A 57,671-nucleotide genomic window follows, 5' to 3' on the forward strand; every position below is an offset into this window, starting at 1 on the left:
AATCCTTATAAATTAAATAAATACATTTATCTTATCAGGGATAACATTGATGTAAGTCATGTAACTCAACAGAAACTTTTTTTAACATATAAAACAAGAAAGTAATGTTGTTATTTACATATAGGCAATGTCAATGCATAAAAATAAAATAAATACTCAATTTGGAGAACTGAGCAGGAGGGAGTTTATACAAACCTCTGCAACCGTTGCGGGTGTCGCTGCTGTTGCTGGCTCAATCACTCTTCCTTTTGCTGCTCAAGCAAAAACACCAGCGATCATGCCTGACGAAGTCAGCGAAAAAATCAGCTATAGCGCATGCTTAGTAAACTGTGGTAGCCGCTGTCCATTAAAAGTTCATGTGAAAGACGATGTTATCAGCCGCATTTCCAATGAAACAATGTATGACGACTCAACGTTAGGTGAACACCAAATCCGCCCATGTTTGCGTGGCCGTTCAGTGCGCTGGAAAACCTATAACCCAGACCGTTTAAAATACCCAATGGTACGAGTTGGTAAACGCGGTGAAGGTAAATTTAAAAAGATCTCATGGGATGAGGCAACAACCATTATCGCCGAAAAACTGCAGTATACTATTGATAAATATGGAAGTGATGCCATTTACTATCAATATGGCTCGGGCTCAACAGGCGCAAACTTACACGGCCGTGCTGCTTGTAAACGTTTATTAAGCTTAACCGGTGGTTTCTTGGGTGATTACGGCACATATTCATATGCGCAATTAATGGAAATCACGCCTTACGTATATGGCAGTATTGAAGAATCCTATTTATCTGAAATCCAAAACTCAGATTTAGTCGTCATGTTTGGTCACAACCTTGCTGAAACGCGTATGTCTGGGGGCGGTCAATTTTACGAAACCCTCAATGCGTTAGATAAAAGCAAAGCAAAAGTTATTATCATTGACCCGCGTCGCACTGATAGCGTCACAACGCTTGGCGCAGAATGGATACCTATTTACCCAGGTACTGACGCTGCATTAGTTGCTGCTCTCGGTTATGTCATGATTGAAGAAGGCCTGACTGACGAAGAATTCCTAAACAACTATTGTGTTGGTTGGGATGAGTCTACCTTACCTGCTTCTGCACCACGCAATGCATCATATAAAGATTATATTTTAGGTAATGGCCCTGATGGCATCGCAAAAACCCCTGAGTGGGCGAGCAAATTAACGGGTATCTCAGTCGCACGTATTAAACAACTTGCACGTGAAATCGGTAATGCAAATAGAGCATGGATCTCACAAGGCTGGGGCTTACAGCGCACAGAGAATGGCGAGCAAGCTTGTCGTTCTATTATGATGTTACCGTTGATGTCTGGGAACATTGGTCGTGCAGGAACTAACACTGGGCTGTGGGGTAACAGCTACGCTTATCCTGTTGCAGGTTTTGCTTTACCTAACCCAGTAAAAGCCTTGATTCCGACTTATATGTGGTCAGAAGCAATTGTTCGCGGGAAAGAATTGACCGCAGAGAATGGTGGCATTAAAGGTGTCGATAAACTAAACAACGACATCAAGTTTATGTGGTGCTACTCCAGTAATGTCATTGGTAACCAACATGGCGATTTAAATAAAACCCATGAAATACTTGCAGATGAATCCAAATGTGAATTCATTCTAGTATGGGATAACCATGATACCCCATCCGCAAAATATGCAGACTTATTGTTACCGGATGTCACAACTGTAGAAACCAACGATTTAATCAATAACTCCTATGCAAGTGGTGCGTATCATTATTTAGTTCGCCTACAAAATGCCATTGAGCCACTGTGGGAAAATCGCCCTAATTACGATGTGTTAGCAGAAATTGCTGAAAAAATGGGTGTAAAAGAACAATTCACCGAAGGCCGTACCTATGCTGAATGGATTGAGTTCTGTTATAACAAAACACGTGAAAAAATGCCTCATTTACCTGAATTCAGCGAAACCGACGGTGCGGGTATTATCGACCGTAAGTTCCTGAACAGTTCAGAAAATATTGCATTGAAGAAATTCCGTGATGACCCAATCAATAACCCATTGAAAACGCCGTCAGGTAAAGTGGAAATCTATTCAGAACAACTAGCTGAACGTGTTAAAAATTGGGAATTACCAGAAGGTCAACGTATTCCTGCCATTCCTGAGTATTGCGTCAATAAAGAAGGTGTTGAAGCCCAAGCAAGCCAACAAAAGCATCCGCTATTAATGACGGGCTTTCATGATAAAGGCCATGTGCATTCATCATATTACAATGTTGCTATGCTACGTGAAGCCATTCCACATCAGTTTTGGCTCAACCCAGTCGATGCCCAGCAACGCGGCTTGAATAATGGTGATCTGGCTGAAATATTTAATGATCGTGGTCGTATTCAAATTAAAGTGAAAGTGACAGAGCGTGTATTACCCGGTGTTATCGCCGTTCCACAAGGTGCATGGCGTACTCTTAATAATGATGGGCTAGATGTCGGTGGTTGTATCAATACACTGACTTCGCATGTTCCTTCGCCATTGGCTAAAGGTACCCCACAACATACTAACCTTGTTGAAGTTAAACGCGCTTAAGGAGTTGAATGATGAAACAATATGGCTTTTACTTTGACTCCACAAAATGCACTGGCTGTAAAACATGCCAAGTCAGTTGTAAGGATGAAAAAGATTTAGATTTAGGCCCAAAATTCCGTCGTGTCTACGAGTTCGGTGGCGGTAGTTGGCAAAAACAAGATGGTATTTGGCAGCAAAATGTCTTTAGTTACTATCTTTCTATTTCATGTAACCATTGTTCAAACCCGACATGTGTCGCGGGTTGCCCAACCGGTGCAATGCATAAACGAGAAGAAGATGGTTTAGTCGTGGTTGACCAATCTATTTGTGTTGGTTGCCGTTATTGTGAGTTGCGCTGCCCGTATGGCGCCCCACAATTTGATGAGAAGAAGAAACTAATGAGTAAATGCGACGGCTGCTATGAGCGCGTCGCAAAAGGGATGAAACCTGTTTGTGTTGAATCTTGCCCGCAGCGTGCTTTAGATTTTGATGATATTAATGTTCTTCGTGAGTTACACGGCACAGAGTGTGGCATTGCTCCAATGCCAGACCCAAGCCTGACGAACCCGAATATTGTCATCAAACCACATAAAGATGCGAAGCCATTTGGCGATAAAAGTGGCGAATTAAAAAACCCTGCGGAGGTGTAAGATGCATGAATTACCACTCGTTTTTTTCACCGTCTTAGGACAGTCCGCTGCTGGGCTTTTCTTACTCGCTTATATTAGCCGTAGAATGGGTTCTATTGACGATAATCAGCTAAAAACTGCCAATATCGTGGCCTTTATCATTATGATAATTGGTTTAGGTATCGGTGGGTTACACGTTGGCCAGCCACTACGCTTCTTTAATATGTTATTAGGTGTAGGCCGTTCGCCAATGAGTAATGAAGCGTTCTTAAGTGGCGTATTTGTTGGGTGCGCTGCTGCAACGTTATTTTTTACGCTGTTTTTCAAACATACGTTATTACGTGAGCTGGCTAATATTGCCGCGGTAGTTTCTGGACTTGCATTTGTTTGGTCAATACCTCAAGTATACAACATCGCCACTATTGCTAACTGGGACACCGGTTATACCACACTGCAAATGTGGATGACGATGTTAGTCGGTGGCGGTGCGCTCGCCATTGCAATCGGCGCTCGTGGCTTAGGTATTGCTTCGTTCTTAATTGGTACTTTTGCTATTTTTGCAAGCCGTGCGGGTTATCAAGCCTTTTTAGCAGAAACAGGTCCCGCTCTTAGCGGTGAACAAACAGGCTTCTGGGGCTTCCAAGTTGTTGTTTTAGCTATTGCTTTAGCTGCTTTCGTTGGTATGGCGTTAAAGCACCGCGCACCAAAAGCGACATTAGCAACTTGTGCCGCCGCAGTATTATTAGCTGAACTGGCTGGCCGCATTGCATTCTATAATTTGTGGCAAATAACCATGTAAGGCATTGTTATTACTATGTTATAGTGTTTCATAAAAGAACCCCATTTGGGGTTCTTTGTTTAGATATCTTCAACACCACCTGCATTGATACAGTAGCAGGAAATTAAATAATGATGTCATGCTTTAGCGCGAAATAAGACGGATAAAATAATATGATTGACACGACAATGATCCGCATCCTTGGTGCGTTTTTCTACTACCCTCCGCAATCGGACACTTTACGTAACGTTTACTCTGTCTTGGGTGAACTACCACAGTTATGTACATGGGATAACCCAGAGAAAATTCAGGTTATTTGTACTTCGTTGTCACAAACACAACCTGATGATATCTCTTATGATTATTCCATCTTATTCGAAGGACAAGGCAGTATGCCTGCTCCGCCTTGGGGCTCTGTGTACTTAGAGCATGATAATACTGTTATGGGTGAGTCAACTGCGGCTTATCGCGACTTTTTGCAAACGAAAGGTTTAGTCACTGATACTGGAATCCGTGAACCTGAAGACCAATTTGGCTTAATGATGATGGCAGTTTCTGCGTTAGCAGAGCAAGAGGACGACAGCGCTGTTATTGCTCTATTTGAGCAACATTTGTTACCTTGGGCGTATCGCTATTTAGAGCTAGTGCAGCAAAGCAAAACAGAGTCCACTTTTTACCCTAGCCTTGCACAGATCACTGAAATTTACCTCAAATCACTACAATTGAAATTAGAATTATCGCCAGTCAGGGCTGAATTATTTCGCTAAACAAAAACTAAACCAAATGAGCTAGTTAAACAAAATATGGGCTCATTTGGTTTTAGTCTAAAAAGAAGAGTTTGGCTCTTGTAAAAATGCAATTTCTTCTTGTGTTGATGGCCGACCTAAAACTTCATTACGGTGAGGATAACGGCCAAATTTATCAATAATCGCTTTATGTCTCATTTCAAAATCTAATGTACCGTCATCACCCAGCATGCGAAATAGCTCAACCGCCTGTAAATGTATAAAACTGGATTCAGAGTGCATAAATGGCATTAAAACAAACTTGCGCTGTGACAACGTCAGAAGGTTATAATCATGTTGCTTAATCGCCTCTTGCGCTAATGCTAAAGCCATCCCATCTTGAGCAAAAGACCGTGGTGTATCACGCCATAAGTTACGTGAAAACTGGTCTAGAACAATAATTTCCGCTAAACGTCCACGAATAGATGCCCGCCAATAAGCTAATTCTCCCTTAGCTGCGCGTTCACAGATATGAGCAAACCGTTGTGCTATCGTCAAATCAAACTTAGCGCTTTTTTCAAACCATTGTTTTGGTGTCGATTCCTCAAACCAAAATGAAAGCACTTCTTCCATGGCATTCATGATTTATTCCTATCTATTTTCTTATTAGAGGTTGTCATAATCCTAGTTAAAAATAGCCTTAATTGACAGGCTTGAGCTCTAATATCGGCTGTTTGTAGATAATTATTTTGTTTTTTTGCGATCTGACACCAAAAAAACATGCAATATTGATAGTGTAATTTTAACAATATACTACTTTATTTATTATCAAATCATTTATTTTCTACTTATGATAATTCCCAACTTTTTAATTTATAACGATTTGCTTTTTAGTGTGAATGAAACAATTCATCATGCCTAAATGCATACATTTGGTTAACTCAATGTTAGAATTTAACCTATAATGCGTATGTGAATTAGATAGTTACTTGCAGTCATCACTTTCAGCGGTTCATATTGGTTCTTATTAAGGAAGGCAATGTAAATGGCAGGACATATGGTACTCATTGGTTGGGCGTTATGGGTTAGCCCTTGTGGTACGGATTCATGCGATGCATTACCGGTGACTGAAACTATTTTTACACAAGAACAATGCATGAGCCGAAAAAAATACCTAGAATCAAAACGACCGAATCTCTACTTTCTCTGTGGTGAGGTTTACCGCGATAGCAATGAAATGACCGCTGAAGAAAAACATGCTATTCCTGCGCCTCATCTTCCTCTAAGAACACTGCCAGAGCGAATTTCCCGTTAGTTTGAGCTAACTCCTTTAGCTCAAACTTAATTGGCATCAAACTAAATAATTTCAGCTATTGGGCTTTCTGCTTCAACAAAATCCCCTTTAGTAGCGCAATACTTCAACGTTCCTGCTCGGTGTGCAACAATTTGCACTTCCATTTTCATGGCTTCCATTACACCAATTACATCCCCTTCAGAAACATTATTTCCTTGAGGGATCAGCCAGTTAAATAATATCCCGGAAATAGGTGCGTTGACCGCATCAGGATTATCAACTAATTGAGGGGCTGAATGGGATGCCGCTGAATTATTGACTGAGAAACCAGAAAAAAGTTGAGTGGGCAAACCTAACTCACAACGCTTCCCATCAATTTCAATAAAAGTACGAGTCATCGCAGGATCCGATAATGGAATTTGCCGTTTTGCTGGTGGAATTTCCACATTAAATTCAGTCTCTATCCAACGCGTATGTACGCTAAAATTATCACACAAATCAGCTTGTTCTATTACTGCACGATGGAATGGTAATACGGATGCAACGCCTTCAACATTAAATTCTGCCAGTGCTCGACGTGCACGCAAAATGGCTTGGTCACGAGTACTCCCCACGACAATTAATTTGGCCATTAATGAATCAAAGGTACCCGGTATTGTTGTCCCTGCCGTTACGCCACTATCAACACGGACTCCCGGCCCCGTTGGTGCATCAAAAACAGTAATAGTGCCGGGGGTCGGTAAAAAACCATTCCCAGCATCTTCGGCATTAATACGAAATTCAAACGCATGCCCTCGAGGAGTCGGCATCTCATTAATACTTAAAGGTAAACCTTCCGCAATACGTAGCTGCTCAATCACTAAGTCAATCCCTGCGGTTTCCTCTGTGACTGGGTGCTCAACCTGTAAGCGCGTATTCACTTCTAAAAATGACAGCGTTCCATCTTGGCTTAGCAAAAATTCAACGGTTCCTGCTCCCACATAGCCCGCTTTGCGGCAAATATCCGTTGAGGCTTGGATAATTTGCTGTTGTTGCTTCTCCGATAAAAAAGGGGCTGGCGACTCTTCAACCAGTTTTTGATTACGCCGTTGTAGTGAACAATCACGTGTTCCCACCACCAGCACGTTGCCATGCGTATCTGCAATAACTTGGGCTTCAATATGCCGAGGGTTATGCAAAAATTGTTCAATAAAACATTCACCTCGGCCAAATGCCGCTGTAGCTTCGCGCACAGCTGAATCATAAAGTTCTTCAACTTCATGGAGTTGCCAAGCTACTTTTAGCCCTCGGCCACCACCACCAAATGCCGCTTTAATGGCAATAGGTAAACCATGTTGATGAGCAAATTCCAGTACCTCTTGTGCGCTATTCACAGGGTCTTTTGTACCAACCACTAGCGGTGCACCGACTTGCATTGCAATATGGCGAGCTTGAACCTTATCCCCTAGTATATCAATGCTGTTTGCGCTAGGCCCAATCCAGATTAACCCTGCGCCTTCAACTGCACGCGCAAATTCAGCGCGTTCAGATAAAAAACCATACCCCGGATGCACCATAGTTGAACCAGACTGCTGAGCGATACTAATCAACTTTTCAATATTTAAATAACTTTCTGCTGGCGAGTTTCCCCCAAGCCCGTAGGCTTCATCAGCCATTTTGACGTGGAGAGCTTCAATGTCACTGTCCGCATAAACCGCAACAGACTGGAAACCATAATCACGACATGCACGGATAATACGAACTGCAATTTCGCCTCGATTAGCAATCAATACTTTATGTTTTTTGTTGTTATTCATTTTCATAAGCACAATGGCTCCCTTATAATACTTTAAATTCACCAAGTGGATTAAAACGTATTTTGGCATTCACAGGAATTTGCCCTGCTAAATCCAAATGGTATTCACATACCGCGCCAATGACGGGATAACCGCCGGTTAAAGGGTGGTCATTAAGAAACAAAACGGGCTGGCCATTTGCTGGCACTTGAATAGCCCCAATGCAAGTCCCTTCACTTGGTAACTCCTGTAGTTGTTCGCGCTCTAACGGTTTTTCACTAGATAAGCGCAGGCCTATTCGGTTTGATGACGCAGTGACTTGCCATAATTGCCTTGTTAGTTGGCCAACGGCTTGTTTTGTAAACCAATCCGTTCGAGGTCCCAATATCACATCCAAAACCACAACATCATTTTCTGCTGGGTAATCAAAAGCAGGTGTCTCATTTAATGAAACGGCTAATGGAGACGAATTAGTATTAACCGTTAATGTTTGACCTACCTTGATTGGGGCAGGGCCAACTTGTGCCAGCGTATCAAACGAGCAACTTGATAAAATAGGTTCAATGTTAAAACCACCCCGCACAGCGAAATAACTACGTACCCCTTTGTTAGGGCGGCTTAATTTAATGGTATCGCCTTTTGCTAAATGAATTGGTTGATAAGTATTAACTTGATATTGTTGGTTTTCTTCCGTAAGAACCTCAATAGTACAAGGTGCACCAGTCACTGCAACAATAAGGTCTTTGTGCGCTTGAGCCTTAAACCCACCTTGCGTTATCTCTAAAACGGCGGAGTCTGATTTATTCCCCACAATACGATTTGCACTACGCAATGCCGATTTATCCATACTGCCAGATTCTGAAATACCTAATGCTGATTGGCCAATACGCCCTAAATCTTGGAATAAAACCTGTAATCCTGTCGCTAAAACGGTTAAATCAGCACTGACATTCTCAGCATTTTTTTCAATACTTACTTTAGTTGGCAAGCTATAGCTAATCTGGCTTTTTGTTGCATCAACAAAGTTTACCCGCATGCCTGCCTGAACGAGTGCGGGTTCTGGTCGATTGATATCCCACATTAATAGCTCAGTCACACCGATTAACTGCCATCCCCCTGGGCTAGCTTGTGGATAAACACTGCTAAACTCCCCGGCTAAGGCAACAGATCCCGCAGGGATACGCACTCTTGGTGATTGACGCCTTGGAACATTCAGATTAGCGCCTTTCGACACCATGTAACCAAAACCCGGAGCAAAACCGCTAAATGCAACCTGAAATTCATTTTCTGTGTGACGACGTATCACTTCTGCAGTGGATATCCCTAAATGCGCTGCAACATCCGAAAGATCCTCTCCATTGTAATGAACAGGGATAGTGACCAATTTACTGGCCTTACCAACTCTTCTCGACACATCCCTAACCGATATCTTTTCAACCAACTCATTTACATCAATCCTGAACGGGTTGTAACGAATTAAAATCGTCCTTGCTGCTGGTGTTATTTCATCAATCCCATAAATGGGCATTTCTGTTAAAGAATCAGTCAATGCCATTGTTTGTTCAAGACTTTCCAACTCCACCATAAAAGCACTTAAATTGACGGGTAAAAATCTCAATTGGCACCTCTATATGTGATATGCGGCATCAGGTACATCCGTAATAAACATGTAACCGGGTGCATGGCTTAATGCGAATGGAACCCCAGATTTCATTACTGCCGCTTGAGGCGTTACACCGCAAGCCCAAAAAACGGGAATTTCGCCCTCTTCAATACGAACCGCATCACCGAAGTCAGGCTGCATAATGTCAGCAATACCTAATTGTTCTGGCGCACCAATATGAACAGGAGTGCCATGCACTGCGGGAAACCGGCCAGTGATACTTACTGCATCAGCAACGCGATGTGCGGGTATTGGTCGCATTGAAACCACTAATTCACCTTGTAAACGCCCTGCTGGACGACATAAGCGATTGGTTTTATACATAGGAACATTGGATTTATCCGTGATATGCCGTACATCAATACCCGCTTCAATCATTGGCGTTTCGAATGTAAAGCTACAACCAATTAAAAAAGTTACTAAATCAGGATGTTGCTGATAAATTTCTGTCGCATCCGTAATTTCATCTACTAGCTGTCCTTTCTCCCACACACGGTAACGTGGAATATCAGTACGTAAATCAGCACCTTCAGCTAAAACCGTTTGCCAGCTCCCTGCCTCACATACATCAAGAACAGGGCAGCTCTTTGGGTTACGCTGAGCGTATAATAAGAAGTCAAATGCCCAGTCACGTGGCAATGCAATCATATTGGCTTGGGTCATGCCCGGGGCAAGGCCTGCTGTTGGTTTGTCATATCCCTCACGGATGGCTTGGCGTGCATGGCGAGCGGCTTCAATGGCCTGCAGTGATGCCTTCATTAGCTGTGTCATTCGTGGTCTCCTTTGTGAGCAAAACCATAAATTTCAATACCTTGTTTTTCTAGTACGGCACGCACCTGTTTTGCCATTTCAAGAGCACCAGGGCTATCGCCATGAACACAAATTGACCCCGCATCAACAGGTGTAAATTTTCCATCAATTGACATCACACCGCCTTCCATGACCAGCTGCAACATGCGGTCTGCAACTATCTGTGGGTCATGTAATACTGAACCAGCTAATTTTCGAGATACTAATGTGCCATCACTGTTATAAGCTCTATCAGCAAAAGCTTCTGCGACCACATTTAAGCCACATTCTCTTGCCCACTCAATTAATGGTGACCCTGCTAATGCCACTAATATCAATTGCTTATCAATGGCTAATATCGCATCAATAACGGCCATTGCTTGGCGTTTATCATGAGCAATCGTGTTATACAGTGCACCATGAGGCTTAACATATAAAACTTGTGCCCCTGCTGCGGTTGCTAACCCTTGTAATGCACCAATTTGATAAATCACGTCTGCAGTTAATTCACTCGATGCAATATCCATATTACGTCGACCAAATCCCACTAAGTCGGGATAACCAACATGAGCACCAACAGCAACACCATTTTCCTTCGCCGCGTTAAGGGTTTTTAATATCCCTTCAGGTGAGCCTGCATGAAAACCGCAGGCAATGTTCGCACTACTAACAACGGGAAGAATGGCGGTATCATTGCCCATTTCCCATTGTCCAAAACTCTCCCCAAGGTCGCTATTTAAATCAATTTGCTTTTTCATGGCTACTCCTTGAGTTATTTCAGATAATTAAAGATTGCACCGACAGACATCGCGCCCATATACCAAGTTAGCGCACATGTCACGACACCTGACCATAATAACCAACGTGGATAATGGTAACCCGACATTAAATCTGAGCGCTTCCAGCCGATATAAACAAATAAAGTTAAACCAATAGGTAAAATTAACCCATTGAAACCACCAGCAAAAACTAATAATGCAGCGGGGGCTGTTCCCATGGATAAATAAACAATCAGAGAAACTGCGATGAATATAATAGTTGCAACATTACGCTGCCTTTCTGTAATAGAGGACTTAAATGCCGTTAAGAAGCTCATTGAGGTATACGCTGCACCAATCACACTGGTGAGTGCAGCAGCCCATAGAATTAAACCAAAAATACGTAAACCAAAATTACCAGCGGCAGCCTGAAATGCTTGAGATGCAGGGTTTGCAGCATGCCCTGAAATATCAATAGTCACACCACTGGCTACCACACCTAAGATAGCCAAGAACAAAATGTAACGCATCAACCCAACAACTAAGATGCCTTTTGTGGCTGCGCTAGAAACAACTTTAATGTTTTCAATACCTACTGCGCCTTTATCCAATAAGCGATGAGCGCCTGCATAACAGATATATCCCCCAACAGTGCCCCCAACAATAGTGGTTATCATGGCAAAATCAACTGTGTCAGGTAATACGCTTTGACGTAATGCTTCCCCAACAGGTGGGTTTGATGCGATAGCGACAAATAAAGTTAAGCCAATCATCACTACACCTAACCCAATGATTAACCTGTCGATAAAGGTACTGGCCTTACGAGAAGAAAAAATATAAATTGCCAATAATGCACTAATCAAACCGCCCCATTTCGGGTCTAAGCCGACTAACGCATTAAGCCCTAAACCTGCACCAGCTATATTGCCAATATTAAATATTAGCCCGCCAAAAATAACTAATATCGCTAATAAATAACCACTCCCAGGAATTGTGGCATTCGCAATTTCGGATGAGTGCATTTTAGTCAGGGTAACAACCCGCCATATGTTTTGCTGCACAATGAAGTCAATCACAATAGACGCTAATATCCCGAAGGCAAAAGCGGCTCCTAATGTCACGGTAAAAGTCGCAGTTTGTGTGATAAACCCAGGTCCAATGGCTGAGGTTGCCATTAAAAAGATTGCGCTTATCAGTGATGAACGGCGGCTTTTCACATATTCAGCAGTACTTGGTGCACTTTCTTGAGCTGCCATATGAATACTCCTCTAATAGTTATTGTTTTAATTATTGATGTAGTTGTTGATGTCACAATCACTAAGGCAATTATCGTGCCATTGTTCTACTTGTTAGCTGCATTGTTAATTCATTTTTAATAGATTGTTGAACAATTAGTATTAAATGATGAATAAACAATCAATAAAAATCGTAATTGCTGGTTTAAAAATCAAGACGAGATCACTTTTTTAACAATTTTGGCTGACAAACCATATTGCTTATTAAGCAACTTGCACCAAATTGATGCAATAAATTTAAATTTCACTATTCTTGTGCAAATATATGGAATGGAATAAGTAATAGAGAAAGGAAACTTGCTGCTATAACTTGAATATGTGAATATAACGCCTTATCACCTCTGAGACTAAAATTAGCCTTTATTATGAAAAAACAACCTGTTGCACAAACTTTATCTGTCACTATTGCAGAAGTTATACGCCATAAGATAACAGTTGGGGAGATCACACCAGGTCAACGCTTATCTGAAGCAGCATTAAGTGAGGAACTCGATATTTCTCGAAATACATTGCGAGAAGTTTTTCGCGTACTCACACAGGAAGGTTTATTGACTTATGCCCCAAATAAGGGCGTATTTGTCTCAGTGCCTGATATGGCTGCCATTATCGATATTTATCAAGTTCGCCGACTCATTGAATGTGATGCACTAACTCATGCATATGCCTTGCATCCATCAGTTCAAAAAATGAAAGATGCTGTTCAAGAAGCTCGTGAACATGAAAAGACAGAAAATTGGGTGGGTGTAGGAACTGCAAATATGAAATTTCATACTGCCATTGTTGAGCTATCTGACAGCGAACGCTTAATTAAATTATACCGTAATGTATCCGCTGAATTACGGCTGGCCTTTGGTCATCTTAATGACCCTAAAATTTTATATGCTCCCTATATTGATAAAAACCATTCTATTCTTAGATTATTAGACTCTGGCCAAAATTTAGATGCCTCTAATATGTTACGTGATTACTTAGACCTTTCTGAACGCACATTACTCGCTGCATTTAAACGGAAACAATCTGCACTTTGAGTTGCTTTAATATTAATAGTTTTCTTATTTAACTCGCTCATCCCTTACTAATTTCATTACATAAACTTTAGTAGGTGGTCATTTATAGTCATACCTTGATATTTTAATAATTCCTATTCTTCTAATAATGATTAGCTCAAATTAAATTCTTTTTTTATTAACTTATTAAATTGAATGAGTTATACAGAAAATTATATTCTGCTGACTTTTCAATAAAAAGATTATTTTTAGAGGTTGTTTTTTACTCTATCTAGTTTTATTCGCGAAAAAATAAGTAACAAAAAAGCAATATCATTAACAATTTAAAATAATTGCTTACATTTAATTAAAATGACAACTTCACCTTAAAATCTACTGATTATTAACAAAAATCCATAATATTTAACATGCATCGCTATTTTGCTATCTAAATTTAACATAATAAACATATTGATATAAATTACATATTGAAATTACTCAAATTTATCGAGTTAATAGTTGTAGTTTTCTCGAATATTCGATATAAAATTTATGATAATAACAACGCATACATAAAAATTATTAATATAAAATGAGATTTCATTATGACATTAAACCAAGTGACTAAAAAGAAACTGTTTAAATTTGGCCTAGGATGGCAAATACTGGTTGCTCTTATTTTAGGTGTTATTGCTGGTGCACTTTTACATGATAATACAGAGTACAAAGATTGGTTGATTCTAAATATTCTTTCCCCGGCAGGTAAAATATTTATTCAGTTAATCAAAATGATTGTTGTTCCTATTGTTATATCGACTCTAATTGTTGGAATAGCCGGGGTTGGTAATACTAAGCAATTAGGTTCTCTCGGCTTTAAAACTATCCTTTATTTCGAAATTATCACTACAATTGCCATTATCGTCGGTATCTCTTTTGCCAATATATTCCAGCCTGGTGTTGGTATCGATATGTCGCAATTAACGCAAGTCGATATTTCTCAATATGAAAAAACCACTCAAGAAGTCGAAAGCCACCCTTCGGGGATCATTAATACGATCTTAACTTTAGTTCCGAGTAATATTTTCGCAGCGATGGCAAGTGGTGATATGCTACCAGTCATCTTTTTTGCTGTATTATTTGGCTTGGGGCTCTCTTCTTTACCATCAGAGAAGAAACAACCGTTACTCAATGTATTACAGACTTTCTCTGAAACAATGTTCCGTGTAACAAATATGATTATGATGTATGCCCCAATCGGGGTTTTCGCATTAATATCCGTTACCGTCGCTAACTTCGGCTTTTCATCATTAGTTCCTTTATTAAAACTTGTTATCCTCGTCCATTGTGCAATTATATTTTTTGCTGTAGTTGTACTAGGATTAGTCGCTCGTTATTGTCGAATAAATATTTTCACTTTAATGAAAATATTAAAAGATGAGTTATTGCTCGCTTACTCAACAGCCAGTTCTGAAACCGTACTTCCTCGTATTATGGATAAAATGGAAAAATATGGTGCTCCTAAATCCGTAACAAGCTTTGTTATTCCAATTGGCTATTCATTTAACTTAGATGGCTCTACATTATACCAAAGTATTGCTGCTATTTTTATTGCCCAACTCTATGGTATTGAACTTTCCATTGGGCAAGAACTAATCTTAGTATTTACCCTTATGATCACATCTAAAGGTATTGCGGGTGTCCCTGGAGTTTCATTTGTTGTTCTGCTTGCCACATTAGGAAGTGTCGGTATCCCACTAGAAGGATTGGCATTCATTGCGGGTGTTGACAGAATTCTTGATATGGCACGTACTGCACTTAACGTTGTAGGCAACGCCCTAGCCGCACTTGTTATTGCCAAATGGGAACATAACTATGACGATAAAAAAGCTCGTGAATATGAAGAAAGTTTTTAGTTTATTCTAAAGTAACTCTATATTAGAATAGTCTTCGATTAACATCGTTATTGAAGGCTATTCGATTTTTACATATTTTACGTGATAAATGACCAGATATTTTATTATTTATTAATTACTCATTAACTTAGTTATTTTTACTTATTAAGTGTAATTTATTTCACATTTTTTTAATTTTTTAAATGGAAATTGGTATTTTATTATTAGTGGAACTACACTAAAAAAGAGTTTTAATTAGCCGTTTATTATATTCGCCAAAGCAGGAAACAATGAATCAAGTAAGAAGATTTCTTTTGTTTTTAAAGGTGCTCCAACACCTAATGGTAATTTTTATATTTTCATTATCATACTTTATGCTACACAGCTGGTTATAACGATAACCTTGTGCTAAACAAGGCTATAAATTATTAATAGACGAGATAAAACATGTGTTTATCTCGTTTTTTATTATGAACTTTAAAGTGCCATAAGATAAATATAAAACTAGCTATAAAGCGACACTTCCCCTTCAGGCCGGGTTTTAAACCGTCGATGAGCCCAAAGGTACTGCTCGGGCGCTTTCATTATTTCAACCTCTAAGATAGAGTTAATTATTGTTGCATCCTGTAATGCATCAGAGCTTGGGTATTCTAGTATTTCTTTTCCCAGTACCAAATCATAATTAGCACCGCTCTTATTTCTCAATAATGTTACCGTGAGTGTTGGAGATTTAGATAATTGAGCAAGTATTGAGGTTCCTTTTGACGTGGAACTATTTTTGACAGAAAAAAACGGCGCAAATATCGTGCCTTTTCTTCCAAAATCTTGGTCCGGTGCAAACCATATGGATTTACCACTTTTTAACTCTTGAACCATAAATTTTAAATTTTTACGATCAATCATTCCTTTACCAGAACGACACCGTCCTTTTGTCTGAATATATTCCATCGCTTTATTGTTATGAGGACGATACATTGCATTAACAGGAAAACAAAGCCCCATAATCCGGCCACCGAGTTCAAGTGACATAAAATGGACCCCAACAATAATCACACCTTTATTTTTAGCAATAGCATCTAAGTAATTGGACATTCCTTTTACTTGAAATAATTTTTTAACTTTTTTATCACTCCAAAACCAGGCTATCCCAGTTTCAAATAATGCGATACCTAAAGATTTTAAGTTATCATTCACCAAAGTATCTATTTCATTTTTGTTTTTATTTGGGAAACACAATTCTAAATTTCGCTTAATGATTGATACTCTTCTTTTAATAAAATACCGTGAATTACTGCCTAAAAAAGCACCAAGCCACATTTGCCATTTATACGGCAATTGAACTAATAAAAATAAGATAAAAACTCCCACCCAAGTTACTACATACTTCGGGTGGACCAATTTCAGTGAAAATGGGTTTTTGGCGTACATTATATCTCCCAATACTTCGCCTTTGCAGAATGCACGCTATTTTAGACAATATTTAGTCTTTTAAATTCAACATGATTACTACAACAAGATGGGTTTTCACCCATAACTATCTGAATACCTTGCAGTTCATCTCCCTTTCGAGTAGATAACAGCCGAATAATCTTTCCAAGCCATTAAGCAATATTTGATTTTTAATATGGCTAATTAATAAATAGCTCTGTGAAGTTCGTTTTCTATTCATCAAAACTATGCATCGGTTAGGCCAACAACATAATCACTTAAACTGCAAGGAACAGATAAAATTATCACATATATGGCTTAATTAATCTCACTATTAATATGCACTTTTGTCATTTTGCGAATTTTTTTGCTGATTTTTGTCAATTTAATCGTTACTTTTTATTGGTGCTTTCAAGAAGCCACCACAATCAGCGATGGAAAGAAAAATTGATGTTCTTTTGGTGATGGAGCCAGAAGTTTGTCACATCAGCGACTTAAGGTAGTTAAATAATATGGATTACAAGCAAGAAAAAACCCGTTACATCTATTAAATGTAACGGGTTCTTATTTGGTGCCGGCTACCGGAGTCGAACTGGTGACCTACTGATTACAAGTCAGTTGCTCTACCAACTGAGCTAAGCCGGCGAATATGGCGGAGAGATAGAGATTCGAACTCTAGGATGGTTTCCCATCGGCGGTTTTCAAGACCGCTGCCTTCGACCGCTCGGCCATCTCTCCATGGGGCGAGATTATGGAGGAATCCCAGCAACTTGTCTACCCCTGAAAGTAAAAAAATTGATTTTTTTACTTCGTTTGGCTAATCTTCACTCAATTGCTCTATCTTTTCCAAGAAAAATGGTAATATCTGTGCAAAATCGGTGTCTATCCTTTCTCTAGGCGTATGATTTTTAACCTAATAATACTTTTGCCGATGGGACGACTTGCTACAGTATGTACAAACAATCATTATTAAAGCCAAACACTCTTTTTCGTATTTTCGCAGCATTTATTTTACTGCTGATAGTGATGCTTTGTTTATCACTATTTAACTACTATCAAGCATTGGTTCAAAGCCGTCAGGCTAGTTTGAACAGTATGGCTAGTCGGTTAGCGTATCAAATCGAAGATTATCGTTATCAAGCAAGCCATATCTACAAAATTGCCAATAATAAATCCTCTACCCCATCCGCTGATCAGCTTGCCGTGACAGGAATACGCCATGATATTTTTTGGCTAAGTAGTGCCAACCAATCCATCGATGCTATTGTGTTTGGCAATAATAAGCAAAGTAGTAATGTTTTAGCATCTAAACTTGCAAATTATATGGAGATTGTCTGGGGAGCCCGTAATGAATATAACTCAATGTATTATCTCAATGGCTTAGACAATACCCTAGTCTTAGTGACCACTCATTCAATTCTTAAACCTGAGCTACGCTTTAAAGAAAGTTATCTCACATTAACTGCTGAAGAAAAACGTGCTGATATGTTGACTCAATCAACATTATTAGACCGACGGGAAATAATTTCAAATATTCAAAAGTACTCCCCCGATAACCTTTTTTACTATACTTACCGGCTAATGTTTAATTCTCCAGGGCAGCTAACGAGTGTCATATCCTTTGATATTTCTATCAATTCACTGATCCCTCCAAATTTAAATGGGGATTTTTTTACGATTAATACACGCCCTGCAAGCACAGGAAGCAATGAACCTCATACAACTTGGGTCGGAACTAACCTCATTTTCTCCCACCCTATTGATGGCACCAGCTATCAACTTTATTACCATGTCTCATTAAAAAGTATTATCTTTAATGTTATTGGCTATAACTTATGGCTAATGACTGGCATGCTTATTATGATCTTCTTCGCTTTACTGATCATGCTATTCATTCGTAAGCGCCTTATTTCGCCCAATACAAATATGTTGCAAGAGCTGAGTTTTAATGAATCATTGACAAGCGATATTATCAGCCATATTTCATACGGTATTTTGGTTTATGACTTTAATACTAACAAAAAAATTCTGAGCAATGATATTGCTAACCAGTTATTACCTTCTATGGATCTTATTCACATTAAAGAAATGGCGATAGAAAACCATGATGTTATCCAAGTTTCTATCGAGAATATTATCTATGAAGTTATTCTTGTCAATAGCATGACAAAACCCAATACCGTTCTCTTTATTATTATCGACAAAGACAAAGAAGCCTTGACCCAAAAACGTCAAGAATTAGCGAATCGTGAGTACAAAAAAAATATTCACATGCGTAAGATTGTATTTGAGAATATGTGTACTGAGATATTACCCTCACTAATTAAGGTGGATGAACAATTAACTAAATTATCCGAAATAGTCAGCGTAAATAACCGCGCATTTATTTTAGAAATTGAAAGTCAGCTTTTTTATATCAATCGCTGGTTTAAAAACATTAACTTATTAAATCAGCTTGAGTCTCAAGCTAGCTCAGTAAAAACTGAAAACGTTTCTATCAGTAATCTTGTTAGCGAGTTTTTGAAACAAAATTTATCCCAATGCAATAACAAGGGGTTAGCACTTTATTTTCATGATAATCTCAATCCAGATTCACTGATCATGGCAAACCCTGATTATTTAAAACAGTTAATACAACTAATTTGGGATTATTCTATTGCGACAACCTCTTTTGGAAAAATTTCATTCGCGTTATCTTATGATGCCAATAAAAATGTAATTTTATTGAGTATTAAAGACAGTGGAACTGGGGTCAGTAATCTTGAGCTTAGTAATTTACACAGTCCTTTTACTGGGCAAATTTTGAATGCTTCTAACTTTACGCGTTCAGGCATAACATTTTATTTATGTAAGTTACTGGTTAAAAAAATGAATGGTACTTTTTCTATTCGTTCTAGTGATGCAATAGGCACTCATTATGAAATTACGCTTCCTGCAGCTAAAGAAATGCTCGTCAAAGACTTCCCAGCTTTATTGGAAGATGTTTGTATACGTTTAAATATACATAATGCAGATATCTCACGGATTGTTAGGAACATATTAACAAATTATGGAGCAGAATATTTGGACTTAAGTGAAAGTTCCCCTCACACCGACTGGGATCTTTTGATAACTGATAATAATGAGGAATGTTTTGAAAATATTGTTAAAGTAAATGGTACTCTTTTAGGGATTAATCAATTACAACCTCATTACATCGAAACTAACTACAATTTTGCTGATGAATTAATTGATGCTATCTCATTATTGATCGAAAACGCAGAGCATGAGCATGCTGATATTTTGCCTCCAGACCATGTTAGTACTCAAGCGCTTTCACAGAACTCGAATGAATCAATTGAAAATGCAATTACAAGTTATCAATTAGCACTGGCAAATAGCGGATATCGAGATTTGTTTATCACAACAGTACCGATAGATATTAATAAACTGTATAATAGTGAAAGTGTTGAGGATTTGACCGAATTGAAAAACACTGCACATCGTTTAAAAGGAGTTTTTGCTATGCTCGAATTTACTTATCTTCATGAACTTTGTGAAGATTTGGAGCGTTACATAGCAGATGAAAACGGATTGGAAATAAAAAATTGCATTAGCGTGCTGGATAATTCAGTCAAAAAACTAATGCCAGAAGGTAACCAATAATATGAATAACCTAAATGTCATTGTTGCCGATGATCACCCTATCGTTCTTTTCGGCATCAGAAAATCACTTGAACAAATTGAATGGGTGAATATCGTAGGGGAATTTGAGGACTCAACCTCTTTGATTAATAACTTAGCACGTTTAAACGCAGACGTACTAGTTACTGATTTATCTATGCCAGGTGATAAATATGGCGATGGTATTACTTTAATCAAATACATCAAGCGGCATTATCCTGACCTGTCAATTATTGTTCTCACTATGAACAATAACCCTGCCATTCTTAGCGCTATTTTAGAGCTGGATATTGAAGGAATTGTGTTAAAACAAGGTGCGCCAGCTGATTTACCTAAAGCTTTAGCGGCTTTACAGAAAGGCAAAAAATTCACACCAGAAAGCGTGAGCAAACTGTTAGAAAAAGTCAATGCAAGCGGCTATGGCGATAAACGTTTATCACCAAAAGAAAGTGAAGTGCTACGTTTGTTTGCTGAAGGTTTTTTGGTCACTGAAATTGCAAAGAAACTTAACCGCAGTATAAAAACAATCAGTAGCCAGAAAAAATCAGCTATGCTGAAATTAGGTGTTGAAAATGATATAGCGCTACTGAATTACCTTTCTTCTGTCAGCATTGATAACTCGCCTTCAGAGTAAATTTCATTTTAACTATAAGACTACGCCAATAAAAACCCAGTTATGGGTTTTTATTTTTGCGTCCTTTTCTAGTCACATTCAACAATAGCGCGTCAAAGTCTCACGTAAAATTGCAATTGTTGTCGGTTTTGATAAACAATCATTCATTCCTGCGTTAATACAGCGTTGCTTTTCTTCTGCCATTGCATTAGCAGTTAATGCAATAACGGGTAAATTGAACTCTAAACGGCGCAGTTCCTTTGCCAACTGGTAGCCATCCATATTTGGCATATTTACATCCGTTAAAACAATATCAACATGATGATTATCTAAATATTTTAATGCATCTAGCCCATCTATCGCTGTGCCTGTAGTAAAACCGATAGTCGCTAATTGTTCACTCAATAATGCTCTATTAATTGGATGGTCATCGACAATTAATACATGGTGTTCACTTAACGAATGGTCAGCAACCAATGATGGATTTACTGTACTATTTTTCAGCGATTGCTCGGCCGTTTTCATGATGGCTTTATCAATTAAGATAGGTAATTTATCTAATTGATATGTATTATAAATCCACTGGTTTTGTTTTATTTGATGGAGTTCACCCGCATAAATACTTGATAATTGGATATGATGTTCACAGATGCCCCTTTCAGCCTGCTCATAATCAGTTATTAAGAGATCATAATGTTGTGTCTTATCCGTTGTATTATGGCGGACAACAGAAAATTGTTCTTGACTTAATAAACGCAAAAGAAAGTTCATTAAAAATTCATTTCGACACGAAACAGCAATCCGATAATGAGCCCGGTATTCTGGAATATTTTTCTTAAGATATTCTTGACCATATAAAGGAATTCGAATAGTAAATGAACTACCAAGTCCAATTTGGGAACTGACCTCAATGTCACCATCCATGAGGTTAACCAGTTTTTCGCAAATAGCTAGACCTAAACCAGTTCCTTTATGGCCCATATTATTTTGGTCATAAACTTGAAAGAATGGATCAAACAACTTCATGACCACCGCATGTGTCATTCCAATTCCTGAATCACGTATTTCAATCTTTAAATAATTCTCATCTTTCCATACATAAAGCAATACAAAACCTGATTCTGTAAACTTAATACTATTATTAACAATGTTAGAAATCACTTGTTGTAAACGAACAGGGTCATTCAAAATGAGATCAGGTATATTAGGCTCAATATAGGAATATAATGATATTTTTTTCTTCGTCACTAATGGCAGATAGTTTGCTAATACAAACGCAAAAACCTCTCGACAATTAAACAATTTGCTTTCTATTTTCAATTGCTTAGATTCAATTTTCGAAAAGTCTAAAATATCACTAATAATCTGCAATAAAAGTGAAGATGAATTATCCATAGTTGAGACTAAGCGTGTTGCTTTCTCCGGTAATTCATAACGTTGTAGTAATTCTATATTACCAATAATTCCATATAACGGCGTTCTTAATTCATGACTAACTGTCGCTAAAAACATTGACTTAGCATGGTTTGCTTGTTCCGCCGCATCGGCTACATCTTGTAGCGATTTTTCCATTTGAACACGAATGCTAATGTCGACTAATACACAAATAGCGACATCTTCATTTTGGTATCGAGAGTTTACAAAGCTAATTTGTAAGTGTGTGCCGTTGGTTGTCACCACATCTATATAATTGCTCGATTTTTGGCGAATAATTGTCAATATTCGCTGTTTATCATCATCATTTAACAGCCGAAAATAGTCGTGAGCTAATTCATTACTGAGAATATTACCACCATCTGTTAATCTTAAAATGATGATACCGACCGGTGCTGATGCTACAATTTTGTGGTTGAATTGTTCATGTTCCTCAAGCCGTATCGCAGTGTTCTCTGCGGGTTCTAGCATTTTCCTTTCAAGTAACCAAATTAAAAAGAAAATCAGCCCACCCGTAAAAATATTTAGGAGGATACCGTAAAAAATGGTGTTTTCTAAACTCGCTAATATTTCCGACGTCGCAATTGAGAAAATGACCGTAATTTGAGAAGGTGCTAACCTTTTTTTGAAGATTAATTTTGAGTAATCTGAGTTAAAACCGAAAAATGAAGGCTCAGAAATATTGAGCAATGCAGAGCTCTTAGGATTGATATCTGTAGGTGAATATAAAACAGGCTGGTTATAGTCGTTAATTATCAATATTTCGATAGCCTTATTTCGCCGTATATTAAATTGATTTAAATTAATTGAACGTTCTAGCCCAATAAATGCGGGGAGCAGATTATCGTGCTTGATTGCTTGAATTAAGTAAACCTGCCCATAATCCGGCTGAGCACCATGCGTAATGGTAAATAGCTTACGCTCTTTACCTTGTAGCCTTAAACCTTGATAAGTTCGCACACTTTCGTAGCTAACTTTTTTTAGTATTTCTATATCCGATATTGTAGAACGAATAGGATAATCCACCAGACAATAACTTTTCGAACCCACTAAAAAGACATGGTTTAAAGCTTGAGGCGCTGCAATACTCTCTTTCCAAAAATAATTCAATTGTTCAAAAGCCTGCAAATAGTTTTCAGCTTTATCCCTAAAATGATCACAATCCGTATTCGGAGTTAATTTATAGAACGAGTAATTAGAGGCATTTGGCAATTCCATAAATTTACTCGTAAAAGTATTTTCCTCTGTCGATTCTTGCAGCTTTATTTGGTACAGATCAGTCATCGACTGAATAGAATTCAGTGTCGCCGCCGTTTGCTGTATATAGACTTGTAGGTTTTCATACCCAGAATAGAACTGCTGGCGAAGATCAGATTTGTATTCATTAAATTGCGAATAAAGGAAAAATAAAGTGATAAAAGCACCCATGCCCCACAACATCAAGCCGAGGATACGAAATAAATCCCGAGAAAGTCTAAGTGATGTTTTAAACGAGGGTAAGTATCTCAAGCGTTTTCCTGTATATTCGATACGATGATCGCTAATTATACTCGATTACATAATAAAAAAGCGACAGACATGAAAAGTAATAAAACTAAGAAATTTAGACTAGAAACTAAAACGGGCAGCTAATATGCTACCCGTTCATTAAATTAAACGCGATAATTACTCTTGATCGTCGATATTTGCATCATCAACACCGTTTTCTTCAGTGTTTTCAATCGCATTCTCATCATCATTATTTTCATCATCATCTGTTTCAGCAACACGTTGTAAACCAACCACTTTTTCATCTTCAGCTGTTCTAATCAAGGTCACACCTTGCGTATTACGGCCAACGACGCTCACTTCAGATACACGGGTACGAACTAATGTGCCGGCATCCGTAATCATCATGATTTGGTCAGTTTCATCAACTTGAATAGCTCCAACAACATTACCGTTTCGCTCACTCACTTTGATAGAGATAACCCCTTGAGTTGCACGCGATTTAGTTGGGTATTCTGCTTCTTCAGTACGTTTACCATAACCATTTTCTGTGACAGTTAAGATATGGCCTTCACCACGTGGAATGATCAAGGATACGACTTTATCGTTATCCATTAATTTAATTCCACGAACCCCCGTTGCAGTACGTCCCATTGGGCGAACAGCATCTTCAGCGAAGCGCACAACTTTACCTTGTGCAGAGAACAGCATGACTTCATTTGAACCATCGGTTAAATCAACCCCAATCAGTTCATCACCTTCATTCAAGTTCACTGCAATAATACCGGCACTTCTTGGGCGGCTAAACTCTTGTAAAGGTGTTTTCTTCACAGTACCACTCGCCGTTGCCATGAAGACGTTATAACCCTCTTCATATTCACGTACAGGTAAGATAGCAGTAATGCGTTCATCTTGCTCAAGTGGTAATAAGTTAACAATTGGACGACCACGAGCACCACGACTCGCTTCTGGCAACTGATAAACTTTCATCCAATACAAACGCCCACGACTTGAGAAACACAAGATGGTGTCGTGCGTATTGGCGACCAATAAGCGTTCAATGAAGTCTTCGTCTTTTGTTCGTGCAGCAGATTTACCTTTACCACCACGGCGCTGTGCTTCGTAATCAGACAGAGGCTGATATTTCACATAACCTTGGTGAGATAATGTCACTACCACATCTTCTTGATTGATCAAATCTTCAATATTGATGTCTGCGGTATTTTCTGTAATTTCTGTACGACGAGGATCATTATAAGTATCACGAATAATTTCTAACTCTTCGCGAATCACTTCCATCAAACGTTCAGGACTACGTAAAATAAACAGTAAAGCTTCAATTTGTACTAGAAGATCACGGTACTCTTCCAGTAGTTTTTCGTGCTCAAGACCGGTTAATTTTTGGAGACGTAAATCCAAAATAGCTTGGGCTTGTTGCTCAGTCAGGAAATATTGCCCCTCATGAACACCGAACTGTGGTTCTAACCACTCAGGACGAGCTGCATCATCACCTGCACGCTCTAGCATTGCCGCTACATTACCCAGATCCCAAGAACGTGCAATCAACCCTGCTTTAGCTTCAGCTGGCGTTGGTGCTTTACGGATCAATTCAATAATTGGGTCAATATTAGCAAGTGCGATTGCCAGTGCTTCAAGGATATGAGCACGGTCACGCGCTTTACGCAATTCGAAAATCGTACGACGAGTGACAACTTCACGACGGTGACGCACAAAAGCAGCAATGATATCTTTTAAATTCAGTATTTTCGGTTGCCCTTGATGTAGAGCCACCATATTGATACCAAAAGAAACTTGCAATTGAGTCAAGGAATATAAGTTGTTCAGGACAACTTCACCCACAGCATCGCGTTTAACTTCAATAACAATGCGCATACCGTCTTTATCCGACTCGTCACGCAGTGCACTGATTCCTTCAACACGTTTGTCTTTAACTAACTCTGCAATTTTTTCAATCAAGCGAGCTTTATTCACTTGATAAGGGATTTCGCTGACAATAATGGTTTCGCGACCATTTTTCTCATCGACTTCCACTTCAGCGCTTGCACGGATATAGACCTTGCCACGCCCTGTACGATATGCATCAATAATCCCACGACGGCCGTTGATAATAGCCGCTGTTGGGAAATCAGGCCCTGGAATGTGTTCCATTAAACCTTCAATACTGATGTCTTCATCTTCTATATAAGCAAGACAACCATTAATCACTTCCCCTAAATTGTGAGGAGGAATATTGGTTGCCATCCCAACCGCAATACCAGACGACCCATTAACCAAAAGGTTTGGAATTTTCGTTGGCATGACTTCAGGAATTTGCTCTGTTCCGTCATAGTTTGGAACGAAATCAACGGTTTCTTTTTCAAGGTCAGCAAGTAGCTCATGGGCAATTTTCGCCATACGGATTTCCGTATAACGCATTGCCGCAGCGGAGTCTCCGTCAACTGAACCGAAGTTTCCCTGACCATCAACCAGCATGTAACGCATTGAGAAAGGCTGTGCAAGACGAACAATTGTCTCGTAAACAGCGATATCACCATGTGGATGGTATTTACCGATGACGTCCCCAACAATACGGGCAGATTTTTTATAGGGTTTATTCCAATCATTTCCCAATACATTCATCGCATACAGTACTCTGCGGTGTACTGGCTTCAGTCCATCTCGAACATCTGGAAGCGCACGGCCGACAATAACGGACATTGCATAATCCAAATACGAACTTTTAAGCTCTTCTTCGATATTAACTGGTGTGATTTCTCTGGCAATCTCGCTCATGGAACCACTGTCCCTCATAACTTCGGATTCAAAGAGTAGAACTATACCACAATTCGCCAATTTAATAAAAATAAGAGACGGGTATTTGTCTTCCAAGCTATGTATAATAGCGGAAAATTAAGTTTATGTGTCCGAAACTTGAAGGTTTATCAATTAATAACTGCAATAATTACATTGTTGTTTATATTTTAGCCATCAATGCTTGTCGGGCTACTATTCCCCCTATTAAACATAGTTTAAATACAGTTTAAATATAACTATCGTTAATAAGCTTTCGGGTAATAGGTTAAAAATAGGAGCTTCTTTGTATGAATGACACCCAAACCCCAACCTACCTTAACGTCGATAAGCAAGAAATCGAAAAATTCGAGTCCATTGCCTCACGTTGGTGGGACTTAGAAGGGGAATTCGCCCCACTACACCGCATCAATCCATTACGCTTAGGTTATATTATGCAGCGTGTAGACGGTATTTTCGGTAAAAAAATTCTTGATGTTGGCTGCGGCGGTGGCATTTTATCGGAAAGTATGGCGCGTGAAGGTGCAGAAGTCACCGGTCTTGATATGGGTGCCGAGCCTTTAATGGTTGCTCGCTTACATTCTCTTGAGTCCGGCATTCCAGTTGAATATGTACAAGAAACCGTTGAACAACATGCAGACAAGCACCCTCAAGCCTATGATGTTGTCACGTGTATGGAGATGCTTGAACATGTTCCGGACCCTCAGTCTGTCGTTAGGGCTTGCGCAAAATTAGTCAAACCGGGTGGACACGTAATTTTTTCAACCATCAACCGTAATAAAAAAGCATGGCTAATGGCTGTTGTTGCTGCTGAATATATAATGAAAATCGTCCCAAAAGGCACTCATGACGCAAACAAGTTTATTCGCCCTTCTGAGTTAATTCATTGGATTGACGGCACACCATTAAAAGACAAACATATCATAGGGTTGCATTATAATCCATTAACAGACAAGTTCTGGCTTGGGCCAAATGTTGATGTAAACTATATGCTGCATACGGTAAACGAATAGTCATTTAGTCGTGAAAAGAATAAATCACAAGCACTACGTTTAAGAAAGCAGCAAACGATCGCATTTTACAAAATTTATTTTAGTCCTCATGTCGGAAGCATTTTTTTTATTAATGCCTTTTACCATGCAGCTTACCGACATGATCACTTTTCTTATCCAACCAGTTATCCACAAGATCCCTCTAATTTGTTCACTTGATAAAATCACATATTAACATTATCTTGTTATGGTATTCTAAACAAACTACTACATATAGTGGTACAACAAAACATAATACAACTAGTCTCATGGCATTACACCATGAGCTTTTTTATGTTTATTTTAAACTATTTGTAGTTCAACCAAGGTGTACTTGCTCATGAACCAGAGTCTGTTAGTCACAAAGCGTGATGGACATAAAGAACGCATTGATCTTGATAAAATCCACAAGGTAATCACCTGGGCTGCTGAAGGCCTAAGTAACGTATCCGTTTCTCAAGTGGAGTTACGTTCACAGATTCAGTTTTATGATGGGATCAGAACTTCTGATATTCACGAAACGATGATCAAAGCAGCAGCAGATTTAATTACGGGTGATACCCCTGATTACCAATACCTAGCTGCGCGTCTTGCTATTTTTAACTTACGCAAGAAAGCCTATGGCCAGTTTGAACCGCCTGCATTATATAAGCATGTTAAACACCTCGTTGAAATGGGGAAATATGACAAGCATTTGCTGGAAGACTACTCTGAAGCAGAGTTCGAGCAAATGGATAGCTTTATTGATCATTGGCGTGATATGAACTTCTCCTATGCGGCTGTAAAACAGCTTGAAGGGAAATATTTAGTTCAAAACCGTGTAACGGGTGAAATCTATGAAAGCGCACAGTTTTTATATATTTTAGTTGCAGCTTGCCTATTTTCACATTATCCAAAAGAAACACGCCTCGATTATATCCGTCGTTTCTATGATGCCGTTTCAACATTCAAAATTTCATTACCTACGCCGATTATGGCGGGGGTACGTACGCCTACACGTCAATTCAGCTCTTGCGTACTGATTGAGTGTGGTGACAGCTTGGATTCTATCAATGCAACCTCAAGCGCAATTGTGAAATATGTCTCACAACGTGCAGGGATTGGGGTGAATGCAGGCCGTATCCGTGCATTAGGCAGCCCAATTCGTGGTGGAGAAGCTTTCCATACGGGTTGTATTCCATTCTATAAACACTTCCAAACTGCGGTTAAATCATGTTCGCAAGGTGGTGTTCGCGGTGGCGCTGCAACCTTGTTCTACCCTATTTGGCACCTTGAAGTAGAAAGCTTACTGGTTCTAAAGAATAACCGTGGGGTTGAAGGTAACCGTGTTCGCCATATGGATTACGGTGTGCAATTAAACAAGTTAATGTATGAGCGTCTGATTAAAAACCAAGACATTACATTATTCAGCCCATCGGACGTTCCGGGTCTTTATGACGCCTTTTTCGCAGATCAAGACGAATTTGAACGTCTATATGTGAAATATGAGCAAGATGAAAACATTCGTAAATCGAGCGTTAAAGCGGTTGAGCTATTTTCATTAATGATGCAAGAACGTGCGTCTACTGGCCGTATTTATATTCAAAACGTTGACCACTGTAATACACATAGCCCATTTGACCCGCAGATTGCGCCAGTTCGTCAGTCGAATTTATGTTTAGAAATTGCGCTGCCAACTAAGCCATTAAATAATATAAATGACGAAAATGGTGAAATTGCGCTGTGTACATTATCGGCATTTAACTTAGGGGCGATTGATAGTCTAGATGAATTAGAAGAGCTAGCAATATTAGCTGTTCGTGCACTCGATGCGCTACTTGATTACCAAGATTACCCAATCATTGCAGCTAAACAAGGCTCAATGGGCCGTCGTACATTAGGTATTGGCGTGATTAACTACGCTTATTATCTCGCGAAGCACGGCGTTCGTTATTCTGATGGCAGTGCAAACAACTTAACGCATAAAACATTCGAAGCCATTCAGTATTATCTATTAAAAGCCTCGAATGAGTTAGCAAAGGAGCAAGGTGCTTGCCCATGGTTCAATGAAACAACTTATGCACAAGGCGTTTTACCTATCGATACCTATAAAAAAGAGCTCGATAAGTTAACTAATGAACCTTTGCATTACGATTGGGAAGCGTTACGCCAAGAAATTAAACAACATGGTCTGCGTAACTCGACACTGTCTGCATTGATGCCTTCAGAAACATCATCACAGATTTCTAACGCAACCAATGGTATTGAACCACCGCGTGGTTATATCAGTATTAAAGCCTCTAAAGATGGTATCTTGCGCCAAGTGGTGCCTGATTACGAAAATCTGAAAGGTGCTTATGAGCTACTGTGGCAAATGCCTTCAAATAGTGGCTACTTACAACTCGTTGGTATCATGCAGAAATTTATCGACCAGTCGATTTCTGCTAACACAAACTATGACCCAACTCGTTTTGAGAGCGGTAAAGTACCAATGAACCAATTGCTAAAAGATTTATTGCTCGCCTATAAGTTTGGTGTGAAAACACTTTACTATCATAACACTCGCGATGGGGCGGAAGATGTTCAGGGCGATCTGGAAGAAGTTGTTGAGTCAGCGGATTCCGATTGCGAAGGCGGCGCGTGTAAAATTTAATAGGAATTGTTATGTCACACACATATACAACGTTTTCACAGAAAAAAAATGACCAAATGCTGGAGCCGATGTTTTTCGGCCAACCCGTTAACGTGGCGCGTTATGATCAGCAAAAGTACCCTATTTTTGAAAAGCTGATTGAAAAACAACTGTCGTTTTTCTGGCGCCCTGAAGAGGTTGATGTCTCTCGCGACCGTATTGACTATAATGCGCTGCCAGATCACGAAAAGCATATCTTTATCAGTAATCTGAAATACCAAACGCTGCTGGACTCTATTCAGGGCCGCAGCCCTAATGTGGCATTATTGCCACTGATTTCGATTCCTGAACTGGAAACTTGGGTTGAAACGTGGGCGTTTTCTGAAACTATCCACTCACGTTCGTATACACATATTATTCGTAATATTGTGAATGACCCTGCCATTATTTTTGACGATATCGTTGAAAATGAAGAAATTTTAAAACGTGCTAAAGATATTTCTGGTTTTTACGATGACCTGATCGAAATGACCAATTACTATCATATGTTTGGTGAAGGCACGCATACTTGCAACGGCAAGCAAGTTACTGTTTCTCTGCGTCAGTTGAAGAAGCAGCTGTACCTGTGCCTAATGAGCGTTAATGCGCTCGAAGCAATTCGTTTCTATGTTAGCTTCGCCTGTTCATTTGCGTTTGCTGAACGCGAGCTAATGGAAGGAAATGCTAAAATCATCAAACTGATCGCACGTGATGAAGCACTGCACTTAACTGGTACACAACACATGTTGAACCTGTTACGTTCGGGGCAAGATGACCCAGAAATGGCAGAAATCGCGGCAGAGTGCGAGCAAGAATGTTATGACTTATTCGTTCAAGCGGCAGAGCAAGAGAAAGAGTGGGCTGACTACCTATTCAGCGAAGGCTCTATGATTGGTTTAAATAAAGATATTTTATGCCAATATGTTGAATATATTACTAATATTCGCATGCAAGCTGTCGGTCTGAAATTGCCATTTGAAACGCGTTCAAACCCAATTCCATGGATCAACGCATGGTTGGTGTCTGACAACGTACAAGTTGCGCCTCAAGAGGTTGAAGTCAGTTCTTATTTAGTCGGCCAAATTGACTCTCAAGTCGATACCGACGATTTGAGCGACTTCGAACTATAAGCATGGCAAGCCATAAAATCACCCTGCGGTTAACGCAGGGTGTTCAAGTCCCCTTCCATACTGAAGTCCATTCGTGTTTGTTGGAAGCCTTAGAAGACAGCCGTATTCCTGTAGAATATCAATGCCGTGAAGGCTACTGCGGTTCATGCCGAGTGACGTTATTACATGGGAAAGTGGGCTATAAGCAAAAACCTATTGCATTTGTGCAAGATGGAGAAATTCTGCCTTGTTGCTGTCATCCACTTTCAGATATTGAAATTGGTTAATCTAAAATAGGTGATTGCACAGCTGTCTATCAGTTACCTGTGCAATCACTTTTTATTCACTTGCTTTATTGATTATAAATAACCATATAATCCCGCAAATATCCAACCAAATACACAAGAAACACCCACCCCAATTAACCCCGGTAGAATGAAGCTGTGGTTGATAACAAATTTACCAATACGCGTTGTTCCAGAACGGTCAAATTGAATTGCCGCAAGGTCACTAGGGTAAGTTGGTAAAATGTAATACCCATAACACGCAGGCGCAGAAGCGATAATATAAGCCGGGTCAACACCAATCCCTAGTGCAATTGGTACTACAGCGGCCAGAGCAGCTGCTTGTGAGTTAACAAACTTAGAGACTAATAATAAGATAACTGCATAAGCCCAAGGGAAATCTTTCACTAAAGAACCTAAAGTTCCTTTAATTTCATCCATATGAGCACCGAACATGGTTTCTGCCATCCATGCGATACCATATACTGCAACAATCGCAATCATCCCTGAACGGAATACTTCATTCTTTGAAATTTGTCCTGGATTAGTCTTACAAATAATGATAATTAGCGCACCTGCTAATAACATAAACATCTGGATGACTAAAACCATGGATAGTGGCTTACCGTTAACTAGCGGTCTAAGTTCAGAAAATGCGCCAAGTAATGCCACAACTGCGATGGAAGCTAAAAAAATCCACATCGCGACCCAATTAATTTTCGGTAATTTGGTATTTAGCAGTGTCACACTGTCACCATAGACATAATCATGGTTTTCAGGGACTGAGATAAACTCTTGGAATACAGGGTCTTTATCGAGATCTTTACCTCTAAACCAACTGAAAATACCAATAGCTAAAATACCAATTAATGTTGATGGAATAGTAATTGCTAATAAATCCAAAAATTCGAGTGACTTACCATTGATTGTCACACCATTTAGCATTGCGACTAATGAAACAACGGCAACTGAAACTGGGCTAGCGATAATCCCCATTTGCGCGCCAATACTACTCGCAGCCATTGGCCTTTCAGGGCGAATATTATTTTTAATCGCCGCATCGTAAATGATAGGTAAAATTGTATACACCACATGCCCTGTACCACACAAAATGGTTAAGATACATGTCACAAAAGGTGCCACAATAGAAATGTACTTAGGGTTTTTCCGCAGTAGTCGTTCTGCAATTTGCAGCATGACATCCAAACCGCCTGATGCTTGTAACGTTGCTGATGCAGCAACAACAGCAATGATAACAAGCATTACATCAACAGGCGGTTTTCCAGGCGGTAAACCAAAGCCAAAAACTAAGATAACTAGACCAACACCACCTAATAGCCCGAGTGCCATTCCCCCTTTTTTTGCTCCATAGAATAAGCAAACAAGGATAATGGCGAGTTGAATCATAAAGTCCATAGTTCCATCCTTTATATATATGTTTACATATATTATCGGGATGATTTTCAAGCATTAATTTGATTTATGATAACTTCAAAATCAATTTAGTTTTATTTTTTATGCTTTTATTTTGACCTCATCACATAATTTTAATTAAGTAACTGACATACTATTCCGTTACCTACCATTTTGATAAAAATCAATCAACTACTACACCAATTTTAACAACTCACTCCATTTAAATTTACCTTTAGTCACTTTAAATCATCATTTTTTCTTTACTTTATTAACTCTGCTCATTGTCTTGAGTCTCTCTATCTACTTGATTATTAGTGTAAACTTAATATTACACTCACTGTAATTTACATTTGACAGCGAACTTGCAATCGCATAATCTGCATCACTTATTAATTATTCAAATTCAATTAGAGGAACTTGTGAAGAATCGTACGCTTGGCAGTGTGTTAATCGTTGCAGGGACAACAATAGGTGCAGGGATGTTGGCAATGCCACTTGCCGCTGCAGGAGTCGGTTTCACAGGCATCGTTTGTTTGCTTGTTGGATTATGGATGTTAATGAGTTATACCTCATTACTGTTAGTTGAAGTGTATCAGCATAACCCTGCAAATATGGGCTTAGGCTCCGTTGCTAAAAAATATCTTGGCCCAATTGGCCAGATAGTGACTGGGCTAAGTATGCTGCTATTAATGTACGCATTAACAACCGCTTATATCGGTGGAGCTGGCGTATTAATTTCAGATAGTCTGTCTTCATGGTGGGGCTTTAAAATTTCAACTGACACTGCCATTATTGCATTTACTATTATTGGTGGTGCAGTTGTCTGTATTGGTACGCATTCCGTCGATTTTATTAACCGAATTTTATTCACAGCAAAAACGATTTTTTTAGTCATCATGTTAGTTGTAATGATGCCACACGCGGAAGCCGTAAACTTAAGCACCATGCCAATTGAAAAAGGCCTTATCCTTGCCGCAGTACCCGTTATTTTTACCTCTTTTGGTTTCCATGGCAGCGTCCCAAGTTTAGTTAACTATATGAATGGGGATGTACGTAAATTACGTATGATTTTCATTACCGGAAGCGCAATTCCTTTAGTTGCTTATATTCTATGGCAGATTGCGACGTTAGGGTCTATTCCATCACATACTTTTCTCGGAATACTAGCGCAGGAATCAGGTCTAAATGGGTTACTCACCGCGATCCGCGATGTTGTCGCTACACCTCGCGTTAATATCGCCGTCAGCTTGTTTATGGATTTAGCGTTGGCCACATCTTTCTTAGGTGTCGCATTAGGCTTATTTGATTACCTCGCCGACTTATTCAAACGGAGTAATCATTTTATCGGTCGAGTGCAAACAGGCTTACTCACCTTTGTTCCGCCATTATTGGCTGCCCTATTCTTTAGTAGTTTCGTACAAGCATTAACTTATGCAGCTGTTGCACTCTCGGTCTTAGCGCTGATTATTCCTGCATTGCTAACATTACGTGTACGTAAATTAGAATCTCAAGGTGGGTATCAAGTTAAAGGTGGTACACCTATTTTAGCCTTAGTGTTGGCATGTGGTGTGGCAGTAATCGCTATCCAATTTTCGATTGTTGCCGGCTTCTTACCGAACGTCGGCTAACAAATTGATAAATTAAGCCGTAATTCGGATAACTTCAAATTACGGCTTTTGTTTATCTGAAATTAACTATCCTCACTCCCAATCAAGGTGGCCATCGTTTGATATCCGCAATCAATCAATAATCCCCTAGCATTCCTACTCTATCTCCACATATATATTATTTGCATATAATTTAATATATATTTCTTTAATTACGTCATTTGGCAGAAAATAATTCCGAAAAGACAACCCTACCCCTCTTGCTTTACAGTTATTGAGAGGTAAATAAGGAATTAGGTTGAATGAAAAGGAAAAATATTTCTGCTGTCCACGATGCAGCATTTAAGAGGTTTATGTCAAACATAGACAGCGCACGTGACTTTTTTGAAATTCACTTACCAAAACACATAAAATCATTATGTGATTTCACTACGCTAAAGCTGACTAACTCATCATTTATTGATAAACAGCTTCGCTCTCGGCTATCTGATGTTCTGTATTCAGTACAGACCTCACATGGAACAGGCTATATTTATTTATTAGTCGAGCACCAGTCAACCCCAGATAAACTGATGGCGTGGCGCTTAATGCATTATGCGTTTTTAGCAATGAATCAGCATATGCAGCAAGGAAGCACTGTATTACCTCTAGTTGTTCCTATTCTTTTCTACCACGGTACTCGTTCACCTTACCCTTACACTCAGTTATGGACAGATTGTTTTCCTCAGCCCAAGCTGGCAAATACGTTATATACACAATCATTCCCGTTGGTTGATATCACTGTAATAGACGATAATGAATTAGTAAATCATCGCAAAATTGCTGTTATGGAATTAGCGATGAAACATAAACGTTTGCGAGATGAGTTTCACCATGTGCTTCCTTTATTGGCGCAAGCACTCAATCAACACTATAATAGCGACAATGATGTGGTCACTATCATCAATTACCTATTTTCTGCTTTAGACTCAACTGATTTTGAAAAATTTATCTACACATTAGAAGCGCAAACAGAAAAGCACAAGGAGACGATTATGAATATCGCACAACGCTTACATAATAAGGGTCATCAAGAGGGCCTTCTCGAGGGGCTGCAAAAAGGCAAACAGGAAGGGCTTCAAAAAGGGCTTCAAGAAGGCGTTCAAAAAACTAAAACCACCTTAGCTCGCAACTTATTGATAAACGGTGTTAGCCCTGAAATTATTATGAAAAGCACCGGATTGAGCCGTGATGAGCTGACGTCATTAAAGTAATGCAATAAAAACTGAAGTAAATAGCTATGGATAAGCAGCTAAAAGTTTAACCAATTATTTTAAAAAATACTCAACTAAGTTTACATCATCAAATTCGCCCTAGGCGTACACATAATGTACGCCTAGGGGCATTATGAACAAGATAACCCTGTTAGAATGAAAGGCCAGCCCCTACATACCAGCCATCAGCAACTTTATCGCTACTATGACCATGTGTCCCTTTCATTTCAATTAAGCGATATCCCGCATCAATAGATAAAGGCTTAAATACCGTATAACGTGCACCGGCTTTAGCTTCGACGTACGATTTGCTGCCTGAAGTCAGTTGCTCTGGAGCACCATAAGCTTCACCGTAAATATTGAGTGAAGGCAAAGCCTGCCAATTTAACCCACCACCAACAGCTAATGCAGCACCATTACTATTGTGATCAGGTGATAGATATAGCCCTTTACCCCCTACAAATGCAGAAAAAGGCCCAATAGGTAAGCCAAATGTGGCACCAATACTACCCATTTGCCCATCATGGTCACTACGAGCCCAAGAGCCGTTAAATGCCAATCCTGCATTTTGGTTACCTAACCCTGCAGACAGCTCAGTAAAATGTTCACCTGCTTGTGCACTAACTGAAACTGCATGTGCAGTACCTACGAATAATGGTGACATCGCTGCTGCCAATAATAATAATTTGCGCATTATTTTATCCTCTTGATATTATTACCTATGGATATTACGCGAATCTCACCCTATTTTCAGCCATTCTTACCTAGATTTACGCTATAGCCTCGATAAAAGCCCTCGTTATTCATTACAAAATTTCACGCATCAAAAATTTTAGTGCAAAAAAGTGCGATAAATACGTATTTTTTTACTTGTAATCACAGTAATTGGTTATATTAATTAGATAATCAATTCCATAATAACTATACTGAATTACAAGTTTATTGTAGTCGTGTTTTTTATTTTTTACAAAATATTAACTTATTAGTTAGGTTTGTGTAGTCATTTAATCCAAACAAAGGAGCATTGTGATGAAAAAGAAAGGCCTTACTACCGCCTCAGGCGCCCCAGTCGCCAATAATAATAATGTCATGACAGCGGGTAAACGTGGCCCAATGTTATTACAGGATGTTTGGTTTTTAGAAAAACTTGCCCATTTTGACCGTGAAGTAATCCCTGAAAGACGTATGCACGCAAAAGGTTCTGGTGCTTTCGGTACCTTTACCGTAACCCATGATATTAGCCGCTATACTCGTGCAAAAATTTTCTCTGAAGTAGGGAAAAAAACAGAAATGTTCGCTCGGTTCTCTACCGTTGCAGGCGAACGTGGAGCTGCCGACGCAGAACGTGATATTCGTGGCTTCGCATTAAAGTTTTATACTGAAGAAGGTAACTGGGATATGGTGGGTAACAACACCCCTGTATTCTATTTCCGTGACCCATTAAAATTCCCTGATTTAAACCACGTAGTTAAACGTGACCCTCGCTCTAACCTGCGTACAATGGAACATAAATGGGCCTTTTTCTCCCAATTACCTGAATCTTTACACCAGTTAACCATTGATGCTAGTGACCGTGGTATCCCACAAAGTTACCGTCATATGCATGGTTTTGGTAGCCATACATATAGTTTCATCAACAGTAACAATGAACGTTTCTGGGTCAAATTCCATTTCCGTTGCCAACAAGGTATTCAAAATCTGTCTGATGAACAAGCTGAGCAGTTAGTGGGTAAAGATAGAGAAAGTTCACAGCGAGATCTGTTTGAATCCATCGAGAAAGGGGATTTCCCACGCTGGAATTTGCAAGTGCAAATTATGCCAGAAAAAGAAGCTTCTCAAGTTCCTTATAACCCATTTGACTTAACCAAAGTATGGCCACACAAAGATTATCCATTAATTGATGTCGGTTATTTTGAACTTAATCGTAATCCAGACAACTATTTTGCTGACGTAGAACAAGCGGCTTTTAGCCCTGCTAACGTGGTTCCGGGTATTGGTTTCTCCCCAGATAGAATGTTACAAGGCCGCCTGTTCTCTTATGGCGATGCTCATCGTTATCGTCTTGGTGTCAACCATCACCAAATCCCAGTAAACGCCCCACGTTGCCCATTCCATAATTACCACCGTGATGGGGCAATGCGTGTTGACGGTAATAGTGGCAACCATGTGACCTATGAGCCAAATGAAGCCGGATTATTCCAAGAACAACCGGACTTTAGCGAACCGCCATTATCTATTGAAGGTGCTGCTGACCATTGGGATCACCGCGAAGACCAAGATTATTTCAGCCAGCCACGTGCATTATATGAGTTGTTAGATGATGCCGAGCACCAACGTATGTTTAAACGTATTGCCGGTGAACTGATTGACGCTACTGAAGCCACACAAGTGCGCCAAATCGAGTTATTTAAACAAGTTCACCCTGAATACGGTGCGGGTGTCGAAAAAGCGTTAAAAGCACTAAAATAGTGTAAGTCATTAAGTGGTGGGGATAACCCCGCCACTATTTCGCCCTATTCTTTTATTCTCGCTAACAACCACTTCTTCACTTGTTGCCTAGACACTTTTATTCCCCCTGCTTTCAATTCAGGGTCTAAATAATAAAATGCCATAGGATATTGGTATGGAGCGAGTTTATCTTTTAACCAATCCGCCAGCTGATTTAAATCCACTGACTCATTTGCTTCAATAACCGCGACAGGACGTTGCCCAAATTGCACATCATCAATAGGTATAATAAAACTTTGGCTGACATCAGGATGTGAATTTATGACTGATTCGATATCTTCGGGTTGAACGCACTCCCCACCACTGATAAATAAGTTGTCTAGACGACCAATAATCTGATATTCCCCATCGATAAAAGTCCCTTTATCGTTAGTTTTAAACCAGTTATCTAGGCAATTTAATGGGTGAAGTTGCCCATCAAACCAATAACCCAGAGCCTGACTATCTGATTGAATTTGAATTTCATCATCCACAAGACGAACTTGCTTGCCTTTTAAGGGTAAACCGACACCTTTTTTACCGTCTGCCCGTTTCGCACAAACCGTAGATGCCATTTCTGTCATCCCATAGCCGCTCCAACAAGCAATACCATGCTGTTGAGCCAGATCCGTCAAGGTTGAAGGGATACTCGCTCCTCCCAATAAAACGGCTTTCAATGCGATATTAGTCACTGATTTATCATTTAATAAACGCCATAACTGGGTCGGAACTAAAGAGGCATGAGTGACCTCATGCAATGCTTGGGCCAAAGGAAGATTTTTGACCGCAAGTGAGCCACCTTTAAGAAGCCAGCGCCAAACAATCCCCTGACCAGATACATGGAATAACGGCAGCGATAGTAACCAACAATCTCTTTGCTGGTAATTCATCAGATTAACAACACCTGCTGCACTATTTAAGTGCGCAGCGACACTGTGAACAGCGGCTTTAGGTAGGCCTGTCGATCCCGATGTTAAAATCAACGTAGCGGGCTGCTGAATAACCTCTTGAAAAATAACCGGAGCAACCTCTTCATCACTAATAAAATGGTAATAAAGTTGATAATCTAAATTACGATAATTTGCTAACAGATTTGATTCATCAGTAAAATCAATAACTGAGCTAACATTAAGATGAGGTAATAATTCTGCTAACAACCGTTCTGGGAGGCGGGGATTTAATGGTAAAACACGAGCCCCACAAGCAATAAGTGCCAGCTGACTCAGTAATAATTCAACTGAATTTTTTCCATGTAAAACAATACACTGCCCCTGCTCTACGCCTTGCATTAAAAAGTAAGTTCTAAGGTCAGTAATTTGTTGGCTTACACTTTCCCAAGTCATACTTTGGGACTCTGTGACTAGAGCGATTGAGTTCGGACGAAGATTGGCCCAGTGTTGCCAAGGCCAATCTTTAAATTGTGCTAACTCTGCCATACAAGCGTTAAATCATCTAACTGCTGAAGCGGAATATCACATTGTGGCCAAGGCCGTACCAATTGAGATTGAATAAGTGATACCGTGTCTAAGCCTGGAATGGTATTTGGCGTTAGCCAATGCGCTACACGAGCAAGTTGTGTTAAACCAAAACTACTTTCAATGGATGAGCTAATCACAGCTTGTAACCCTAAGCGATGTGATTCTTCCACTAAATAGCGGCAATATGACAAGCTGCCTGTCAGGGTCGGTTTAATGACTATCGCAGAAACCCCTTCCTGCGCTTCTACCATAAAGCCTTCCTCACGTACACTTTCATCCCAAGCAATACTAATGCCAGTATCTGCTGCAAATTGCAGTGACTCTTCACGGGTCTTACACGGCTCCTCTAAAAACGCAATACGACTACGGTAGTCTGGATTAACATATTTAGCAAAACCGTCGGCTTTTGTTCGGGTCCAACTGCGATTCGCATCCAAACGCAGTTTCAGTTCTGGAACTGCCTCTAGTAACAGGTTAACCACCATACCATCACGTACCGCTTCATATAGACCGACTTTAACCTTAGCGACTTTCTCACCTTCCATTGCATCAAGGCTTAAGATTAAATCGTCAGGATCACCACTACATAAAGGCGCTTTGCGGTAATCCGCTTGTTCAGGAAGCTCCCCTGCCAGCTCCGCTAGAGCGCAGCTGCAACCAAAAGCCACAGAGGGTAATAAACTATTAGAAATTTTGCCTTCTTTCACCCATTCATTCAGTCGCTTAATAGTTTCTGCGGTTGCTTCTTCTAATGTTTCACGACTGAATTCAGGTAGAGGCGAAATTTCTCCCCAACCTTCATTATCCCCATCTTGTAAACAGACTAAAAGCCCATCACGCGTTTTTAGTCGCTGATAACGAAGGATAACGCCTGCCTCCATCGGCAGGCTGAACGAATAAATACGGGCTTTACGCATTATGGATTACGCTTATATTTAGAGAAGTCTGGAGCACGTTTTTCATTAAAGGCGTTACGGCCTTCTTGCCCTTCATCTGTCATATAGAACAACATAGTGGCATTACCTGCGAGCTCTTGCAGGCCAGCCTGACCATCACAATCTGCATTCAAGGCGGCTTTCAAGCAACGTAATGCCATTGGGCTGTTCTCTAGCATTTCACGACACCAACGCACAGTCTCTTTTTCTAAGTCAGCATAAGGAACGACAGTATTAACCAGCCCCATATCCAACGCTTCTTGTGCATTATACTGGCGGCATAGGAACCAAATTTCGCGTGCTTTCTTTTGCCCTACGATACGTGCCATATAAGACGCACCCCAGCCACCATCAAATGAGCCAACTTTTGGACCGGTTTGGCCAAAGATTGCGTTATCTGCAGCAATAGTCAGGTCACACATCATATGTAACACATGACCACCACCAATAGAGAAACCCGCGACCATTGCCACCACAGGTTTTGGACAAGTACGAATTTGACGTTGAAAATCTAATACATTTAAGTGATGAGTACCACTTTCGTCACGATACCCGCCGTAGTCGCCACGAATTTTTTGGTCACCACCGGCACAAAATGCTTTTTCACCTTCACCCGTTAAAATGATAGTTCCAACTTGGTCATCATAGCGTGCATCAGATAGAGCTTGGATCATTTCTTTCACGGTTTGTGGACGAAAAGCATTACGCACTTCTGGGCGATTAATCGTAATTTTTGCAATCCCTTCCGGAGATTTATGATAGCGAATATCTTCAAACCCTGTAGAGCAATCTTGCCATTCAATTGGTGCGTATAATTTTTCTTCGCTTGGATAAATCATTATCAGATTCCTTTAACCACAGTGTGATAAAAAATGGTGTAGTGCAGCTGCAAAGCCCATTGGGTTTTCCCAATGCGCATTATGCCCTGCATTTTCAATTAGCGTTAACGGCAATTCATATTGTTGCGAAACGCTTCGAAACTTTTTATCCTTTTCGCCACAAAAATAACGATAAGGACAGGTCAATTGATGCAATTTGTCCGCCAAGAAAGGTTGCTTTGCTAATGATGTATTTTCTAGCATAGCAGCAATACTGTGCGGGTTATTTTGCCGACGTAACTGAATTAAATGTTGGCGCTGAGTGGTCGACAAATCAGCAAATACAGCTTGTTGATACCAATCATCTAACACTTCTTCGATGGGTTCTGAACGAAAACGTTGTGCCCATGCCTTATCATTAGCCGCCCGAGCAACTCGTTCTTGTTCATTGACTAATCCCACATTGCCCCCCTCAATCACTAAACCTAATAATCCGTTAGGCTGATAGTGACAGGCAAAATGCATCGCTAACCGAGCACCGAGTGAATAGCCAACCAAGTAGTATTCATTAATTTGATGATACTGTAAAAGAGCGCTGAGTTGTTGATCAAAATGTGAAAAACCTTGGCATGGCTCTGAGTGAGAACCGCCATGCCCTGGTAAATCCACCGCTAACGATGGAAAAGCACGTGTTTGTTCAATCACAGGTTGCCAGTCATCGGCACTACCTAACAAGCCATGCAGCCAGATGACCCAAGGAGAAGATGAGACTGAATTATGTCTATGGGCAGATAACATTACAGTTCCACAACTTCATTCAATAGTTGTTTTAACGTACGGGCGCCTTCATCACTTGCCACCTGCAATTCCACCAGCAATGTGCCCTGTTGACGGCGCCAAAATTGTTGAACGGTATTTTTTAGTGTTGTCCAGTCTGTCGGCGCACAGTATTGTAAGCTAAACATTTTCGCCGCGGGCTCGAAACTGACATTTTGCGGCATACAGTAATAGTTTTGTCTTGCTTCGTCTGGTGTAGGTAACATAGAAAAAATTTGCCCACCATTGTTATTCACCACGATCAGAACGGTGGGCGCTGAAGGCTCACGCAACAAAGCCAAACTATTCAAGTCATATAGTGCAGAAATATCCCCAACAATAGCCAATGTTGGCCGTGCTGTTGCCCGTTGAACACCTGCCATGGTAGAAATCAAACCATCAATACCACTCGCGCCCCGGTTACTATAAACAGGATAGCCCAATGGAAGTTGTGCTAGTGCATCTACCAAACGGACAATTAAGCTGTTGCCAACAAATAGTTGGCCTCGTGGAGGCAGCAGTTCAGGTAATTGGTGTGCAACTGCGGCTTCTGAAAACTGCGCTTGTAAGCGTTGGCGCACATGGTGTTGAGTTTTTTGCACTAAAGTGGGCAGCGACTCACACCACAAGCTTCTCGGCTGTGCAGGATGGTTATCTAGCCAACCCTTGATTGAACAGGTTAATTTTCTTCCCTTATGATTTGCTGGGTCTAACCGCTGAGGTATTGAGTCGATAATCCAATACTCTTGCGGCTCACAATTGGCTTGCCATTGTAAGAGCCGTTTTCCCGTTAAGCTTGAACCAAACTGAACGACTAATTCCGCATCTTTTAAAATAGACTGAGTTTCTGGATGTTGTAGCCATAAGTCGGCACATGGAAAAGGTTGTCCGGTTTGAGACAGCACATCACCGAGTACTGGCCATCCAAGTTCCTGTGCCCATTTTGCAACTAACTCCCCTTCACTCGCTGTCATTCGCCCTGCAATCACAACGCCTTTTTTCTGACGCCAAAAATACCAATCCGCAACCAATGCGACGGAATGGGTTAATGGCTCCGTTAACCACGGGTGAGAAGAATTCCACCATTCTCCAAGTGTTTGCTGCCACTCATATTCCCCATCCATTTCACCATATAGTGGCTCTGCAAATGGACAATTAATATGAAAGGCACCATGGTGTAACTGGTTCATGCCATTATCAATCGCGGTGACCAACCATTTCGCTGAAATATCTTGCGTCGGCCTTGGCAACATTAATGATTGAGAGGGGTGAGATGCAAAAATATGTGTTTGCCGAATAGCTTGATTAGCACCGCAATCAATCAATTCTGGCGGTCTGTCAGCGGTAAGAAAAATCACCTTTTCCCCTGTTAAACCGGCTTCAATTAATGAAGGGTAAAGGTTTGCAACAGCTGTACCAGAGGTAACGATAACCCCTACAGGCTCATGGCTGGCTTTTGCTAAACCTAGGGCTAGGTGCCCTAAACCACGCTCATCGAAATGCGTATGGCAATGCAATTTACCATGGTTAATCGCCGCAAGGGTCAAGGGTGTTGAGCGCGAACCAGGCGCAATACAGATGTGTTTCATTCCGTGGCGAGACAGTGCTTCGATAATCACTTCAGCCCAACGGAGGTTAAAAGCAGAATTCGACATAATATGCTCAGCAAATTATTAGTTATCAATTAGTTTAGACTGGCTGAAATAAATTTCTTGATCTCAGGACAATTTTTGATGAACTAATTGAAATAAAAAAGAAAATAACCATTTTTATTTTATGGTTTTTCGTTATTTTCAAATAAAGACTTTAGCCCAGCCGCTTTATTTTCAATTTCTATCCACTCTTGCTCTGGGTCTGAGCCACTGACAATGCCAGCGCCTGAATATAATGAGACCTGTGCACCCTCTATTTGCGCACAACGTAGAGATACCGCGAATTCACTTTTATTTAAGCTCATAAAACCACCCGTTCCTGCATACCAGCCGCGAGAAAAAGGTTCATTTTTGGCTAAAAATTGCCGAGCGACTTTTCGTGGCAGACCACACACAGCTGCGGTAGGTTGGAGGCGTTGTAAACAATCGCTATCAGAAGGGGTGATTAGCGTTGCAACAATTGAACGATAAAGGTGTTGAATTTTTCTTAAACGAATAACTTTTGCTGAAGACACATCTACCCCAGTCACCGCCCCTTGCAATTGTTGACAAATATCATCAACAACCACTAAGTTTTCATGTTGGTTTTTTTTATCTTCCATCAACCATTTAGCGTACTCTGCTGCGACTGCATCATCAGGGTCATTAGCGACGGTTCCCGCTAAGGCCTCAGAATTTAATTGGCCATCTTGACGTAAATATAAACGCTCGGGGGTTGAAGAAATAAAACCAGAATGCGCGTTGAAGGCCATCATAAAATGGTAGCAATGATGATTCACTTGCTGGCTTTGTGCTAAAAACTGAGCAACCGCAATAGGCTTAGACAGGGTGAGTTTTGTTTCCCTTGCCATAACCACTTTTTCCATTTTCCCTGACTTCATATCATCAATAGCGCAATTTAATAAACGGCACCATTCATCATGAGTAGGAATATGTTCTTGCGCAGTAATATCCGCATTCAGTGCCAATGTCACTTGAGAAGCGGGTTTTAATTGCTGTAAAAGATGAATGGCATTTAAGCGATCTTCTTCACCTTCTATATTGATACTAACGTTAATCGTTGAACGTAATCGATGAATTTCAATACGAGGTAAAAAACAAAATGTTGCTTGACGTTTTATCTCGTCAGGGATCTCATCCCCGACGGCATTCCACCCATTAAGCCCCCATAGGCGCATTTCTGGTATATCAGGGTATTGCGATAAAAAAGCTTGAGCCTTATCTATCGAATCAAAAGATTTCACCATGCCAAGAGCACTACATTCTTCAGCTCCCGTCCGTTGATACCAGTAAAATTGAGGGTAACTTTCTTGCACTGATAGCCATGAAAGACCAGGGAAAGCGGTTTGCGCATCCAATTGCCAAACAAAACGAATAAACTCTTGGTTTTTTAGTGTCAATGTAGACAAATGATCCAAAATTTCAGTTATCAGTTGATCAATTTTTTTATAGTTCACTTTAGATTCCCACTGCTACATCACACAAATTCACTACGCGTTATTATATAGCGCAAAACCATTTTTTAATACATTGATGACTAACAGTAAATGCTATGTCACCGGTTCAGCACTAAAAACAGATTATCTGCAATAAACAAATTGTTTTTAGTACATCACTATAATTATCGCTTATGCCCCAAATGACGATAGCCAAGAGAAATCACATCAAAACCAACCTTGTTACACGAATAGAGGTTCAGGTTGTTGATAGTATAGCTTATTATATATATTACACGTCATTCCATTCATTTAATTAATGGAAAATGTGATTTTATCCCCTTTCTTCTTTTCTCCCTCTCGAAATTGCTTCATTTTTATCCAATAAGAATTCCATTTTGAAACATAGTTATATTTAAGCCGCAAACCTATATTCCATTACAATTCTATTTAGCCTTCAAAAGTAAAACCGCCGTAAATTTTAATTATCATCATATTGTTATGCGTTATTTAATTTAGTATCACTATAGATGATTTCTAAATATATATAATACAAAATAATATTTTAAACATGTATTGACTTGTTCAAAGTGCTATTTTTTAGCTCTGTTTTTCATTTTTTAGTATAAAACTTTCAGCCAATTTCTAGTAGGTTAACAAATATGAAATTTATATTTTTATTTACAATAAATAGGTAACTCAACCATACAATAGTGCTAATACAAATTAGTGTTCAATCCTTAACTTAATCAACATGGATTTTAAAATGAATACAAAAGAAAATTACGACAGAATTATTGAAAAAGAGCATATAGGCCATACAACCTTAGCTTTATTAACGAATCAAGATGCTCTTTCAACCCGCGAAGTCGGTATTTTTACATTAGACGATTTAATTAGCATACATCGCCATGTTTACTTCTCTCTTTCTTTGCCTTGGAAAAAAAATGATATTCTAAAATGGTTTGGTATTACCTCATCAACCACTTTACCAATAGATACAGACGAATTAATTAATACCATTATCAATATTCGTGACCATGCCAATACCTGGGATAATGTCGAGCAACATGTTAAAGAACAATCTGTCAATCTATCTCTAGCTAGCCGAAATATTATACAGACTGGCAGGCAGATTATTGAATATATAAACCACATGCCTATATTGAAAAGAGTATCAGATAGTTTGAATGATATTAATGAAAGTGAGTTAGATGAAATATTTTATCAAAGCGATGACCAGCAAATAGCGACTGAACTAACTAATATCTTACAATTAATTAAAGATGATATTAAGGAGCAATCCATTAAGACAAGTAATATTAAAAATATCATTTCAGATTTTAGAGTACATATTACAGGTGGGTATCTATCTAATTATCAACACGTTGAATCATTATTGTTTAATATTAAAGGGCTATATAATCAACTTGAAACTACTGATAATGAAATTACAGATACCTACTTACAAGAATTACTTAAAACGAAAAAACAGGAACTACAGCAATTAGAACAAGAGTATTCACATTTTGTAAAACTCAGCTTCACCGGCTTAGCAGGTGGTGTCATCGGTCTCATTATTACTGGTAGTATTTTTGGTTCGAAAGCTGAAAAAATTCGAGCAAGAAAGAATGAAACATTAGCAGAAATAAAATCAATTAACGACCAAATTAACAGAGAAGAACTCATCAAAAAAGTTATCTTTGATATTCAAATTAACCTCCATAAAATCGATGGTTTCTTTAAAGATGCACGGTTAGCCGTTGACCATTTAGATTATATGTGGCTTGTCCTCCTAACCGAAATAACCCAATCAATCGAGGTTTTCAAAAAAATCAATAACGCTGATAAACTTATTAAATTCATTACTCATTTCAAACGAATTGTTACATCTTGGTATACCATTCAAGAATACTCTACACATTTAATAACGTTATTTGACCAAATTCAACCAAATAGCACCCCCCCTCAATAAAAGGTACTCATATGCAAGATAAGCTTGATTTACCGATATTGCCCTCCATTGATATTTATCAGTTAAGGCATATGTCAAATGAAATTTCCGCATTTAATAAAAATATAATACATTATGACTTTATCATACACGGAAAGATACAAAAAATTGCAAGTAAGACTTTCAATATAAATGAAACAATCAGAAACTCGATACCGAAGCTAAAAATAAAATTAAATTATATTTTAAAAAGTGAATTAAATAGTGAAAATACAAATATACCTGACGGAATTTTAGTCACAAGCTTTATTGAGGATTTAATTGATTTTAAATTAGAGCTAGAAAGAATAATTACCAAATTCAGTTACACCACCGACTCTCTATCACTCATTCACGTGGAAGAAAGCAACCAACATAAACTACAGCAATACTCAGAACAAAAAGAACTCCTAGTCACATCCAAAAATAGCAAAATGCTAAAAATAAACGAAATCAATCAGCAACACTCCGTTATTACCGCAGCAGAAGATATCATCTTAAAATCTAAAATCACTGATTTCTTAAAAAAACATTTGTTGAATGATGAGTTAATTGACTCAATTGATATGCCAACAAATAAAAAGCAAATATTAAAGTCAGCCATTGCTTTTATTAAAAATTTATTATCAGTCATTGATGATGGTTTAGAATTTGCGCAACTTGTCGAGGTCAGGCTAGATTTAGGAAACCAAATTTTAGAATTAAAGGAAGAAGTTAATCACATTGATAAAACAATATTTAAGCTTTCTCAACTCATGCTCTTATCAGAACAAATCACCGCTATAGATTCACATAAATTATCAATTATTACTCAGATAGGCCTCATTAAGAATTATTGGTGGGAATGGTGCCATTTTATTAATGAAAAATCGTCTGAAAAAACAGTGAATATTCAAAAGATCAATACCGCAAGCCAAGTACTAATGTCTTTTTTAGATGATATGGAATACCAATATCAGCGTCAGTTACCTGATTAAAAAAAACCGGCTACTCAAAAGTAGCCGGTTTATCAACTATAGGAAATTTTAGCCTATTAGTTAATCACAGCAAGTGCTGTTGATGTCATATCAATAAGAGGTTGTGGCCATACACCAAAGACAATAACCGCAATGGCGCAAATAACAGCAACAACGGTCCCTAACGTTGCTTTTTCAGGGCCTGTATAACGTTCTGCATGTTCTGCATCACGGCTATATAGGCTAGCCATAAAGCTTAGGTAGTAATATAAGCCAATTGCACTACCAACCACTACAGCTCCTGTTAACCACCATAACTCTGCATTCACCGCAGATGCAATCACATAGAATTTACCAATAAATCCTAATGTAATTGGAATACCCGCCAGCGACAGCATCATCACAGTCATTACCGTTGCTAGAACGGGTTTATGCCAGAACAGCCCACGGAATGCACTGAAATCATCCTGGTCATCACCACGATAAGGACTGGAAACGATACTCACAACACCAAATGCGCCTAAGCTTGCAAACAAGTAACCCACTAAGTAGATTGCGATAGTCACTTGTGACGCTACTGGGTCGATACGTAACGCAACAAGGGCAACGAGTAAATAACCCATATGCGAGATAGATGAGTAACCCAGCAAGCGTTTTGCGCTTTTTTGTGTGATAGCCAGTAAGTTACCAAACAAGATAGATGCTATGGCAATCACTGAAATCACAATCGCTAACGTATTGCTGTTGGCAATTGGTGCTTCCAAAAAGATACGCACTAATACGGCAAAGATAGCGATTTTACTACCCGTTGCTAAGAAAGCTGATACAGGTGCAGGCGCACCTTGATAAACGTCTGGTGTCCACAGTTGGAATGGAAACAGTGACAGTTTAAAGCCAAAACCAACAATGAGCATACCGAAACCAATCATCACTAATGGGGCGTGAATTTGGTTATCAGAAAGACTTTGACCAACAGCTGCGAAGCTTAAGCTACCCGATTCCGCATACAGTAACGCAATTCCGAATAACAGGAATGAAGACGCTGCTGCAGATAACAGCATGTACTTGATCCCAGCTTCTAATGTGCGACTGCGCTCAAAGGTATAGGCAACTAAGCCAAACAGTGGCAATGAAATCAGCTCAATACCGATAAACATCGACGCCATATGGTTTGACATAGATAACAGCACACCACCTGCCACCGCGATAGCAACTAACAAGTGGAATTCATCTCTATTGTCGCCAAAACCTTCCAGCCAGTGGTAGGCAAAGATGCTGGTACCGATACCTGCAATCAGGACTAATGCACTATAGAACAGCGCAAAGCCATCAACACGAATAAGCGAAGTCACATCCATTAGGTAGCCGTCGGCTACCCAAATCAGTGAAAGCAACGCAATAACAAAGCCAGATACTGTCAGCGCGGCACTGGTAAGGTGATCGCGTCGCCACGCAATGGACAGCATCACAACCACCGCCGTCAACCCGACGATCATCAGTGGTAGTATTGCGATCAGTTCTTGAGGAGTTATTGTCATGGCGAATTACAGCCCTAATGTTGTAAGTGAAGCAGAATACAGGTTATGCAATGTTTCCATCGAACCAATTGATGTATCTAAAATTGGTTGCGGGTAGAAACCGATGATAACCAGTAATACAGCCAGAGCCAGCAGCACACCAAACTCACGCGCCGTTAACCCTTTCATTTCTTTTTCTGATTTTGGTGTACCATAATAAGTCTGTTGCATCATCCACAGTGAGTAGATAGACGCAAACACCACACCAAAGACCATAATACAAGTCACTAACGTGAATTGGCTGAAGCTGCCAAACAGGATCATAAATTCACCAATGAAGTTACCTGTACCTGGCATTCCTAGCGTTGCCGCAGCAAAGAACAGGGACATTCCTGGTAACCATTTAATGCGTTTCCATAATCCACCCATCATACGCATATCACGCGTTTGCGTACGTTCATACAGTTGACCACTGATGATAATCAGTGCCGCACCGGACAAACCGTTGGTGATCATTTGAATCACCGCACCTTGGTAAGCCAAGGTTGAACCCGCGTAAATAGCGACTGTCACAAAGCCCATATGGGATAAGCTACTGTACGCTGCCAAACGTTTGATATCCGTTTGTTTGAACGCCAACCATGCGCCGTAGAAGATACTAATCACACCCAGCGTCATCGCCACTGGCGTGAACTGGATAGAGGCTTCAGGGAACAGAGGCAAAGTAAAGCGTAACAGGCCGTATGCTGCGGTTTTTAGCATGATACCGGAGATATCCACGGAACCCGCTGTAGGCGACTGTTCTTGGGTATCTGCCATCCAACCATGGAAAGGAACCAATGGCATTTTAACGGCAAAGGCGATAAAGAAGCCTAACATCAACATAAACGCAACGTTACTAGACAGCTCTGCGCCTAACAGTTGGTTATAATCGAATGTTAATACGCCTGAAGTATTGTAATTCGCTAGTGCCAATCCAATGATGGAAACCAACATGATCAAGCCACTTGCTTGCGTATAGATAAAGAACTTAGTCGCAGCTTTGATATGTTGTCTGTTTTCTGACCCTTTGTGCCCCCAATTGGCAATCAGGAAGTACATTGGGATCAGCATCATCTCCCAGAAGAAGAAGAATAAGAACAAGTCAACCGCGGTGAAAATCCCCATCACACCTGTGATAATCCACAGCAGGTTAAAGTGATACGCACCTTGGTTCTTCTGGTTTTCACTCCAAGAGCTCAGAATCGAGAAAGCCCCCATGATAGCCGTTAATACGACCATCAGCAGTGATAAGCCGTCAATAGCTAAATGAAAGTCAATTCCCAGTGACGGGATCCACGGCATAAAGAAAACAGATTGCCATTGTGGAATCCCTTGTGGATTAACAAGAGAGTAATTCCCTTCTAACCACAATTGCACGGAGAGTATTAATGTTATTCCCATCGTCGCCAGTGCAATCCAGCGCGGTGCGCGATGACTGAACCGGTCAGCCTGCCAGCTTAGCAGGCCTCCGATGAAGGGAATGAGTATTAGCCAGGGTAATAGCATGGCGCAATGTGTCCCTTAATTAAACCAAAAGCAGCAGAGCAAGAATCAGCACTGCACCCAGCCCCAACGAGGCAACATACCAACGGATTTGGCCGTTTTCACTCACTGCAAGCCCTTTATTTGCCCAACGTGAAAGATGTGCAGGGATATTCATCAGAGAGTTAATCGGATCGCTTTCCAGTAGCCATGCAATACCTTTAAACGGTTTTACAAAGACTACGTCATACAGCCAGTCGAAGCCCCACGCTTGGTACCACCATGCGCTGAAGAAACGACCCACCGCAGTTTTCGCGATAGCATCGACTATTGAACGTCTAAACAGGTAGAGGAATACCGCAATTAATAGACCAGCGATAGCAAACCCGCCAGAAATCGCTTCGAGTAAGACTTTACCGTCTTCACTGCTAGCCGCTTCTGCAGGGAATACCCCTTCGAGTGGTTGGTGGATTAATGCACCAACGAACGTTGCAAGGATAGCCAAAATGCCCAGTGGTAATGTGTGAGTGATGCCTTTAACCTTATGCGCTTTGATTTTTGCTTCACCGTGGAACACGATGAAAATCATACGGAAGGTATAAATTGCGGTCATTAATGCACCGAGGATACCTGCCCACAACAATACAGTTTGTCCATCAAGCTGCGCACCCCACAAAATGGCATCTTTACTGTAGAAACCAGCAGTAAACAATGGCAATGCTGCCAGTGCGCTTCCGCCAATCAACATCACAGCGTAGATAAATGGAATTTGCTTACGCAATCCGCCCATTTTGAAGATATTTTGCTCGTGGTGGCATGCCAAAATGACCGAACCTGCTGACAGGAACAACAGTGCTTTAAAGAAAGCGTGCGTCATCAGGTGGAAAATCGCAGCATCCCAAGCTTGCACACCGAGAGCCAAAAACATATAACCGATTTGGCTCATCGTGGAATAAGCAAGCACACGCTTGATATCGGTTTGAACCAGTGCAGCAAACCCTGCCAGTACTAATGTCACTGCGCCCACAACGCCAACTAGATGTAAAACTTCTGGCGCTAATAAGAACAGAACGTGGGTACGAGCCACTAAGTACACACCGGCCGTTACCATGGTTGCGGCGTGGATCAATGCTGAAACTGGCGTAGGACCCGCCATCGCATCTGCCAACCACGTTTGCAATGGTAACTGTGCTGATTTACCGACTGCTCCACCTAATAACATCAAGGTTGCCCAATTGATCGCACTCGAACCTTCAGCAAATTTCTGAGGTGCTAACACCGCCATTTCGCTGAAATTCAATGTGCCGAGCTCATTCCACAGGATAAACATACCAATTGCGAGGAATACGTCACCGATACGCGTGACAAAGAACGCTTTCATTGCGGCTTTACCGTTTTCTGGATTGGTATAATAGAAACCAATCAACAGGTAACTGCACAGCCCTACCCCTTCCCAACCGAGATACATCAGCATCATGTTATCAGCGAGGACTAAGACCACCATACTCGCGATAAACAGGTTAGTGTAAGCGAAGAAACGTGAGTAACCTTCCTCACCACGCATATACCAAGAAGCGTATACATGAATAAGGAAGCCCACACCCGTTACCACACCTAACATGGTCAGAGATAGACCATCTAACATTAGGGTGAATGGGATATTAAAGGTACCGACAGACATCCAAGTCCACAGAGGTTGGATGAACACGCTACCAGCGTCTTGAGCTAAAAATTCATTGCCAGCATAGAATGCGACGATGGCCGCTAAGCCGACCGACCCCGCACCAATAATGGCCGAAACGTTTTCTGACCAGCGTCCACGGGAGAAGGCTAACAACACCGACCCCAGTAAAGGCAACAGAATAGTTAAATAGAGTAGGTTCATCCGCGCATCTCACTGACTTTATCAATATTCAGGTTCTGACGATGACGATGGAGTTGCAGTAACAACGCCAATCCAATACTCGCCTCCGCTGCAGCCAATGTAATTGCCAATATATACATAATTTGGCCGTCTGGCTGCCCCCAAAAACTCCCTGCAACCACAAATGCCAGTGCAGTTGAGTTAATCATGATTTCCAGTCCGATCAGCATGAAAAGCAGATTGCGGCGAATAACAAGGCAGCTAAGCCCCATCACAAATAAAATCGCCGCTAAAATCAGACCATGTTCTAGAGGTATCATTTTTGCTCCTCCGCCTTCGCGATACTGACAAGATCAGCACCGTTTTCTTTACGGTCACGTCCAACGTGGAATGCGACAACTAAACCAGCTAGTAGTAACAGTGACGCCAATTCGACAGCCAGAACGTAAGGCCCGAACAAGCTAATACCCACTTCTTTCGCCCCAATGATGGTGCCCTCAATGCCTTCTTGATATGACAATGAGGTAATGCCGTAAACTAAGATAGCCAATAAAACTGCGGATAACACAGCAGGACCAATCCAGTTTTTCGGCGTCAACCAAGCGCGCTCTTGTTCTTGAACAGAACGTCCTAGGTTGAGCATCATCACGACGAACACGAACAGGACCATGATGGCACCTGCATAAACGATGATTTCCAACGCTCCAGCAAAATACGCGCCGAGGGAGAAAAACACCATTGACAGAGCCAGCAGAGAAACAACCAGATACAACAGTGCATGCACCGGATTTGTATTCGTTATCACCCTTAAAGTTGCTAAAATGGCAACTAGACCGGCGATATAAAATGTAAATTCCATGAATATCGCTCCTTATGGCAACAGGTCTTTGACGTTGATAGGTTTCGCTTCGTTATCCGCTTCACCTTTGTCTTTACCTGCAATCGCCATACCTGATTTACGGTAAAAGTTATAATCAGGATATTTACCCGGACCTGAAATCAACAGGTCATTTTTCTCGTAAACCAGATCCTGACGTCTCCAATCGGCCATTTCAAAATCAGGTGTTAATTGGATTGCCGTGGTAGGGCAAGCCTCTTCACACAGACCACAGAAAATACAGCGCGAAAAGTTAACGCGGAAAAATTCAGGGTACCAGCGGCCATCTTCGTGTTCAGCTTTTTGCAGTGAGATACAACCCACAGGGCAAGCTACCGCACACAAGTTACATGCAACACAACGCTCTTCACCATCTGGATCGCGCGTCAACACGATACGACCACGGTAACGGGGTGGCAGATAAACCGGCTCTTCTGGATACATTTGCGTTTCGCGTTTATCGAACGCATGTAGGCCGACCATCCAAATACTACGTACTTGGGTGGCGAAACCGACCAATAACTCTTTCAATGTCATGGTTCAATCACCCCTTACTGAGCGTTGTATAAAATCACTGCTGCAGTACCCAGCAGATTAAGCAGTGTCAGCGGCAGGCAAATTTTCCAACCGAAAGACATCACTTGGTCATAACGTGGACGCGGTAAAGAGGCACGGATCAAGATAAACATCATCATGAAGAAGCCAGTTTTGATAGCAAACCACAAGAATGACGGCAGGAATGGACCATGCCAGCCACCAAAGAACAGCGTCACAATCAATGCAGAAACCGTTACGATACCGATATACTCACCAACGAAGAACAGACCGAACTTCATCCCTGAGTATTCAACGTGGTAACCATCCGCAATCTCTTGTTCTGCTTCTGGTTGGTCAAACGGGTGACGGTGACATACCGCAACGCCCGCTATCGCAAAAGTCACAAAACCAAAGAATTGAGGAATAATATTCCACATGCCTTCTTGGGAGTTCACAATATCAATCAGGTTGAATGAACCTGCTTGTGCAACCACACCCATTAAAGAAAGGCCTAAGAATACTTCGTAACTCACGGTTTGTGCTGACGCACGCATCGCACCTAATAATGAGTATTTGTTGTTACTTGACCAACCCGCGAATAACACCGCATAGACCGCTAGACCCGCCATCATCAGGAAGAATAGAATCCCAATGTTCAAGTCTGCTACGTGCCAAGTCGGGCTGACAGGCACGATTGCAAATGCAAGGAACAATGAACAAAATGCGATAACTGGTGCTAGCGTAAAGATTTTCTTATCCGCGAACTGTGGGATCCAGTCTTCTTTAAAAAGCATTTTGAACATGTCGGCGATTAACTGGCCCATCCCAAACGGGCCAACGCGGTTTGGACCATAACGGTTCTGGAATAGACCGAGAATACGGCGCTCTCCCAGACTCATGTATGCCCCACAAGTCACAACAACCAATAAAATGACGACAGATTTAAGGATGGAAACTAATACTTCCATCACTTCAGGAGAAATCCAATCCATCATGCTCCCCTCCGCAGATTATTGACTGACACGCCAGCCATTGACGGTGCGATACCTGGCATTCCTAGCGGTAAGCCAATTTGACCGGTAGACAGGTGATTACTGAGGCGAACAGTCAAGTTAAACGCTTGACCTGCATGGCTAAACTCAGCTTTAGCACCCGCTGACAGCCCCAGTGCCGCAGCATCTTGCGTGTTCAGCATGATATAAGGCTCAGGCATACGCTCTTGGATCACCTCTGAACGCTGTGACATTTCATCACTGCCAAACAGGTGGTAATAAGGTGCGACGACCCACTGCGCTTCGCTAGCTTGATAAGCCGCTGGAATTTCAGTGAAGTAAGCCAATTTGCTCTCTGTTGAATTGAACAAACGGATACCCGGGTCACCAAATAACAGATGACCACCCACTTCGGCTTGGAATTTATTCCATGCTTGCGGTGAGTTCCAACCTGGTGCCCATGCAAATGGAATTTGCTGGCGCGGTGCGGTTGGGCTGTTGTTCCCTTCCATTGAGAAAGCAAATGGAGAGTCAATATCTTGCGGTTGACGAGGTTCATGGACAGATTGATTTGCTAGCATCGCTGTACGGCCACTGTAACGATGTGGTTCACGCGCCAGTTTTTGACCACGAATACGGAAAGACGCTTTTGGTGCGGCATCAACCATACCTGAGAATTGTGGCATTGCGGCAACACAATCAGCGATAACGTGATCAAGTTGAGACCAATCCGCATCACGCTCTTGCGCTTCAGTTTGCAGTGAATGCATCCAGCGCCAGCTTTCGTTCATCACGATAGCTTTATCGTAATACGTTGGGTCGAAGACTTGGAAGAAACGCTGTGCACGACCTTCTTGGTTAATCAACGTACCGTCTGCTTCAGCAAAACTTGCTGCTGGCAGAACTAATGTTGCTTTATCCATGATGTCAGTTTGCTGATGATCCGCTACAATCAAATGGCTCAATTTCGCTAATGCGCTATTGACTGCATCCACGCTGCTGTGACGGTACAGGTCGTTTTCGATAACAATAGCCACATCCGCTTCGTTCGCTTCTATGCGAGCTAAAGCGCTGTCTAATGGCTGTGCATTCATCATTGCCAGACCGAAACTATTTGCATGAGACGCTAAGTAAGATAACCCAACGTTCGCGCCTTTCGCTTTCAATGCGAATGCCACGTTAGCGGCCGCTTGGATCATTGCCTCGCTTGCACTATGGCTACCACTGATAATTAATGGTTTTTTCGCACTGGCTAATGCTTGAGCAATGGTTTCAACTTTGGCTTTTAAGTCCGCGGGTAAATTATTCACCGCAGGGGCTTCGCCATTAATCATATTGGCGATAGCAAAACCGAAGCGCGCTTGGTCAACCACTGGAGCACGGTAATTGAAGGCAGCCACATCGTCTAAACGCGTGTCATCAACATTGGTGATAAACAGCGGATATTTTGCGTGTTGACCAATATTCATGATTGCCGCGATTTGCCAGTCAGCCACTTTTTGTGCTGCCGCCATCTCACGAGCTTTACCTTTCACCGCTTGGCGTACAGATAACGCCATGCGTGCACCTGTCTGAGTTAAATCTTCACCCAGTACCAGTACCGCATCATAGCCTTCCACTTCACGCAGTGTTGGCGTATAGATACCGCCGTTTTGCAGAATATTTTGCATTAATGCTAAACGACGCTGCTCTCCCGCAGAAATACCGGAATAGAAGTTTTCTGCTCCAACTAATGCGCGTAATGCATAGTTGCTTTCAACGCTAGCACGCGGCGAGCCGATACCAATCACTTTTTTCGCTTGATTGATAATTTGCGCACCACTTTGCATCGCTTCGATAGCCGAGATGACCTGCTTAACGCCATTTTTATTGAGTA

At 40.5% G+C, this 57,671-nt stretch carries 43 protein-coding genes and 2 tRNA genes (1 of these 45 running past the window's edge); 18 read left to right on the forward strand and 27 right to left on the reverse strand.

Annotated elements, in window-relative coordinates; genetic code table 11:
* The first annotated feature begins 133 nt into the window (after positions 1–133).
* The 4 genes from SJ312_RS06260 to SJ312_RS06275 all read left to right on the forward strand — a co-directional run bounded on the left by SJ312_RS06260 (position 134) and on the right by SJ312_RS06275 (position 4,716).
* A complete protein-coding gene (locus SJ312_RS06260; protein WP_319867210.1) occupies positions 134–2,563 on the forward strand; it encodes a DMSO/selenate family reductase complex A subunit in 2,430 nt (809 codons plus the stop codon).
* An 11-nt stretch (positions 2,564–2,574) separates the two neighbouring features.
* On the forward strand, positions 2,575–3,192 hold the full coding sequence (locus SJ312_RS06265; RefSeq protein WP_036958092.1) for a DMSO/selenate family reductase complex B subunit: 618 nt from the start codon (positions 2,575–2,577) through the stop codon (positions 3,190–3,192).
* A gap of 1 nt (position 3,193) precedes the next feature.
* On the forward strand, positions 3,194–3,970 hold the full coding sequence (locus SJ312_RS06270) for a dimethyl sulfoxide reductase anchor subunit family protein (protein ID WP_004259991.1): 777 nt from the start codon (positions 3,194–3,196) through the stop codon (positions 3,968–3,970).
* 152 nt (positions 3,971–4,122) lie between these two features.
* The gene (locus tag SJ312_RS06275) at positions 4,123–4,716 is read left to right on the forward strand and encodes a molecular chaperone (RefSeq protein WP_319867212.1); all 594 of its coding nucleotides are present in this window, start codon (positions 4,123–4,125) and stop codon (positions 4,714–4,716) included.
* A 57-nt stretch (positions 4,717–4,773) separates the two neighbouring features.
* Here the strand turns inward: SJ312_RS06275 and SJ312_RS06280 are convergent, their stop codons facing one another.
* Positions 4,774–5,316: a DUF924 family protein gene (locus SJ312_RS06280; protein WP_110591897.1), complete on the reverse strand. Its 543-nt coding sequence runs from the start codon at positions 5,314–5,316 to the stop codon at positions 4,774–4,776.
* 403 nt (positions 5,317–5,719) lie between these two features.
* On the opposite strand from SJ312_RS06280, the gene SJ312_RS06285 reads away from it, so the two are divergent.
* Positions 5,720–5,989, forward strand: a complete 270-nt coding sequence (locus SJ312_RS06285; RefSeq protein ID WP_004259979.1) for a hypothetical protein — start codon at positions 5,720–5,722, stop codon at positions 5,987–5,989.
* A gap of 41 nt (positions 5,990–6,030) precedes the next feature.
* Here SJ312_RS06285 and SJ312_RS06290 read toward each other — a convergent pair whose 3' ends face one another.
* The 5 genes from SJ312_RS06290 to SJ312_RS06310 are packed head-to-tail and all read right to left on the reverse strand — an operon-like array spanning position 6,031 to position 12,209.
* The gene (locus SJ312_RS06290; RefSeq protein WP_319867215.1) at positions 6,031–7,770 is read right to left on the reverse strand and encodes an acetyl/propionyl/methylcrotonyl-CoA carboxylase subunit alpha; all 1,740 of its coding nucleotides are present in this window, start codon (positions 7,768–7,770) and stop codon (positions 6,031–6,033) included.
* 16 nt (positions 7,771–7,786) lie between these two features.
* The gene (locus tag SJ312_RS06295; protein ID WP_319867216.1) at positions 7,787–9,361 is read right to left on the reverse strand and encodes a 5-oxoprolinase/urea amidolyase family protein; all 1,575 of its coding nucleotides are present in this window, start codon (positions 9,359–9,361) and stop codon (positions 7,787–7,789) included.
* 9 nt (positions 9,362–9,370) lie between these two features.
* Positions 9,371–10,177: a putative hydro-lyase gene (locus tag SJ312_RS06300; protein ID WP_094962314.1), complete on the reverse strand. Its 807-nt coding sequence runs from the start codon at positions 10,175–10,177 to the stop codon at positions 9,371–9,373.
* Positions 10,174–10,953: a LamB/YcsF family protein gene (locus SJ312_RS06305; protein WP_110591900.1), complete on the reverse strand. Its 780-nt coding sequence runs from the start codon at positions 10,951–10,953 to the stop codon at positions 10,174–10,176. The genes SJ312_RS06300 and SJ312_RS06305 overlap by 4 nt, the downstream gene beginning before the upstream one ends.
* A gap of 14 nt (positions 10,954–10,967) precedes the next feature.
* Positions 10,968–12,209 carry an NRAMP family divalent metal transporter gene (locus SJ312_RS06310; RefSeq protein WP_004259957.1) on the reverse strand — a complete coding sequence of 414 codons (1,242 nt, stop codon included), beginning with the start codon at positions 12,207–12,209 and terminating at the stop codon, positions 10,968–10,970.
* Positions 12,210–12,613: 404 nt separating this feature from the next.
* Here SJ312_RS06310 and SJ312_RS06315 point away from each other — a divergent pair, with 404 nt between their 5' ends.
* Together SJ312_RS06315 and gltP are read left to right on the forward strand one after the other, a co-directional pair.
* Entirely contained in the window at positions 12,614–13,276 is a 663-nt protein-coding gene (locus SJ312_RS06315; RefSeq protein ID WP_004259949.1) for a GntR family transcriptional regulator, read from the forward strand.
* Between the two features lie 563 nt (positions 13,277–13,839).
* Complete coding sequence (gltP, locus tag SJ312_RS06320; protein WP_004259943.1) at positions 13,840–15,147, forward strand: glutamate/aspartate:proton symporter GltP; 1,308 nt, start codon at positions 13,840–13,842, stop codon at positions 15,145–15,147.
* Between the two features lie 483 nt (positions 15,148–15,630).
* Here the strand turns inward: gltP and lpxL are convergent, their stop codons facing one another.
* The 3 genes from lpxL to SJ312_RS06335 form a co-directional block, all read right to left on the reverse strand.
* On the reverse strand, positions 15,631–16,554 hold the full coding sequence (lpxL, locus tag SJ312_RS06325; protein WP_004259939.1) for an LpxL/LpxP family Kdo(2)-lipid IV(A) lauroyl/palmitoleoyl acyltransferase: 924 nt from the start codon (positions 16,552–16,554) through the stop codon (positions 15,631–15,633).
* Between the two features lie 569 nt (positions 16,555–17,123).
* Positions 17,124–17,199: transfer RNA gene (locus SJ312_RS06330), tRNA-Thr, on the reverse strand.
* A gap of 5 nt (positions 17,200–17,204) precedes the next feature.
* A tRNA-Ser gene (locus SJ312_RS06335) sits at positions 17,205–17,292 on the reverse strand.
* Positions 17,293–17,505: 213 nt separating this feature from the next.
* On the opposite strand from SJ312_RS06335, the gene rcsD reads away from it, so the two are divergent.
* Entirely contained in the window at positions 17,506–20,199 is a 2,694-nt protein-coding gene (gene rcsD, locus SJ312_RS06340; RefSeq protein ID WP_187710394.1) for a phosphotransferase RcsD, read from the forward strand.
* Between the two features lies 1 nt (position 20,200).
* The gene (rcsB, locus tag SJ312_RS06345) at positions 20,201–20,851 is read left to right on the forward strand and encodes a response regulator transcription factor RcsB (protein ID WP_004259923.1); all 651 of its coding nucleotides are present in this window, start codon (positions 20,201–20,203) and stop codon (positions 20,849–20,851) included.
* A 78-nt stretch (positions 20,852–20,929) separates the two neighbouring features.
* Here the strand turns inward: rcsB and rcsC are convergent, their stop codons facing one another.
* Positions 20,930–23,716 (reverse strand): two-component system sensor histidine kinase RcsC, encoded by a 2,787-nt coding sequence (gene rcsC / locus SJ312_RS06350; RefSeq protein ID WP_413776502.1) that lies wholly within the window; start codon positions 23,714–23,716, stop codon positions 20,930–20,932.
* 213 nt (positions 23,717–23,929) lie between these two features.
* Positions 23,930–26,545, reverse strand: coding sequence for a DNA topoisomerase (ATP-hydrolyzing) subunit A (gene gyrA, locus SJ312_RS06355; RefSeq protein ID WP_201276746.1), 2,616 nt, complete (start codon positions 26,543–26,545; stop codon positions 23,930–23,932).
* A 308-nt stretch (positions 26,546–26,853) separates the two neighbouring features.
* Between gyrA and ubiG the strand changes: the two genes are divergently transcribed.
* The 4 genes from ubiG to yfaE all read left to right on the forward strand — a co-directional run bounded on the left by ubiG (position 26,854) and on the right by yfaE (position 31,640).
* Positions 26,854–27,576, forward strand: a complete 723-nt coding sequence (ubiG, locus tag SJ312_RS06360) for a bifunctional 2-polyprenyl-6-hydroxyphenol methylase/3-demethylubiquinol 3-O-methyltransferase UbiG (RefSeq protein WP_094962306.1) — start codon at positions 26,854–26,856, stop codon at positions 27,574–27,576.
* Positions 27,577–27,934: 358 nt separating this feature from the next.
* Positions 27,935–30,226 carry a class 1a ribonucleoside-diphosphate reductase subunit alpha gene (gene nrdA, locus SJ312_RS06365; RefSeq protein ID WP_004259904.1) on the forward strand — a complete coding sequence of 764 codons (2,292 nt, stop codon included), beginning with the start codon at positions 27,935–27,937 and terminating at the stop codon, positions 30,224–30,226.
* A gap of 11 nt (positions 30,227–30,237) precedes the next feature.
* Entirely contained in the window at positions 30,238–31,374 is a 1,137-nt protein-coding gene (gene nrdB, locus SJ312_RS06370; RefSeq protein WP_004259897.1) for a class Ia ribonucleoside-diphosphate reductase subunit beta, read from the forward strand.
* Positions 31,375–31,376: 2 nt separating this feature from the next.
* On the forward strand, positions 31,377–31,640 hold the full coding sequence (gene yfaE / locus SJ312_RS06375; protein ID WP_004259896.1) for a class I ribonucleotide reductase maintenance protein YfaE: 264 nt from the start codon (positions 31,377–31,379) through the stop codon (positions 31,638–31,640).
* Positions 31,641–31,712: 72 nt separating this feature from the next.
* Here the strand turns inward: yfaE and SJ312_RS06380 are convergent, their stop codons facing one another.
* Positions 31,713–33,053 (reverse strand): anaerobic C4-dicarboxylate transporter, encoded by a 1,341-nt coding sequence (locus SJ312_RS06380; protein ID WP_096864880.1) that lies wholly within the window; start codon positions 33,051–33,053, stop codon positions 31,713–31,715.
* A gap of 479 nt (positions 33,054–33,532) precedes the next feature.
* Between SJ312_RS06380 and tyrP the strand changes: the two genes are divergently transcribed.
* Together tyrP and SJ312_RS06390 are read left to right on the forward strand one after the other, a co-directional pair.
* Positions 33,533–34,681, forward strand: a complete 1,149-nt coding sequence (tyrP, locus tag SJ312_RS06385) for a tyrosine transporter TyrP (protein WP_231135994.1) — start codon at positions 33,533–33,535, stop codon at positions 34,679–34,681.
* A 281-nt stretch (positions 34,682–34,962) separates the two neighbouring features.
* Positions 34,963–35,913 (forward strand): Rpn family recombination-promoting nuclease/putative transposase, encoded by a 951-nt coding sequence (locus SJ312_RS06390; protein WP_004259881.1) that lies wholly within the window; start codon positions 34,963–34,965, stop codon positions 35,911–35,913.
* 151 nt (positions 35,914–36,064) lie between these two features.
* Here the strand turns inward: SJ312_RS06390 and SJ312_RS06395 are convergent, their stop codons facing one another.
* Positions 36,065–36,607, reverse strand: a complete 543-nt coding sequence (locus tag SJ312_RS06395) for a YfaZ family outer membrane protein (protein ID WP_096864878.1) — start codon at positions 36,605–36,607, stop codon at positions 36,065–36,067.
* A 335-nt stretch (positions 36,608–36,942) separates the two neighbouring features.
* On the opposite strand from SJ312_RS06395, the gene SJ312_RS06400 reads away from it, so the two are divergent.
* Positions 36,943–38,382, forward strand: a complete 1,440-nt coding sequence (locus SJ312_RS06400; RefSeq protein ID WP_004259872.1) for a catalase — start codon at positions 36,943–36,945, stop codon at positions 38,380–38,382.
* 44 nt (positions 38,383–38,426) lie between these two features.
* Here the strand turns inward: SJ312_RS06400 and menE are convergent, their stop codons facing one another.
* The 6 genes from menE to SJ312_RS06430 form a co-directional block, all read right to left on the reverse strand.
* Positions 38,427–39,836 (reverse strand): o-succinylbenzoate--CoA ligase, encoded by a 1,410-nt coding sequence (gene menE / locus SJ312_RS06405; RefSeq protein ID WP_319867223.1) that lies wholly within the window; start codon positions 39,834–39,836, stop codon positions 38,427–38,429.
* Positions 39,824–40,795, reverse strand: coding sequence for an o-succinylbenzoate synthase (gene menC / locus SJ312_RS06410; protein WP_004259867.1), 972 nt, complete (start codon positions 40,793–40,795; stop codon positions 39,824–39,826). Before menC ends, menE begins: the two co-directional genes overlap by 13 nt.
* Positions 40,795–41,652, reverse strand: a complete 858-nt coding sequence (gene menB, locus SJ312_RS06415; protein ID WP_004259866.1) for a 1,4-dihydroxy-2-naphthoyl-CoA synthase — start codon at positions 41,650–41,652, stop codon at positions 40,795–40,797. Before menB ends, menC begins: the two co-directional genes overlap by 1 nt.
* 12 nt (positions 41,653–41,664) lie before the next feature.
* On the reverse strand, positions 41,665–42,429 hold the full coding sequence (gene menH / locus SJ312_RS06420) for a 2-succinyl-6-hydroxy-2,4-cyclohexadiene-1-carboxylate synthase (protein ID WP_004259865.1): 765 nt from the start codon (positions 42,427–42,429) through the stop codon (positions 41,665–41,667).
* Positions 42,429–44,102, reverse strand: a complete 1,674-nt coding sequence (menD, locus tag SJ312_RS06425; protein ID WP_110591905.1) for a 2-succinyl-5-enolpyruvyl-6-hydroxy-3-cyclohexene-1-carboxylic-acid synthase — start codon at positions 44,100–44,102, stop codon at positions 42,429–42,431. The genes menH and menD overlap by 1 nt, the downstream gene beginning before the upstream one ends.
* 119 nt (positions 44,103–44,221) lie before the next feature.
* On the reverse strand, positions 44,222–45,556 hold the full coding sequence (locus tag SJ312_RS06430; protein WP_165880527.1) for an isochorismate synthase: 1,335 nt from the start codon (positions 45,554–45,556) through the stop codon (positions 44,222–44,224).
* A 745-nt stretch (positions 45,557–46,301) separates the two neighbouring features.
* Here SJ312_RS06430 and SJ312_RS06435 point away from each other — a divergent pair.
* Positions 46,302–47,510 carry an alpha-xenorhabdolysin family binary toxin subunit A gene (locus tag SJ312_RS06435; RefSeq protein WP_165880525.1) on the forward strand — a complete coding sequence of 403 codons (1,209 nt, stop codon included), beginning with the start codon at positions 46,302–46,304 and terminating at the stop codon, positions 47,508–47,510.
* An 11-nt stretch (positions 47,511–47,521) separates the two neighbouring features.
* Positions 47,522–48,505: an alpha-xenorhabdolysin family binary toxin subunit B gene (locus SJ312_RS06440; protein ID WP_144140816.1), complete on the forward strand. Its 984-nt coding sequence runs from the start codon at positions 47,522–47,524 to the stop codon at positions 48,503–48,505.
* Positions 48,506–48,561: 56 nt separating this feature from the next.
* Here the strand turns inward: SJ312_RS06440 and nuoN are convergent, their stop codons facing one another.
* The 8 genes in view from nuoN to nuoG are tightly spaced (at most 19 nt apart) and all read right to left on the reverse strand, a layout consistent with a single transcriptional unit that may run on beyond the window.
* Positions 48,562–50,022, reverse strand: coding sequence for an NADH-quinone oxidoreductase subunit NuoN (gene nuoN, locus SJ312_RS06445; RefSeq protein ID WP_004259851.1), 1,461 nt, complete (start codon positions 50,020–50,022; stop codon positions 48,562–48,564).
* Between the two features lie 6 nt (positions 50,023–50,028).
* Entirely contained in the window at positions 50,029–51,549 is a 1,521-nt protein-coding gene (gene nuoM / locus SJ312_RS06450) for an NADH-quinone oxidoreductase subunit M (protein ID WP_153673325.1), read from the reverse strand.
* 19 nt (positions 51,550–51,568) lie between these two features.
* A complete protein-coding gene (nuoL, locus tag SJ312_RS06455) occupies positions 51,569–53,410 on the reverse strand; it encodes an NADH-quinone oxidoreductase subunit L (protein ID WP_096864873.1) in 1,842 nt (613 codons plus the stop codon).
* Positions 53,407–53,709: an NADH-quinone oxidoreductase subunit NuoK gene (gene nuoK / locus SJ312_RS06460; protein WP_004259841.1), complete on the reverse strand. Its 303-nt coding sequence runs from the start codon at positions 53,707–53,709 to the stop codon at positions 53,407–53,409. Before nuoK ends, nuoL begins: the two co-directional genes overlap by 4 nt.
* Positions 53,706–54,248 (reverse strand): NADH-quinone oxidoreductase subunit J, encoded by a 543-nt coding sequence (nuoJ, locus tag SJ312_RS06465; protein WP_004259837.1) that lies wholly within the window; start codon positions 54,246–54,248, stop codon positions 53,706–53,708. The genes nuoK and nuoJ overlap by 4 nt, the downstream gene beginning before the upstream one ends.
* Positions 54,249–54,260: 12 nt before the next feature.
* Entirely contained in the window at positions 54,261–54,803 is a 543-nt protein-coding gene (gene nuoI / locus SJ312_RS06470) for an NADH-quinone oxidoreductase subunit NuoI (protein WP_004259834.1), read from the reverse strand.
* 14 nt (positions 54,804–54,817) lie between these two features.
* Positions 54,818–55,795, reverse strand: coding sequence for an NADH-quinone oxidoreductase subunit NuoH (gene nuoH, locus SJ312_RS06475; protein ID WP_319867253.1), 978 nt, complete (start codon positions 55,793–55,795; stop codon positions 54,818–54,820).
* Positions 55,795–57,671, reverse strand: the 3' portion of a protein-coding gene (gene nuoG, locus SJ312_RS06480; RefSeq protein ID WP_110591910.1) for an NADH-quinone oxidoreductase subunit NuoG. It continues 856 nt past the right edge of the window; only the last 1,877 of its 2,733 coding nucleotides appear in the window; its start codon lies off the right edge, out of view — the gene reads right to left on this strand; its stop codon occupies positions 55,795–55,797. The genes nuoH and nuoG overlap by 1 nt, the downstream gene beginning before the upstream one ends.

Origin of the sequence: Providencia sp. CIM-Carb-044 (assembly GCF_033901115.1) — a bacterium.
GTDB lineage: Bacteria > Pseudomonadota > Gammaproteobacteria > Enterobacterales > Enterobacteriaceae > Providencia > Providencia hangzhouensis.

Bases quoted from the DNA above. Each gene is read 5' to 3' on its own strand.
- SJ312_RS06260 (WP_319867210.1), top strand. From the start codon at position 134: ATGCATAAAAATAAAATAAATACTCAATTTGGAGAACTGAGCAGGAGG.
- SJ312_RS06265 (WP_036958092.1), top strand. From the start codon at position 2,575: ATGAAACAATATGGCTTTTACTTTGACTCCACAAAATGCACTGGCTGT.
- SJ312_RS06270 (WP_004259991.1), top strand. From the start codon at position 3,194: ATGCATGAATTACCACTCGTTTTTTTCACCGTCTTAGGACAGTCCGCT.
- SJ312_RS06275 (WP_319867212.1), top strand. From the start codon at position 4,123: ATGATTGACACGACAATGATCCGCATCCTTGGTGCGTTTTTCTACTAC.
- SJ312_RS06280 (WP_110591897.1), bottom strand. From the start codon at position 5,316: ATGAATGCCATGGAAGAAGTGCTTTCATTTTGGTTTGAGGAATCGACA.
- SJ312_RS06285 (WP_004259979.1), top strand. From the start codon at position 5,720: ATGGCAGGACATATGGTACTCATTGGTTGGGCGTTATGGGTTAGCCCT.
- SJ312_RS06290 (WP_319867215.1), bottom strand. From the start codon at position 7,770: ATGAAAATGAATAACAACAAAAAACATAAAGTATTGATTGCTAATCGA.
- SJ312_RS06300 (WP_094962314.1), bottom strand. From the start codon at position 10,177: ATGACACAGCTAATGAAGGCATCACTGCAGGCCATTGAAGCCGCTCGC.
- SJ312_RS06305 (WP_110591900.1), bottom strand. From the start codon at position 10,953: ATGAAAAAGCAAATTGATTTAAATAGCGACCTTGGGGAGAGTTTTGGA.
- SJ312_RS06310 (WP_004259957.1), bottom strand. From the start codon at position 12,209: ATGGCAGCTCAAGAAAGTGCACCAAGTACTGCTGAATATGTGAAAAGC.
- SJ312_RS06315 (WP_004259949.1), top strand. From the start codon at position 12,614: ATGAAAAAACAACCTGTTGCACAAACTTTATCTGTCACTATTGCAGAA.
- gltP (WP_004259943.1), top strand. From the start codon at position 13,840: ATGACATTAAACCAAGTGACTAAAAAGAAACTGTTTAAATTTGGCCTA.
- lpxL (WP_004259939.1), bottom strand. From the start codon at position 16,554: ATGTACGCCAAAAACCCATTTTCACTGAAATTGGTCCACCCGAAGTAT.
- rcsD (WP_187710394.1), top strand. From the start codon at position 17,506: ATGTACAAACAATCATTATTAAAGCCAAACACTCTTTTTCGTATTTTC.
- rcsB (WP_004259923.1), top strand. From the start codon at position 20,201: ATGAATAACCTAAATGTCATTGTTGCCGATGATCACCCTATCGTTCTT.
- gyrA (WP_201276746.1), bottom strand. From the start codon at position 26,545: ATGAGCGAGATTGCCAGAGAAATCACACCAGTTAATATCGAAGAAGAG.
- ubiG (WP_094962306.1), top strand. From the start codon at position 26,854: ATGAATGACACCCAAACCCCAACCTACCTTAACGTCGATAAGCAAGAA.
- nrdA (WP_004259904.1), top strand. From the start codon at position 27,935: ATGAACCAGAGTCTGTTAGTCACAAAGCGTGATGGACATAAAGAACGC.
- nrdB (WP_004259897.1), top strand. From the start codon at position 30,238: ATGTCACACACATATACAACGTTTTCACAGAAAAAAAATGACCAAATG.
- yfaE (WP_004259896.1), top strand. From the start codon at position 31,377: ATGGCAAGCCATAAAATCACCCTGCGGTTAACGCAGGGTGTTCAAGTC.
- SJ312_RS06380 (WP_096864880.1), bottom strand. From the start codon at position 33,053: ATGGACTTTATGATTCAACTCGCCATTATCCTTGTTTGCTTATTCTAT.
- tyrP (WP_231135994.1), top strand. From the start codon at position 33,533: ATGTTGGCAATGCCACTTGCCGCTGCAGGAGTCGGTTTCACAGGCATC.
- SJ312_RS06390 (WP_004259881.1), top strand. From the start codon at position 34,963: ATGAAAAGGAAAAATATTTCTGCTGTCCACGATGCAGCATTTAAGAGG.
- SJ312_RS06395 (WP_096864878.1), bottom strand. From the start codon at position 36,607: ATGCGCAAATTATTATTATTGGCAGCAGCGATGTCACCATTATTCGTA.
- SJ312_RS06400 (WP_004259872.1), top strand. From the start codon at position 36,943: ATGAAAAAGAAAGGCCTTACTACCGCCTCAGGCGCCCCAGTCGCCAAT.
- menE (WP_319867223.1), bottom strand. From the start codon at position 39,836: ATGGCAGAGTTAGCACAATTTAAAGATTGGCCTTGGCAACACTGGGCC.
- menC (WP_004259867.1), bottom strand. From the start codon at position 40,795: ATGCGTAAAGCCCGTATTTATTCGTTCAGCCTGCCGATGGAGGCAGGC.
- menB (WP_004259866.1), bottom strand. From the start codon at position 41,652: ATGATTTATCCAAGCGAAGAAAAATTATACGCACCAATTGAATGGCAA.
- menH (WP_004259865.1), bottom strand. From the start codon at position 42,429: ATGTTATCTGCCCATAGACATAATTCAGTCTCATCTTCTCCTTGGGTC.
- menD (WP_110591905.1), bottom strand. From the start codon at position 44,102: ATGTCGAATTCTGCTTTTAACCTCCGTTGGGCTGAAGTGATTATCGAA.
- SJ312_RS06435 (WP_165880525.1), top strand. From the start codon at position 46,302: ATGAATACAAAAGAAAATTACGACAGAATTATTGAAAAAGAGCATATA.
- SJ312_RS06440 (WP_144140816.1), top strand. From the start codon at position 47,522: ATGCAAGATAAGCTTGATTTACCGATATTGCCCTCCATTGATATTTAT.
- nuoN (WP_004259851.1), bottom strand. From the start codon at position 50,022: ATGACAATAACTCCTCAAGAACTGATCGCAATACTACCACTGATGATC.
- nuoM (WP_153673325.1), bottom strand. From the start codon at position 51,549: ATGCTATTACCCTGGCTAATACTCATTCCCTTCATCGGAGGCCTGCTA.
- nuoL (WP_096864873.1), bottom strand. From the start codon at position 53,410: ATGAACCTACTCTATTTAACTATTCTGTTGCCTTTACTGGGGTCGGTG.
- nuoK (WP_004259841.1), bottom strand. From the start codon at position 53,709: ATGATACCTCTAGAACATGGTCTGATTTTAGCGGCGATTTTATTTGTG.
- nuoJ (WP_004259837.1), bottom strand. From the start codon at position 54,248: ATGGAATTTACATTTTATATCGCCGGTCTAGTTGCCATTTTAGCAACT.
- nuoI (WP_004259834.1), bottom strand. From the start codon at position 54,803: ATGACATTGAAAGAGTTATTGGTCGGTTTCGCCACCCAAGTACGTAGT.
- nuoH (WP_319867253.1), bottom strand. From the start codon at position 55,795: ATGGATTGGATTTCTCCTGAAGTGATGGAAGTATTAGTTTCCATCCTT.